This is a genomic window from Agrobacterium sp. BT-220-3 (genome assembly GCF_025910175.1).
Lineage (GTDB): Bacteria > Pseudomonadota > Alphaproteobacteria > Rhizobiales > Rhizobiaceae > Agrobacterium > Agrobacterium oryzihabitans.
Genome location: NZ_JAPAIX010000001.1, coordinates 1,073,701 through 1,130,820, shown reverse-complemented (window position 1 = coordinate 1,130,820; position 57,120 = coordinate 1,073,701). Strand labels below are relative to the sequence as shown.

Sequence of the window (57,120 nt, the reverse complement as noted above, 5' to 3'; positions counted from 1 at the left end):
TGGCGGAATTTGCCCGCCGCAGTCTCGCATTGGCGGAAAACGCTGCCTTTTCCGGCCGTATCGACGTGCGCGAGGCCGATGTGACCCTGCGTGCCAAGGCGCGCATCGAAGCTGGTCTGCCGGACGGGTATTTCCACCACGTCATCATGAACCCGCCCTATAACGATGCGGGTGACCGCCGCACGCCCGATGCCCTGAAGGCCGAGGCCCACGCCATGACGGAGGGCCTGTTCGAGGACTGGATCAGGACCGCGGGCGCAATCATGGTTTCGGGCGGGCAGCTTTCCCTGATTTCACGGCCGCAATCGGTGGCGGAAATCATCGCTGCCTGCGGCAGCCGCTTTGGCGGCATGGAGATAACCCTCATCCATCCGCGCCCCGGGGAAGATGCGGTGCGCATGCTCGTCACGGCCATCAAGGGCTCGCGCGCGAAGCTATCGTTCCGGGCACCGCTCGTCATGCATGAGGCCGAAAGCCACGCCTTCACGCCCCTCGTGGATGACCTGAACAATGGCCGAACCGCCTATCGCCGTAATGTAAAGGCAATCAGGCCCAGCCTATAAAATCGAGGTCCGCAGGCCGCAAACCATTGCGTTTTCCCGGGCGATACATACATGCCTGACCAACAGGCAATTGCTGCGAGGATTGAGTTGTGGGTTTTCTGAAGTATCTGGTACCGAAACGCTTTCGCAAAAAAGAACTCGTGATCCCGGTCGTGCGCATGCATGGCGCGATCATGGCGGGCGGCAACCAGTTTCGCCCCGCTCTCAATCTCGCCTCCTACGCGCCTCTGCTTGAAAAAGCCTTCGCGATCAAGGATGCGCCGGCCGTTGCCATTTCGCTCAACTCTCCCGGCGGCTCACCGGTGCAGGCGCGGATGATCTATAATCGCATCCGCCAGCTTGCCGAGGAGAAGGAAAAGAAGGTCCTGATCTTCGTGGAGGACGTGGCGGCCTCCGGCGGTTACATGATCGCGCTTGCCGGCGACGAGATCATCGCCGACCCCACCTCCATCGTCGGTTCGATCGGTGTCGTCTCGGGCGGTTTCGGTTTTCCGGAAATGCTGCGGAAGATCGGCGTCGAGCGCCGCGTCTATACAGCCGGTGAGAACAAGGCGATCCTTGATCCCTTCCAGCCGGAAAAGGAAGGCGACATCGAATATCTGAAGTCGCTCCAGGTCGAAATCCACAATGTTTTCATCGACATGGTCAAGATGCGTCGCGGCTCGAAACTGAAGGACGATGAGACGCTCTTCTCCGGCCTGTTCTGGACCGGCATGCGCGGTCTCGACCTCGGCCTGATCGACGGGCTGGGCGACATGAGGGAGATTTTGCGCCGCCGCTTCGGCGAAAAGGTCAAGCTTCAGCTCGTCAGCGGCGGACGCTCGCTGTTTGGCAAAAAAGTGCCAGGCGTAAATGCGGCACTCGACCTCAACGCCGAAAGGCTGGCCGCAGGGGCCGTCTCGGGACTTGCGGAGGTTGCCGAAGAAAAGGCATTGTGGTCGCGTTTCGGTCTATGATGTCGCAGGAATAGGGCCTTATGGCGCAGCTGATTACAATTCTTCTTCTGGTGGTGGGATCCGTCATCCTTTACCGCCGCTTCGTTCGGGATGCGGAAAAGCTTTCGGCGAAATCGAAACAGCGCGAGAAGGAACGCGAGACCGGCGCCATCGGCACGCTGATCAAGGACCCGGAAACCGGCGAATACCGCGTGAAGCGCGAGGATGAGACGTAAGGCGGCGTCTCCACGCATAAAACCTTGACCCTCACGCCATGCCGTGGCACGTGTCCGCATCCGAAGTAAGTCAATGCTTACTTGTCCTCCTAACGCTGCGATGACTGCAATGACCGATATTCCCGACCATATGAACCCGAAGCGTTCCTTTCAGGCGCTGATCCTGACGCTGCACAATTACTGGGCCGACAAGGGCTGCGCGGTGCTGCAGCCCTATGATATGGAAGTGGGCGCGGGCACGTTTCATCCGGCGACGACGCTGCGTGCGCTTGGACCGAAGCCGTGGAAGGCCGCTTACGTGCAGCCTTCGCGCCGCCCGTCCGATGGCCGTTACGGCGAAAACCCCAACCGCCTGCAGCATTATTACCAGTATCAGGTCATTCTGAAGCCCAACCCGTCTAACCTGCAGGAACTCTATCTCGGTTCGTTGAAGGCCATCGGTCTCGATCCCTTGCTGCACGATGTGCGCTTCGTCGAAGACGACTGGGAAAGCCCGACGCTCGGCGCCTGGGGTCTCGGCTGGGAATGCTGGTGCGACGGCATGGAAGTGTCGCAGTTCACCTATTTCCAGCAGGTCTGCGGCATCGAATGCTCGCCGGTCGCGGGCGAGCTGACCTATGGTCTGGAGCGTCTCGCCATGTACGTTCAGGGCGTCGACAATGTCTATGACCTGAACTTCAACGGCCGCGAGGGCGAAGAGAAGATTTCCTATGGCGACGTCTTCCTGCAGGCCGAGCAGGAATATTCCCGCCATAATTTCGAATTTGCCGATACGGCCATGCTGCATCGCCATTTCATCGACGCCGAAAAGGAGTGCCAGGCGCTTCTCGCCGCCGGTGCGCCCGGTGACAACGACAATCAGCGCCTGCACAAATGCGTATTCCCGGCCTATGACCAGTGCATCAAGGCCAGCCACGTTTTCAACCTTCTGGATGCGCGCGGTGTGATCTCGGTGACGGAACGCCAGAGCTACATCCTGCGCGTGCGCACGCTGGCGAAAGCCTGCGGCGAGGCCTTCCTGCTAACGGATGCGGGCGGGCTGAACTGGAACAGGGCCGCCTGATTTTTGGAGGCAGGTTCGCACCGAAGATTTTATTGAATTTGAAAGGCCGTTCTTGACGGCCTTTTATTTTGTGTTGATTGTTCCGGTGAAAAATCACCTTGGATTTGATTATGAATATTAGAAGCTTACGTTTTTTGCTTGTATTGACGCTTGGATGTCTTCTCGGCAATGCGGCCGTTGCCGAAACGACTGAATGGATGAGTGGCAAGGATGCGTTTCCCCGCGCCAACAAGCTGCATTCGCTCGGAATGATCGTCACTCGCATGGATTGCAAGGATAGTGGCCAGCGAACCTTCGATGTTGGAAGTGCCCTTGTCCGAATGCATTATACACGCAATACGAACGACCTCAGCTGGAGAATAGATGGCTGGAACCATCTAGAGGAAAACAAGGCATACTGGGCCGAACGCGGTTTCAGGCTCGCCTCCTATACTCTTTTTGTGCGCAAGGTATCCGGGCTGAGGTTGTATTGTACCGTTTTTCACAAATGACGGATGTTTACTTCCCTGAGCTTGTCTCCTCCCGGCAAAAACGGACAGAATGAGCGAAGCCCCATGACTTTGCGGTAATGAGCGGCTATCGTGCGCGCATCGAAGCTGGGAATCGCAATTCATGTTCATCACGCTGGCAATCATCGCGGCAATCGCGCTTTATGTCGTCTTCATCTATAACGGCCTCGTCAAGGCGCGGCAGATGAAGGAAGAGGCGTGGTCGGGCATCGACGTGCAGCTGAAGCGCCGCGCCGATCTCATTCCCAACCTCATCGAGACCGTGAAGGGTTACGCGGCGCATGAAAAGAGCACCTTCGAGGAGGTGATCGCCATGCGTAACCGGGCGCAGGCCGTGCCGGCGGGCGATGTCGAAGGTCGCGCCCAGGCGGAAGGGCTGCTATCGCAGGCGCTCGGCAAGCTCTTCGCGCTTGCCGAAGCCTATCCCGATCTCAAGGCCAATACGAATTTTCTGGAATTGCAGCGTTCGCTGGAAACCATCGAAAGCGAAATCCAGATGTCGCGCCGTTATTACAATGGCGCCGCCCGCGATCTCAACGTCAAGGTGGAAAGCTTCCCTTCCAATCTGGTCGCAGGCCAGTTCGGTTTTGCCAAGGCGCCCTATTTCGAGATCGACAACCCGGCCGACCGCGCCGTGCCGACAGTGAAATTCTAAGCGCACTGTTTCCCCGGCGGCTTAAGACCTCCCGTTCAAATTCCGATAATCCGGCTCTTCGCCGCATTCTTTGACAAGACGACAATCATGATCGAACTGACCATCACCCCGCCCGACCACCCGCTTTCCGGCAAGGTCGAGCCGCCCGGCTCCAAATCCATCACCAACCGTGCGCTTCTCTTGGCTGGTCTTGCCAGGGGCAAAAGCCGCCTGACCGGCGCACTGAAAAGCGACGACACGCTTTATATGGCCGAAGCCCTGCGCGAGATGGGCGTCAAGGTCACCGAGCCTGATGCCACCACCTTCGTGGTGGAAGGCACAGGTGTATTGCAGCAGCCGGAAAAGCCGCTTTTCCTCGGCAATGCCGGCACCGCCACACGGTTCCTAACCGCTGCCGCAGCACTTGTGGATGGCGCCGTCATCATCGATGGCGACGAGCACATGCGCAAACGCCCGATCATGCCGCTGGTGGAGGCCCTGCGCTCCCTCGGCGTCGAGGCCGAAGCGCCGACCGGCTGCCCGCCCGTCACCGTCTGCGGCAAGGGCACAGGGTTCCCGAAGGGCAGCGTCACCATCGACGCCAATCTTTCCAGCCAATATGTGTCGGCGCTTCTGATGGCGGCCGCCTGCGGCGACAAGCCTGTCGATATCATCCTCAAGGGCGAGGAAATCGGCGCCAAGGGCTATATCGATCTCACCACATCGGCCATGGAAGCTTTTGGCGCGAAGGTGGAGCGGGTGAGCAACGCCATCTGGCGCGTGCATCCGACGGGTTACACGGCGACCGATTTCCACATCGAGCCGGATGCCTCCGCCGCCACCTATCTCTGGGGTGCGGAACTGCTGACCGGCGGCGCGATCGATATCGGCACGCCGGCCGATAAATTCACCCAGCCGGACGCCAAGGCCTATGAGGTCATGGCGAAGTTTCCGCATTTGCCCGCCGAAATCGACGGCTCGCAGATGCAGGACGCCATTCCGACCATCGCGGTTCTCGCCGCCTTCAACGAGACGCCGGTGCGTTTCGTCGGCATCGCCAATCTGCGCGTCAAGGAATGCGACCGTATCCGCGCCGTCTCGCTCGGCCTCAACGAAATCCGTAACGGTCTGGCGCATGAGGAAGGCGACGACCTGATCGTGCATGCCGATCCGGCTCTTGCGGGCCAGACGGTCAAGGCCTCCATCGATACCTTTGCCGACCACCGCATCGCCATGAGCTTTGCGCTGGCGGCGCTGAAGATCGGTGGAATCGCTATCCAGAACCCTGCCTGCGTCGGCAAGACCTACCCGGCTTACTGGAAAGAGCTCGCCTCGCTCGGCGTCGACTACACGGAAAAGGAAAGCGCTGCCGAGCCGCAGCATTAGAAGAACGGTATTGGTTTTCCGTCATTCCGGCCTTGAGCCGGAATCCAGCGCGATCAAGTCCTTGACCGCGAAAGACTCTTCAAGCCGCGCAGACGCGCAGCTGCTGGATACCGGGTCATCCTCGGACTTGATCCGGGGACCGGTATGACGGAATGACCGTGCTGCGCATCATCACTTGAAACCGGAAACGCTCCATTCCCTTAAGGAGAACCGCCCGTGAAGACCATCGCCGCAAGACTTCTCGCGCTGTTCGTCTTCCTGGGCGCGGCCTTCCCGGCCTTCGCGGAGGAATTCATCCGCTCCTACCATTCCGTCATCGAGGTTGCGACGGATGGCAAGCTGACGGTGACGGAAACCATCACCGCCCGTGCTGAGGGCCAGAACATCAAACGCGGCATCTTCCGCGATTTCCCGCTTTATGCGCTGGATGCGAATAACCGCCGCACCAAGGTGGATTTCAACGTCGTTTCAGTGGAGCGCGATGGCGCGCCGGAAAACTGGCGCACCGAAAACATCGATGGCGGCATCCGCATCTATACCGGCAGCGCCGAGCGTTTTCTGCCGACCGGCGAACATATCTTCCAGATCACCTACACCACCGCCCGGCAGATCCGCTATTTCAGCGATTATGACGAGCTGACCTGGAATGTCACCGGCAATGGCTGGCAGTTCCCCATGGGCGAGATTTCCGCCACCATCACGCTGCCGCAGGGCGTCAGGGCCACCGACACCGCCGTCTTCACCGGTCCGCTTGGCGCGAAAGGCAAGGATGCGCGCATTCTGAACGAAGGTAACGAGGTATTCTTCGCCTCCACCCGCCCCTTCACAGTGGGCGAGGGCATGACGGTTGCCGTCAAGCTGCCCAAGGGCGCGATTGCCGCACCTGACACTTCGCAAGAAGCGGGCTGGTGGCTGCGGGATAATCTCGCCATCCTGCTTTCGGGCGGCGGGCTTTTCGCCGTGCTGCTTTATTACCTTCGCGCCTGGTTCGCCGTTGGCCGCGATCCGGCGAAGGGCGTGGTCGTGCCGCGTTGGGATGCGCCGGAGGGGCTCTCGCCAGCTCTGGTCAACTATGTCGATAACAGGGGTTTTTCGGGTGCCGGCTGGACGGCGCTCTCTGCCTCGGCCCTTGATCTGGCGGTCAAAGGCTATGTCGTTCTGGAGGACTTGAAGAACGCCATCGTCATTCGCCGCACGGAAAAGGCGACCGCCGCCGATCTGCCGACCGGCCAGAAAACGCTGCTGTCCTCCATCGGCGGCCCTGGCAAGACGCTGACCATCGACAAGGCCCATGGTGCGGAGGTCGAAAAGGTCGGAACACAGTTTCGCGCAGCGATAGAGAAAGAACATCGCGGCAAATATTACCGCAGCAATGCCGGCTACATCGTTTTCGGCATCTTCCTCAGCATCGCCCTCATCGTCGCGACGTTGATCTTCGGCGATCTGGATGAAAGCGCCATTGCCGCCGTGCTGGTCTTCGGCTTTTTCGCCTTCTTCTTCAGCATCCTGTCGATCGGTATCGGCCGCCAGTTTTCGCGCGGCGCACCGCTGCGCAAGCGTATCGGCGGTATCGTCATGCTGGCCTTTGCCGGTTTTGTGGCCTTTTCCGCCATTGGCGGTATCGCCACGCAAATCCTGCTGGATGTGACGCATGACACCAAGTCGCTGGCGCTGGCCGCCATCGGCGGCATCGTGCTCACCAATGCACTGTTCCTGTTCCTGATGGGCGCGCCGACGCCGCTCGGCCGCAAGCTGATGGATGGCATCGAAGGCCTCCGAACCTATCTGACGCTGGCGGAAAAAGACCGGATGAACATGGCTGGTGCGCCCGCCATGTCGCCGCAGCATTTCGAGACATTGCTGCCCTATGCCGTGGCGCTCGGCGTCGAAAAACCGTGGAGCCGCACCTTCGAGACCTGGCTCGCAACGGCTGCCGCCGGTGCCGCTGCGGCAAGTTATGCGCCCGGCTGGTATGCGGGCAGCAATTACGGCAGCTTTGGCGACAGGATCGGAGGCTTTTCCACCTCCATGGCCAATACCATCGCCTCCACCATTCCCCAGCCCGTCAGCTCTTCCGGCTCCAGCTTTTCGGGCGGTGGCGGCGGCGGTTTTTCCGGCTCTGGGGGCGGCGGCGGTGGCGGTGGCGGCTGGTAACACCTGCCGGCGGTAATTTAACCGAATGCCGTGGTGACTTTTGCCGCGTTGCTTGCTAAGCCGACCGCTGTCGCTTTTCGCGGCATACATCGTCCGACAAAAGATACAAAGATAAAGTCCTTATCCCATGCCCGATCTTCTGCTTGAACTTCGCTCCGAGGAAATCCCCGCCCGCATGCAGCGCAAGGCGGCGGGCGATCTGAAGAAACTCGTCACCGATGCCTTGGTGGAGAGAGGGCTGACCTATGAGGGTGCGCGCGAATATTGGACGCCGCGCCGCCTGACGCTGGATATTCGCGGCCTCAACGCCCGCTCCGCCGATGTGCGTGAGGAAAAAAAAGGCCCGCGCACCGACGCCAATGAAAAGGCCATCGAGGGCTTTCTGCGCGGCGCAGGCCTCAACGACATTTCGGAAGCGCAGGTCGTTTCCGATCCGAAGAAGGGCGATTTCTACATCGCCATCATCAACAAACCCGGCCGTCCGGCGGAAGAGATCATCGCGGAAGTGATGCCCGGCATCATCCGTTCTTTCCCCTGGCCGAAATCCATGCGCTCCGGCCCGGCCTCCATGCCGAAGGGATCGAGCTATGCTGGCATCGAAGGCAAGGGCTCGGAAAGCCTGCGCTGGGTGCGCCCGCTGCAATCCATCGTCTGCCTGTTCGGCCCCGAACATGATGAAACCCAGGTCATTCCTTTCGTGATCGACGGCATCGTCGCCGGCAACGTTACCTATGGCCATCGTTTCCATGCGCCGGGCCCGATTACCGTGCGCCGTTTCGAAGATTATGTCTCGAGCCTCGAAAAGGCGAAGGTCATTCTCGATGCCGAACGCCGCAAGGATATCATCCTGCACGACGCCAAGGATCTGGCTTTTGCCAACGGTCTCGAACTGGTGGAAGATGAAGGCCTGCTGGAAGAAGTCTCCGGCCTCGTCGAATGGCCGCAGGTTCTGATGGGCACCTTCGAGGAGGATTACCTGCAGATCCCTGCGGAAATCATTCGCCTTACCATCAAGACCAACCAGAAGTGTTTCGTCACCCGCAGTCAGGGTGCGGAAGAAGGTCTTTCCAACCGTTTCATCCTGATCTCGAACATCGAGGCGAGCGATGGCGGCAAGGAAATCATCCATGGCAATGGCAAGGTCGTGCGCGCCCGCCTGTCGGATGCCCGCCACTTCTGGAACCGCGACCAGGGCGATCTGCCCGATCTGGAGACGCTGAAAGATTCGGCTGCAAAATTCGACCTCGATCTCAAGAAGCCGCTCGATCAGCGCATGGCGAAGCTCGATGCGCTGAACGTTACCTTCCATGCCAAGCTCGGCACGCAGGGTGAGCGCGTGGCGCGTATCCGCGAACTGGCCAAGGCTCTGGCCCACGTCGTTGGTGCCGATGCTGCTCTGGTGGATCGCGCCGTGGTGCTGGCGAAAGCCGACCTGCGCACCGAAGCCGTCGGCGAATTCCCCGAGCTTCAGGGCCTGATGGGCCGCAAATATGCGGCGTTGCAGGGCGAGAACGAAAGCGTCGCGGCGGCCATCGAAGATCACTACAAGCCGCAGGGCCCCTCAGACCGCCTGCCGGCAGACAAGGTGGCCATCACGGTTGCTCTGGCAGACAAGCTCGACACCCTCGTCGGCTTCTGGGCGATTGATGAAAAGCCGACGGGTTCGAAGGACCCCTTCGCGCTGCGCCGCGCGGCGCTGGGCGTGGTGCGTATTCTGCTTGAGAAAAACGTACGTCTGCCGCTTTTGAGCGTCGTGAAAGACCCGGATCTTCTCTCCTTCTTCCATGATCGCCTGAAGGTCTACCTTCGCGACCTCGGCGCCCGTTACGATCTGATTGAGGCTGTTCTCACACCGGATTCCGATGATCTGCTGATGATCGCCCGCCGTGTTGAGGCGCTCACCGCCTTCATCACCGGTGAGGATGGCAAGAACCTTCTGGCTGGCACCAAACGCGCCACACAGCTTCTGGCCGCCGAGGAAAAGAAGGGCACCGTGGTCGCTGATGGTGTTTCGGAAGAGCTGCTGAAGCTTGATGCCGAAAAGGCGCTTTATGCGGCGATCAAGATGGCTTCCGCCGATGCGGCGAAGGCGGTCGAAGCGGAAGATTTCCGCTCCGCCATGCAGGCGCTTTCGACGCTTCGTGCGCCTGTCGACAAGTTCTTTGAGGATGTGCTTGTGAACGACGAGGATGCGGCCATCCGTGCAAACCGTCTGGCGCTGTTGAAGGCCATCCGCGAAGCTACGGGAACGGTTGCAGATTTCTCGAAGATTACCGGGTGAGGGAATTGGGGGCGGCCGTGACGGTAGCGTGCGCGGTTCACCCCCCTCTGTCCTGCCGGACATCTCCCCCTCAAGGGGGGAGATCGACCAGCGGCGGCCTACCAACTACATTGAACGTCGCGGGAAGAGCGGGGAGCATGCCTCTTGCCGATCTCCCCCCTTGAGGGGGAGATGCCCGGCAGGGCAGAGGGGGGTGCCCCCGGCCTCCATCCTTGGAGATGAAACTCGATTGACCCACGCGCCCCCCCAAATCCTCATCAGCGCCTGCCTCCTCGGCCAGCCCGTCAGATATGACGGCAAGGGCAAACCCCTCTTCCACCCGGCGATAGATCGCTGGCGGGAAGAAGGCAGGCTGGTGACGATCTGTCCGGAAATGGCCGGCGGCATGCCCGTTCCGCGACCGCCGGCGGAAATCGAGAATGGTGCCTCCGGCCTCGATGTGCTGGAAGGCCGCGCCCGCGTGCTGGATGTGACCGGCGGCGATGTCACGGCGGAATTTATCGCCGGTGCGGAAAAAGCGCTGGCCCTGGCGCAGACGCATGGTTGCACATACGCGCTGCTGATAGACGGCAGCCCGTCCTGCGGCTCGGTCGCGATCTATGACGGCTCGTTTTCCGGTGTCAAACACGCTGGCAATGGTGTCACCGCCGCCCTGTTGCAGCGGGAAGGTATTGCCGTCTACGCACCCTCCCGGATCAAGGACTTGGTCCTGGAGATTGGTCAATGATTGGCATGTTCGCCTCGGTTCCAAAGCGGCACGCGGAAGAGTTTGAAGCGGGTTTCTTCCGAAACCCGCTTCATTCTATGATACGACGCGCATCACAATTTTTCTGATGCCTTGAACGGTCGAAATGACGTCACAACCGTCATTCAGGCATCAGCGGCAACCGGCCTTGGTGCTTGCGCAATTGGTTCTGTTCATCGTCACATTGGCGAATTCATAACCATAGTCATGCTTTTTCGGGTCCGTTGCGGAGTCCACAACGGCAACGATAAGAACGGCCGCAAGGCCGGCGCCCCTCGCGGCGCCTATCCGGCTCGCCGAGGTCTTTGAGTAAGGCTGCACGGTGGCGATGCCCATCTTGAAGCCCGGGGCATTGCACTGAATGCGGATCGGGCGTGATGCATAACCATAGTCCGGAACGGTGACCTGAGCCGGCGTCTTGACGGCGGCGCGATAGCCGTCGCTTTCCAGCGAGCAGGCAATGCCCTCCAGTTCCGTTCGGGTTGAGCTCACCGCATCCGGGTCCCGGCGGTGTTCATAGGTTCGCACAGTCACGACTTCCTGACCCTGAAGTTGCGGAACATCCTGCCCTGCGGCGCGCTGCGGCCCCAGAACATCGCCATTGGCGATGCCCTTGGCGGTCGGCGTCGCTACAACGCTCATCGCAATCGGCTTTCCTGTCTGGCAGGCGGAAAGAATTATGGCGCAGGCCGCAATAATTGAGTATTTAATAATAGAATATTTCATGAATATACCTAAATCTGCAATAATTTTAATTTGCACAATCTTGAATTACTGCCAAATTGCAAGAGCATTTCAAGGAAATTCTGAAGATATATTTATATTTATGCGATCCGCATTTTCTGCGTGCCGGAAAAGCAAAACGCCGGCTTTGCAGCCGGCGTTTTGAATGGCATTTCGCTGATCGGATTCTGGATCGCGTCACCCCGCCATGCGCATCTGTTGCGCCATGCCGTGAAGCTGATGGCCGGAGGAGACGCGGAAGCTGCGGATGAGGTTCAGCAGCTCTTCGGTATCCACGGCCAGCGCTTCCGCCGAAGCCGTGGTCTCTTCCGCCATGGCGGCATTGTGCTGGGTGGCGACGTCGAGCTGGTTCAGCGACGTGGAGATCGAGCGCAGCGTCGTGTCCTGCTCGGCGGCAGAATGGGCGATCTTGCTGACAATCTCGTTGGCGGATTTGATCTGGCCCGAGATGCGTTTCAGTGCATCGCCGGCCTCGCCGACAAGGCGCACGCCGTTTTCCACCTGAGCGGAAGAACGGGCGATTTGGTCCTTGATCTCCTTGGCGGCGGCGGCGGATTTCTGCGCCAGTTCGCGCACTTCCTGTGCCACCACTGCAAAGCCCTTGCCGGCTTCACCGGCGCGTGCGGCTTCCACACCGGCGTTCAGCGCCAGAAGGTTGGTCTGGAAGGCGATGTCGTCGATAACGCCAATGATGTTCGAAATCTGATCGGAGGATTGTTCGATGCCGCTCATCGCCGCAATCGCTTCTTCCACCACACGGTCGCTGCGCGTCGTTTCCGAGCTGACGGTGGTGACGCGCTTGGCGGCGTCCGCAGCCCCTTCCGCCGTCTGGCGCACCGCAACGGTCAATTCATCGAGCGCGGCGGAGGTTTCTTCCAAGTTGGCGGCCTGCTGTTCGGTGCGCTGCGAAAGCTCGTTCGAGGCCTTGCGGATTTCCTCCTTGGAGCCGCCAATGTCGATGCTCTTGGAATTCACCTTGGCCATGGCGGCATCGAGATGCGTCAGCGCTTCGTTGAAATTATCGCGCAGCGCGGCGTAACGGCTACCGAGGTCGCCGCAACGCACCGTCAGATCGCCAGCTGCCAGCTTTTCGAGAGACTCGCCGATGGTGGCGACCACACGCGCCTGCAATTCGGCCTCGTTGCGCTGCATGTCGAGGTTGTTCTGACGCTCGGCATTCAGCTGCTGCTGCTGTTCCTCCTCGCGGCGCTGCATGGCGTGGCGCTCGCGCACCTTGTCCTGAAGCGAGGCGGTGGCCTTTGCCATCATGCCCACTTCGTTGGTCAGGCCGGTATGGGGAATGGTGAGCGAGACATTTTCATTGGCGACTTCGCCGAGCGCGCGGTGAATATCGCCAAGCGGTTTCGAAATGCCACGGATGACGTAGAAGGCGGCGGCCAGTGCGAGCACGAAGATGGCAGCGCCGATCGACAGCGCCTTCATCACCTCGCCGCGCACCTGCGCATTCAGATCGTCGATGTAGACGCCGGTCACCACCACCACCTGCCAGGGATCGAAGGCAAGGGCATAGGAGCTCTTGGCGTAGTCATTGCCTTCCATGCCGGGCTTCGGACCGTAGAAATCCGTCTGGCCGCCGCCATTGCGGCCAAGCCGCACGAGCTCGTCACGATAGGCAAAGCCCTTGCTGTCCGGCTTGCCCTTGAAGTTCTCACCGACACGTTTGGCATCGGGATGGAACTTCATCGTCACGTCGTAATCGTAGCCGAACAGATAGCCATCAGGGGTGAACCGCATGGCGCTCACGGTGGCATAGGCCTGCTTCATGGCTTCGTCCCGCGAAAGCGTCCCGGCCTTTTCCTTGTCGTGGAAGGATTGCAGAATGGAAATGGCTGATTGCACCTGCGTCCGCAACATGCCGTAGCGTTCCTCATAGATCGCGTCGGTGGCGGATTTCAGCTGGTAAAACGTCGCAACGGAGAAGGCGGCCATCAGGGCCACGACGAGAACGATCAACTGACGGGAAATGGAAAGGTTCTTCATGGGCGCTCACAAGCGTTTGGCTTCGCGCGCCTTAAAAAAAGCCGCGCGCTGCCGAAGTTTCGGAAATGGGAATGGCGCCTGATGCGCGGGGAACAGCCTGAAAAGCGAGCGTCCGCCACAGGCCTGATGTCGTGCTGCATCGCACTATGAAATCACTTAGCGGCCAAAAATTTGAATAAATATTTAATTAGACAGAGCTTTATCAGCTCGATCGGCAGAATAGCGGTCGAAGAATTTATTATTCCCCGAATGGTTGCCGTGAATTGTGACGAATGCAGCGATGACGCGATTATTTGACATTTGTCACGAAAAAGCGCCGTTGCCGCCCGCCCGTCAATTGCCGCGCAATTGGAAATCCGGGAATGTGGGTGCAGCAATGACTGCCGCGTTTGCAGGTGCTTGCGCGCTATCTGCCGAAATTTCCTTGACGGCCGCGGTGGTCGTCGTCACGTCGATGCCGGCGGGTGTCGATGCCGTTTCGGCAGGATGCGCGGCGGGTTCGGCATCCTCATAGGTCGCGATTGCGGCGTCCGGGCTCTCGCCAGGCATCCATGCGGGGTTGGTGCTGACGAAGGTGACGGGAGCACCGCCCAGCCAGGCTTCGGTACGCACCAGCGTGCGTTTGCCATCGATTTCGCGCATTTCCATATGCTGTGTGCCGGGCTCGATGGAGGGAATGGCGTAACCCTGCGCTACGGTCTTGCCCTTCAGGGGCGCGCAGCCAGTGCAATCCAGACGCACGAAACTGCCATTGGCGACATGCACGCCATTGATATATTCGACGGAAGACGCCATCGCCGAGCCGCTGGCCAGCGCCACAATCGCTGTGAGAAGAAGACGACGCATCGAAAAACCCCCGAAATAACAGTGCTGCCTCTTGTTAGAGGCACAATGCACCATTCAATGTTGGGGCAAGTATTACCAATCTTTCCTTTCCATCAGGTCAGCAAACTTGGTAAAAATTGAACGAAATATTCGCGCCGACTACTCTGTCTGCTTCAGGCCTCAGGCCTTTTCACGGGCCACGGCCTGCCAGCCGATATCGCGCCGGCAGAAGCCGTTTTCCCATTCCACCTTGTCGGTGAGAGCGTAGGCGCGCGCCTGCGCTTCGGTCACGTTCTTTCCGAAGGCGGTGACGTTCAGCACGCGTCCGCCCGTCGCCACCAGCTTGCCGTCCTTCAGCGCCGTCCCGGCATGGAACACCTTTGCCTCTTCGCTGGCATCGGGAATATGGGCAATCGGTGTGTTCTTGTCATAGGCGCCGGGATAACCCTTGGAGGCGAGAACGACAGTCAGCGCTGCATCGTCGCGCCATTCCGCTTCCACCTTGTCCAGCGTGCCGGTGGCGGTGGCATAGAGGATCGGCAGCAGATCGCTTTTCAGGCGCATCATCAGCACCTGGCATTCCGGATCGCCGAAACGCACATTGTATTCGATCAGCTCTGGGCCTTTCGCGGTGATCATCAGGCCGGCGAAAAACACGCCGGAAAAGGGATTGCCGTCCTTGACCATGCCTGAAATCGTCGGTTCGATGATCTCCTTCATGGTGCGTTCCACCATGGCTGATGTCATCACCGGCGCGGGGGAATAGGCGCCCATGCCGCCGGTATTCGGGCCTGTGTCTCCATCGCCCACACGCTTGTGGTCCTGTGCGGTGGCGAGCGCCAGCGCCGTCTTGCCATCCGAAAGGCAGAAGAAGCTGGCTTCCTCGCCATCGAGAAAGGCTTCCACCACCACTTCCGCTCCGGCCGCGCCGAAAGCGCCGTCGAAACAGTCGTCGATGGCAGCAAGCGCTTCGGCTTCGGTCATCGCAACGGTCACGCCCTTGCCGGCGGCAAGACCGTCCGCCTTGATGACGATGGGGGCACCCTGTTCACGGACATACTGTTTTGCTGGCTCGGCCGCCTTGAAGCGCTGGTAAGCGCCGGTCGGAATATCGTAGCGGGCGCAGAGATCCTTGGTGAACCCCTTGGAACCCTCAAGCTGGGCGGCTGCCTTCGAGGGGCCGAAGGTGGCGATACCAGCTGCACGCAGATCATCCGCCAGACCCGCAACCAGCGGCGCCTCCGGTCCGATGATGACGAAGTCGATCGATTTTTCCTTGGCAAAGGCGATGACGGCGGCGTGGTCTTCCACGTCAAGCGAAACGAGTGTCGCGTGGTCGGCGATGCCGGGATTGCCGGGTGCGGCGTAAAACTCTTCAAGCAGGGGAGACTGGGCGATTTTCCATGCCAGCGCATGTTCGCGTCCGCCGGAACCGATCAACAGAACTTTCATGGTCAATACCCCTGCAAATTCGCCAGTAACCTTGTTTGAGCGGCGTTAAGGGCAGGGGGGCGAAAGGTCAAGGAGAAAGCGCCGTAAATGCCCGTCTTTCCCTTGAACGCAGCCTTTCCTGTGGAATCGTTGTCGCCTCTTGTTGTCACGCCACAATCAGACATTATGTTCGCCGCTCCAGATGTGACATCAGAGAACCTCATGACCGCAGATAATGCCCGCCTCGCCACGCTCATCGCCTCCGAAATCAACGCCCGCGCCGATCAGGTAAAGGCGGCAGTGGCATTGCTGGACGAGGGAGCGACCGTGCCCTTCATCGCCCGCTACCGCAAGGAAGTGACCGGCGGCCTCGATGACACCCAGCTCCGAACGCTGGCGGAACGCCTCGTTTATCTGCGCGAACTCAATGCGCGCCGCACCTCCATCGTCGATACCATCAACGGTCAGGGCAAGATGACGGACGCCCTGATGGTCAAGATCATGCAGGCGGGCACCAAGGCGGAGCTGGAAGACCTCTATCTGCCCTACAAACCGAAGCGCCGCACCCGCGCGGAAATCGCCCGCGAGCGCGGTCTCGGCCCGCTGGCCGAAGCCATCTGGGAAAACCGCACCGCCGATCCGGCAAAACTTGCAGAAGCCTATGTCAAGGGCGAAGTCGCCGATGTTAAGGCGGCGCTTGAAGGTGCGCGCGACATCGTGGCCGAGACGATGACGGAAAACGCCGATCTTCTCGGACGCCTGCGCGATTACATGCGCCAGAACGCCACCTTCCGCGCCAAGGTGGTGGACGGCAAGCAGGCGGCGGGTGAAAAATTCTCCGACTATTTCGATCATTTCGAGCGCTGGTCAACGGTGCCGGGCCACCGGGCGCTGGCCATGCTGCGCGGCTGGAACGAGGAAGTGCTGACATTGACCATCGATGTCGATGCGGATGATCCCTCGCCGGTCAAGCCCGCACAGCGCACCATCGCCGCCGCCTTCGATATCCGCAATGCCGGCCCCGCCGATCAATGGCTGATGGAGGTGGCGAGCTGGACCTGGCGGGTGAAGCTCTCCATGTCGCTGTCGCTCGATCTCATGCGCGAATTGCGCGAGCGTGCGGAAGAAGAAGCGATCAATGTTTTCGCCCGCAATCTCAAGGATCTGCTGCTGGCAGCACCGGCCGGTTCGCGCGCCACCATGGGGCTCGATCCGGGCATCCGCACCGGCGTCAAGGTGGCCGTGGTGGATGGCACCGGCAAGCTCCTGGATACCACAACCGTTTATCCTTTCCAGCCGAGGAACGATGTGCGCGGTGCGCAGGCGGAACTCGCCTTGCTCATCCGCAAGCACAATGTCGAACTCATCGCCATCGGCAACGGCACGGGTAGCCGCGAGACGGAAAAGCTGGTCGCCGACCTTCTGGCGCAGATGCCCGCTTCGGCTTCCGGCGCAAAACCCACCAAGGTCATCGTTTCGGAAGCTGGCGCATCGGTCTATTCCGCGTCGGAACGGGCGGCAGCGGAGTTCCCCAATCTCGACGTGTCTCTGCGCGGGGCGGTATCCATCGCCCGTCGCCTTCAGGACCCGCTGGCGGAACTGGTGAAGATCGAGCCGAAATCCATCGGCGTCGGGCAATATCAGCACGATGTCGATCAGGGCCGTCTCAGCCGTTCGCTTGATGCGGTCGTTGAAGATGCGGTGAATGCCGTCGGCGTTGATCTCAATACGGCGTCTTCGCCGCTGCTGGCGCGGGTGTCCGGCCTCGGCACCTCGATTGCCGATGCCATCGTTGCGCATCGTGACCAGACCGGCCCCTTTGCCAGCCGCAAGGATTTGCTGAAGGTGCCGCGCCTCGGCCAGCGCACCTTCGAGCAATGCGCGGGCTTCCTGCGCATCCCGAACGGCAAGGAGCCGCTGGATTCGTCTTCCGTGCACCCGGAAGCCTATGGCGTGGCGAAAAAGATCGTTGCCGCCTGCGGCCGCGACCTGCGTTCGCTGATGGGTGACAGCGCCGTGTTGAAGGCGCTCGATCCGAAGCGGTTCATTGATGAGCAATTCGGTCTTCCGACCGTCAAGGACATAATCGCCGAACTGGAAAAGCCGGGCCGCGACCCGCGCCCGAGCTTCAAGACGGCGACATTTGCCGATGGCGTGGACGAGATCACCGATCTGAAACCGGGCATGCTCCTGGAAGGTACAGTCACCAACGTCGCCGCCTTTGGCGCTTTCGTGGATATCGGCGTGCACCAGGACGGGCTCGTGCATGTGTCGCAGCTGGCCGACCGTTTCGTGAAAGATGCGCATGAGGTGGTCAAGGCGGGCGATGTCGTCAAGGTGCGGGTTGTGGAGGTGGACGTGAAGCGCAAGCGAATCGGTCTCACGATGCGCAAGGACGGCGGGGAGGCCGCACCCCAGTCAATGCGCGAAAAGGGCAATGCTGGCGCCATGCGGCACGCGACATCCAAACCGAAAGATCGCAACGAAGGGTCGCAAACAGGTGGTGCGCTTGCCGCTGCTCTGGCTGAAGCGATGAAGCGGCGCTGACCCTGGGTTGAAATGTTTTTTTACCAAAAAGCCTCATCGCGACACGCGGTGGGGCTTTTTGCTTGATGAAATCGTTCAATTTTTTTGAAATAAGACTATCTTGAAACTTGTGCCGAAAGGAATACGGTCAGCAAAATTGATAAGTGAGACTTAGCAATTGGGGGTGCCATGGCGTCGTCTCTGCATGTTCTTCTCGAAAAGATAATCAAGGTCGGTGATCTCACCGTCAACAGCCCGGGTGGTAGCCGCATATTTGGCGACGGCACGGGAAAAAAGGTGGTTCTGAATTTCACAGACGAAGCCGCCATGCAGGAGATCGCTGCCGATCCTGCACTCAAACTCGCCGAGATTTATATGGAAGGCCGTATGAAGGTCGTCGAGGGCGATATCTACGACTTTCTGGCACTCGTCAAAAGCAACACGCTGAGCGAGGCGCTGTCTTTCGGCATGATCTGGCGCGGCATGGCGCGCATCATCGCCGCTCGCATCAGGATGCATCTGCCGGTCAATCACAACAAGAGCAACGTCGCCCACCACTACGATTTGAGCGCCAAGCTGTTCGACCTCTTCCTCGATGAGGACTGGCAATATTCCTGCGCCTATTTCAATCCGCCGGGTATCAGCCTCTATGAAGCGCAGGTCGCCAAGAAACGTCACATCGCTGCCAAGCTGATGACTGAGCCGGGCCAGAGCGTGCTGGAGATCGGCTCCGGCTGGGGCGGCATGGCGATGTATATCGCCGAAAGTGCGGGTGCCGATGTGACCGGCATCACGCTTAGCGAAGAGCAGCTGCGCGTTTCCCGCGATCGGGCGGCAAAACGCGGGCTTGCCGGCAATGTCCGTTTCGAATTGCAGGATTACCGTTACCTGCCAGCCTCAAGGAAATTCGACCGCATCGTCTCCGTCGGCATGTTCGAACATGTCGGGCCGACCCATTATCGCGACTATTTCGACAAGGTGGCGGAGGTGCTGGACGACAGGGGCGTGATGGTGCTGCATTCCATCGGCCAGCCCTATCCGGCACTGGCGACCAATCCCTTCATCGAAAAATATATTTTCCCCGGTGGCTATATACCCTCGCTTGCCGAGGTTCTGCCGGCGATCCAGAAGTCCGGGCTGCTGGTGAAGGATATCGAAATCCTGCCCATGCACTACGCCCATACGCTTCGCCACTGGCGGGAACGCTTCGTGGCACGCAAGGCCGAAGCGGTCGCACTTTACGATGAGCGTTTCTTCCGCATGTGGGAGTTCTATCTGGCGGGGTCGGAAATGGCCTTTACCCACGAAAATTTCCATATTTTCCAGATCCAGCTCGCCAAGGACCGCGATGCCGTTCCGCATAATCGCGACTACATCGCCCGCAACGAGGAGAGGCTTCTGGAGTTCGAAAAGACACGGCCGCTGCTGGAGAAGGTGATGTTCTGAGGCATTCCTCCGTCATACCGGCCTTGAGCCGGTATCCAGCCAGCCCAAGTCATTGGGCTGAAAAGACTCTTCTCGCCGCGCAGACGCGCGTCGGCTGGATTCCGGCTCAAGGCCGGAATGACGGAAACGAGAGGTTTTCGCGCTCCGATTAACATCCTGATTTAAACTGGACGGCAGTGTCTCAGCGCCGGAGTGAAGATGGACGTTGTCGCCGCATTTCTTCTCACGCTGGTTAATGGAATGGAAAGACAATCCCTCTAATTCTACGGGCACCTGTCTGTATTGCGTTTCTGGGGTTCTTTCATGTTCAAGCCGTCAGCGGCGGTTGCCGCTTGTGTCTTATCGCTTTTTGCCGTCGGCAATGCCCATGCCGAGGGCTGGTTTTCCGGCGACTGGTATCTGAAGCTCGGCGGCGCCGGTTTCACCGCGCCGAAATATCAGGGTGACAACAAGAACGAATTCGGCTTTTCGCCCATCATCTCGCTTGGCCGTCAGGGGCAGGGCGCGCGTTTCACCTCGCGCAACGACAGCGCCTCGATCTCGCTTCTGGACAATGGCCCGATCAGCATGGGTCTGGCCGGCAAGCTGGTATCCCCGCGTGATGACGGTGATTCCTCCGATCTGAAGGGCATGACGCGCATCAAGCGCGGTGGCGAACTTGGCGGTTTCGCCGAGGCCTATCCGACCGACTGGCTGCGTGTTCGCGGTGAAGTTCGTCAGGGCATCCGCAGCCATAGCGGCGTTGTCGGCGATGTCGCCGTTGATGCCTTCACCGATATCGCCCCCGGCATCCAGATTTCCGCCGGCCCGCGCGCCACATGGGTAAGCAGCAAATATAACGAGCGCTATTACGGCGTAAGCGCCGCACAGACGGCCGCCGGCGCACCATCGCCCTATAGCCCCGGCGGCGGCCTGCATTCCGCCGGTGTCGGCGCGGCCATCACCTGGAAAGTCACGGAAAACGCCGAAGTCGGCTCGTTTGCGGAATATCGCCGCCTGACGGGCGATGCCGCCGACAGTTCACTGGTGCGCGAGCGTGGTTCGAAGAACCAGTTCATCATCGGTGTTCAGGCAAGCTACAAATTCAATTTCTCGCTGCCCTGAGACAATAAACCGAATGTCTGAGATTGATGGCCCGCAGGAAACCGTTGCGGGCCTTGATGTTTTAGCTAATCCGCGTCCGACGTCATCCTCGGGCTTGACCCGAGGATCCATTGATTTCAAAGGGTTGCGGATCCTCGGGTCAAGCCCGAGGATGACGTCGGTGAGGTTTTCGCTTTGCCGGTGGCGTGTTGCAATCCGCCAAAAACCGCGCATCTTTGCACTTTGAAAACCGTTCCGATTTTCCCGCCGATGCTGTAGAACCATGCCTATGGTTCACCACAGCGATTTGTCAGACCGCGTTTCGGACGCGCCATCCAATAACTGGGTCTATCGGATTTTGCCGAGGCCCCTCTGGCCCTATGCGCAGCTGGCCCGGTGGGATCGCCCCATCGGCTGGCAATTGCTGATGTGGCCATGCTTCTGGTCCGCAGCCCTTGCGGCCAATGCCGCTGTGCAAAGCGGTGGATTTTCCTGGGCCACGCTCATCTGGCACCTGGCGCTGTTTTTCATCGGATCGGTGGCGATGCGCGGCGCGGGCTGCACCTATAACGATCTCGCCGACCACAAGATCGACATGGCCGTGGCGCGCACCCGTTCCCGTCCCCTGCCGTCCGGCCGCGTGACCCGGTTGCAGGCCAAGGTCTTCATCGTGCTGCAGGCGCTTGCCGGTCTGGTTGTGCTTCTGCAGTTCAACGGTTTCGCGATTGCGACAGGCATATTCTCGCTGATCTTCGTGGCGATCTATCCTTTCGCCAAGCGCTTCACCAACTGGCCGCAATTTTTCCTCGGCCTTGCCTTTTCCTGGGGTGCACTGATGGGGTGGGCCGGGCAGTTCGGATCGATCGCCTGGCCGGCTGTCCTGCTTTATGTCGGCTCCATCGCCTGGACGATCGGTTATGATACAATCTACGCCCATCAGGACAAGGAAGACGACACTGCGGTCGGCATCGGTTCGACCGCATTGCTGTTTGGAGAGAATACACATCGCTGGCTGGTTTTTCTTTATGGCACAGCCCTTGTCATGATCGCCCTGTCCTTCTGGGGGGCGGGTGTTAACGTCATCGCCTATAGCGGCCTTGCCGCCGCCGCCATCATGCTCTTCCGGCAGGTATGGGTGCTCAATATCGATGACGTGGCGCAATGCCTCGTGCTGTTCAAATCCAACAATCGTGTCGGCGTGCTGATTTTTGCGGGCCTCATTCTGCCGCTTCTCTTGGCGTGAGTCTGCGGCAACGCAGGATACAAAAAAGCCCGGCCGCATGGTGCGCGCCGGGCTTTTGTTTGTTTCTGCTGAAGATTATCAGCTGCGGGCGATGATTTCCTTGCCCTCGATCTTCATGCTCATGCCGAGAGAACCGGTGGAGCGGCGAACGAGGAAGCGTGGGCGGCGATCCGCGAAATAGGAGTGGCGGCGGCGCGGGCGGCTATTCTTCGTGCGCACCTTGCCGAGATGTTCTTCCAGCGGGCGGGCGACGCCATCGGCTTCCACCATCAGCATGGGAATGCGGTAGGCCTCGGACCAGCTGCGCCAGTCGGCGGCGATATCGCAGAGATCATGGGCGACCAGAAGCGGAACACACAGATCCGGATCATCATGGTGCAGCTCCAGCGTCACCGTTACCTGTCCGTCACCATGGTCGATGGCGCGGGCGGCAACGCCCTTGAAGGCGCGGGCTGGCAAAGCGAAGGACAAAGGCAGGCCGGAAGAGGAAAGGACCTTTCGCAGAACGGCGCCCCGTTCGTCGAGCGTCACGGCGATGTCGGTCGCGCCGTTGCCTTTGCCGTAGGTGACCTGTTGCGGAAAACGTGCCGGGTCGAGTCTGAGTGTGGCGACGGCCCAGTCGGGCTTCAGAACGGTCTTGGTCATGTTTATTCTACCCTTGTTTTACCTGAGAGCCGGTTCCCGGTCTTCTCATCGGGACTTTTCGTCCTCTGATGTCAGGGAGAATATCCGCCGTATCTTCGAGACAGCTTAAAAATCGCGGTTAAGAAAACTTTGCATTCCCAAATGGTTAGCAAAACCCACTGTGGCATGGTTTCGCTTAGGTAAAGCAGATTGGGACAATGCGATTTTTATCGCGGCCGAAATTGTGCTCTTTCAAGCTCCGGGCAAGGCGCTTCATGCATAGTCACGCCAAGGCTTGCCGTGCCTCCGGATGGAGGCGCGATGTATGGATTTAAAACCGGAGCTTTCGGTATCCCAGGGGATGCGCGGCGCTCCAGGGGGCATTCGGATGGTATCGACTTATCTCAGCTACGACCTCATCAACCGTGATATGAAGGCAAGCATTTCGCGCGTGTCGCAGCAGGGAATGATCGAGCGGCAGACGAAATATTACAAGGAGAACATCGGCGATGTGAAAAGCGTCGACGAGTTCCTCAATAACTACCAGCTCTATTCCTACGCCATGGATGCCTTCGGTCTCGGCGAGATGACCTATGCCAAGGCCTTCATGAAAAAGGTGCTGGACAGCGACCTGAACGACCAGAACAGCTTCGCCAACAAGCTGACCGACGAGCGTTATCGCGAGTTCGCCGCCGCCTTCAATTTCACCTCGTCGACGAAGACAGTGCAGACGGAAGCCCAGCTCGACAAGATGATCGGGCTCTACGGCACGTCGATCACCGACATGAATGACAGCCTTGCGGAAGAGACGCGCTATTACAAGGCGATCATCGGCACGGTGACCAATGTGGACCAGCTGCTGCGCAACGACCGCACCCGCGCCTATATTTTTCAGGTCTTCGGCGTCGATGAGAAGACCTATTCTTACGCCCATATCAAGGGTTTGATGACGAGTGATGTTTCCGATCCCGATAGCTACATCAACCAGAAATATGGCGCTGCCTATAATGATGCCGTCGAAAAACTGGCGATGAAGGGCAATATCGAACTGCATGCCCAGGTTACCGCCCGGATTACAGCCATCGATACCGAACTTGCAGGCACGGGTCTGACAAACGAGGAGCGCACGAAGCTCGAGGCGGAAAAGGTGACCCGCCAGGACCAGCTGACCCAGCTGGAGGCCGTTTTGCCGCCGCAGGATGAGTGGGACGCGAAGCTCGCAGCCATCAAGGCAGAACAGACGACGCTGTCGAACACCGTCACCCAATATAACAGGATGGCGCAGATCGCGAACGCCTTCGAGTTCAAGAATGACGGCACGGTAACTGCCGGCGGGGCGCAGACGGCGGACAATCTGAAAGCCCTAACGGACACCTATATCGGCAGCGCGCCGCGTGTGACGCCGACCGTCGCAACGCTGAACCGTGATTACTTCGAATCGAGGATTGGTTCCGTCACGACAGTAGAGGAACTGATGTCGGATGCGCGGCTTCTCAATTACATCAGAACGGCCTTCGATCTGAACGACCTGACCATCGTGCCGGCAACGATCAAGAACATCCTCACAAGCGATCTCAGCGATCCGAACAATTACATCGCCACCATGGGCAAGAACGACAAGCGTTACCTCGCCCTGAAAAACGTATTCAATTTTCTACCCGATGGCACACTCGCGGCCGGTACGACGCCGCAGACGGCGACACAGACCGCGACGACGACCAGCGGTTACATGACCCATTACAATGATGCGGACGAGGCAGCTGACGCAAAGGCGCTCTCGCTGTTCAAGAGCAGCATTGGCAAGGTCACAAGCGTCAATGATTTCCTCGGAACCAATGCCGTCTATACCTATGCGCTGAAGGCCGTCGGGCTGGATCCCGCCAAGGTGAACATCTCCGATATCCAGAGGGTGTTGACCAGCGACCTTCAGGATAAGAAGAGCTACGTTTATACGCTGAACGACGATCGGTATGTGAAGCTTGCCGAACTCTTCAACTTCACGAAGGACGGTTCGGTCGGCTCACCCATTCTGGCGCAGTCAGAAATCGAACTGCAAACCATGTCGGCCGACTATATCAAGAAGAAATCGGCTTTCGGCACCGACAAGGACAAGGAAGCCGCCACGACCGAGGCGAAATATTTTTCGGCCGAAATGCAAAAAATCAAGACGCTCAAGGAGTTCCTGGCCAATGATCGCCTGACGAAATTCGCGATGGAATCACTCGGGATCGATCCAAAAAGCGTGACGAAGGAGCAGCTGGAGAAGATTTTCACCTCGAATCTCGACGACAGCCAGAGCTACGTCAACAAGGAGATGGACCCGGTTTTCCGCCGTCTCGTCACCGCCTTCAATTTCAATACAGACGGCAATATTCTTCACGAGGATCGCAGCCTGATCCAGACGCGGCGCGGCCTTTACGAGACGCTGGACAACTATCTGACCCAGACGCTGGAAACGCAGGCTGGCGAAGAAAATGCCGGCGTGCGACTGGCGCTTTATTTCCAGCGCATGGCGGCGGGAACGACATCCTATTATTCCATTCTGGCCGACACCGCGATCCAGAATTTCATCAAGACCACTTTCGGTATTCCTGACGAGCTCGGCAATGCCGGGGTTGATACGCAGGTGACGATGATGAAAAAATATTTCGACATCAAGGATTTTCAAGACCCGGAAAAGGTCAAGAAGCTGATCGCCCGTTTCACCATCATGTATGATAACTCCCAGAACACCACGGATCCGATCATGATGCTGTTCAATGGCAGCGGGTCGGTCGGCATCAGCGGCGACACGCTGCTGGCGGTTGCGTCACTGCGCGCGCGGTAGGCGGGGAAACCGGGGATGTTCCGCGATATAAATCGCTGAGGTTTCCATGCCGTCATCCTCGGGCAGGGCCCGAGGATCCACAAGCCGTGGAGAGAATGGATCCTCGGGTCAAGCCCGAGGATGATGCCGAGTTTAGTGTATCTTTAGTCATTAGCCGAAACCTGCTCCGGCTAACGCATCCGCCTACCAGCCCGGCAGCATATGCCCGGCGCGCAGGCGTGGCATCTTCGGGTAGGTCTTCACATCATTGTCCAGCTCGTCGGTCACGCTCATCGGTGAGATATTGTCGAGGCAGGCGGTGATGTGGTCGGTGATGGCGTTCACCAGCGAGGGCGACAGGCCGGGCCGTTTCATCAGGCCGATCTGCACCGGTGGCAGGGGCGGGAAGCCGTCCGCGGCGGTCAGAACCTTCATGCCGGTGCGCAGCGCCGATTCCGGCAGTACGGAGACAGCCATGCCCGCCAGCACGGCGGCGGCGACCACGGTGGAAGACCAGCTTGTGAACAGAACCTGATAATCCCGGCCGTCGGCATCAAGCGCCGAGCAGGCAAGCTGGCGCCAGTGACAATCGCGTCGCCCGACCGCCAACGGCACGGGCGCATCGTCCTTCAGCGGATGGTTGGCGGAGGCGACCCAGCAGAGCGGCTCTGTGCGCACGACATCCGAGGAGCGGGCGCGGGGATTATGGGTGACGAGCGCGATATCCAGTTCGCCGCGCGCCATTTTTTCGGCAAGCCCCACCGAAGGTTCGCAGACGATGTACAGCTCGACATTTGGGTGGGTTTTGGCAAAACGCCCGATGATCTCCGGCATGTAACGGTCGGCATAGTCGTCAGGCGTGCCGATGCGCAACGTGCCCTCGAGCCTGTTGTCGTCAAAGGCGGCGATCGCCTCATTGTTGAGGCGAATGATGCGGCGGGCGTAATTCATCAGTTTTTCGCCCTCCGCCGTCAGGCGGTTGCCACGTCCGTCCTTGGCGAAAAGCTGTTTGCCGATGCGCTCTTCAAGCCGCCGCATCTGCATGGAAACGGCGGATTGCGTCTTGAAAACGCGGTCTGCGGCCTTGGTAAAACTACCCGTATCGACGATGGCGATGAAGGTGTGCAGCTGGTCTATGTCGAGAGGTGCGGACATGGATGGTCATCCATCAGAATGATTGATGTCTTACATTAGAAACATTCGTTGGACTGATCAATAGTCTTGCGACATTTTGACATCCAGCAAATCAATCTCAACCCCGGGGCGGACATCGCGTCAGGCCCCCAACCCAAGGCAGCTTCTAGCGCATGGTGCGCCGGGGCGGTGCCGCATCGTGCCGTTACGAAAGGATATGTGTCATGCGCACGGCAGAACGGAGAATGGAACTGGAACTTGCAACCGGCCGGCAGGGCGATACCCTGCGCCGCGTGGTCATTGTCGTTGCTTCCACCGTCAAAACGTTTGTGCAGCGCATTTACAATCGTATCGTCGCCAATGATCTCATGGAGCTCGACGACCGCATGCTCGCCGATGTCGGGCTGGCGCGATCGGATGTGACGAGCGCGCTCAATACCGGCCTGCTCGAGGATCCGACCACCCATCTGAGCCGCGCCGCACGGCTTCGTGCCGTCAAGCGGTTCGAAACGCTCTAGACCGTCTACACAATTCCAGCAGACCTCCAGCTGCCGGAATTGTTTCTGACGGACGGGTTTTCCCCGCAGGGTGATTTGCCAATAGCCCTGCCTTTGCCCGGTGTCCGGCCCCTCGGCCGCATCGGGCTTTTTTTACCTGCGTGTAGCCTGGGCCACCGTGGCTCACATTTCTCTGAACTGTCCGGCGCGAGGACCGGCCAGAACGACTTCCCAAGCGGATTTGTTGGCGTATTTCTGGCGTGCAAGAAAAGTATAACCGGTGCGGTCCCACGGCTTGATCGAGCCGCTCAGATTATCGAGAACATACTCCCCGTCAGACAGGCGAACCAGCAGCACGGCGTGATTGTTGCCACTGCGATCCAGCACGACGGAAATGGACATTTTATTGGAGGGCAGACCGGCGTCCAGCAAAGCCTTGGTCTTCGCGATGGCATAGTCCTCGCAATCGCCGCGCCCGTCTTTCGGCAAGGCCCAGTAGTTGCTGCGACCATAAACGACGGTATCTTCCACTGGCCTGATGGAGCTGTTGACCTTGCGATTGACCTCAGAAAGCAGTTCGCGCGTCTGATCATCACCCATTTTCGCGCCCCCCTTGGAGGAACATAGCCAGCTGTACCGCTGACAGGCGGAGGAAAAACCGACCGGCGCGGCAATTGAGCGAGTGGCAGAAAGTTCGCTGGCAGAAACCTTTGTGCCAAGCGGCATCGCGCCCAGCAGAGCGAATGCAAGAACATAAATCTTCATGATTATATCAGTTCCTTCGAGGTAGCTGATGATCGTGATGCTGGCTTCATGCCGCCCGATCTCACAGAAGTTAAACATTGACTGAAGATCACCAGATCCCACGCCATGCTCGAACTAAAAAAACACATCCAAAACGCGCTAAAGCTCACCTCATTGCATGATTAGCCCAAAATTTCAAAAAAAAATTAACATCGCCTGTTGGGATGTGTGCCAAATCGGAAAAGAACGCTTAGCCAGCAAAATATTCCGGGGGCAGCTGGAGATGAACTCGGCGATCTAAAAAATAATATTTTCAAGCTTAGAAAATCTTAATTGTAATAGTACTTTCGATAAATGTGATTTTTCTTATAGCTTGAATTGATTACATCTGAAGTAGTAATGCAAAATAGTTAGTATATTTCAGTATGTTGCGAATGTGGTTGCATTAATATAAATTAAAGAATGCAGTTATAACTGCCGATAAGGGAGGAAAACCCATGCGCAGTAAGGTAACAACTGTGTTCTCGTGTATTGCAATCTTGCTGTCCAGTACGACACTGGGAACCGCGCAGACGCGTTTGCAGCGATGTGAATTCGTAAGGCCCGGAACTCTTGAGGCTGCGCTCTGTAGGGCGACTGCTTCCATTCCCGGCGTTGATGAAAACGACCACGGCAACAACAATGTTGTAGGAGCGAGCAATCCAGGCAGCGGGCCGTCTAATCCTGGCAGCAGCAACGGACCGAGTGATCCCGGCGGTGGCGGCGGAGGTAACAACCCCGGCGGTGGCGGCGGTGACCACGGTGGCGGTGGCGACCACGGTGGCGGCGGTCACCATGGCGGTGGCGGTGACCACGGCGGTGGAGGCGACCACGGTGGCGGCGGTCACCATGGCGGTGGTGGTGACCACGGCGGTGGCGGTGACCACGGCGGCGGTGGCGATCATGGCGGTGGCGGCGACCACGGCGGTGGTGGTGACCATGGCGGTGGTGGTGACCACGGCGGCGGTGGCGGTGACCATGGCGGTGGTGGTGACCACGGCGGTGGCGGCGACCACGGCGGTGGTGGTGACCACGGCGGTGGTGGTGACCATGGCGGTGGTGGCGATCATGATGGCGGTGGCGATCATGGCCGCGGAGGCGATCATGATGGCGGTGGCGATCATGGCCGCGGTGGCGATCACGACGGCGGTGGCGACCATGGCCGCGGTGGCGATCACGACGGCGGTGGCGACCATGGCCGAGGTGGCGATCATGACGGCGGTGGCGACCACGATGGCCATCACAATCACGAAAATAATAACGGTAATTAGCAGGTCTGATTGCCGAGACCCAATCACACACTGGCGGTCGGAAGGCCGCCAGTTTTCATATTTTATGGCCGGTGTTTTCCTCAGGGACCGAGGAGGCGAAACTTAAACAACCCTTTGATTATAAATTACATTCAGTCCGTCGAGCGAGGATGGCTTTGACGATGGCGGCAAAATCGCACTGGATGGTGAGGAATGGAAGTCCCCGTATCTCTGCTTCAGACCAATCAGCCCTGCACACCTTTCTCACGGGCCCTGTGATATTGCGGGTCATTCCCAAACAATCCACTGCGCAAGCGCTCACCCCCCGCGATCCCCGGACGCAAATGTAGAAATATCATTGAACCTATGCCGGCCGCCTCACGGACCGGCAGGTATCGCCAGCCGAGATGACACGCTCGGGACCGATGTCGCGGCAATGTCAAATCGCAGCGTTTACACCCTGGTGGGCGCTGGGGCTCGGCCCTAGTACTGATATTCCTCGAACACCGGCAGCACCGATCCACCCCAGCGGCCGTTATAGAGCGACAGCAGGTCGTCGGCGAGCGTTGTCTTCTTGGCAAGCACCTCGTCCAGCGATGACAGGAACACTGTCTCGTCCTGGCCGTCGCCATTGAGCCGGTTGCGGTTTTTGAGACCGGTGCGGGAAATGTCGAGCACCTCGCGGGCAAGGCCGAGAAGCGGCTTGCCGGCAATCTCCCCGCCGAGCCCCTTGGCCGGCACGGCATCGCGGAGCGCGATCACCTCGTCGAAACTCCAGCCGGTCGTCAATGCATCGGCCGCATCAAGCGCTTCCTGATCATAAAGAAGGCCGACCCAGAAGGCGGGCAGGGCGCAGATGCGCCGCCACGGACCGCCATCCGCACCGCGCATTTCCAGAAAACGCTTGAGGCGCACATCCGGAAACAATGTGGAGAGATGGTTCGTCCAGTCGCCCATGGTCGGTTCCCATGCGGCGATTTCGCCCTTCAGCGCGCCGTTCATGAACTGGCGGAAGGTGACATGCGTACAATCATGATATTTGCCGTCGCGCACGATGAAATACATCGGCACATCAAGCGCCCATTCGACGTAGTCCTTGAAGCCGAAATCATCATTGAATGTGAAGGGAAGCACGCCGGAGCGGTTATTGTCGGTGTCGCGCCAGATATCGCCGCGCCAGGACAGAAGGCCGTTCGGCTTTCCCTCGGTAAAGGGCGAGGAGGCGAACAGCGCGGTTGCCAGCGACTGCAGCTTCATGGAAACGCGCATCTTCTGGCGCATATCCGCTTCCGAGGAGAAGTCGAGATTAACCTGGATCGTACAGGTGCGGTACATCATGTCGAGACCCTTGGTCCCAACCTTCGGCATATAACGCGTCATGATCGCATAGCGCGATTTCGGCATATGCGGCGTTTCGTCATAGCTCCACAGCGGGCTTCCGCCGATGCCGAGAAAACGGATGCCCATCGGCTCGGCCACTTCGCGCAGCGTCGCCAGATGCTGGTTGGATTCCTTGCAGGTCTGATGCAGGTTCTCAAGCGGCGCGCCTGATAGTTCGAACTGGCCGCCGGGCTCGATGGAGATGGCGCCCATGCCGTGCTGTTCACCAAGCCCGATGATGTTTTCGCCATCCATGATCGGTTCCCAGCCGAGCTTTTCCTGCATGCCCTTCAGAAGGGCGGAAATGCTGGCTTCGCCGAAATAGGGAACCGGCCGGTTGCCATCTCGGAAAAACGCGAATTTTTCGTGTTCGGTGCCGATGCGGAAATCGGTTTCAGCTTTGCAACCGCCCGCCAGATAATCTGTAAGCTCCGTGACGGAGGAGAGGGGGGTCTGGTCGGTCGTATCGCGTGCCATGGCTTACCTTGTTATGACGTCTCTGTTGCGGCGAGGCATATGTTTGGCAGATAGAGCCGGATCGCATCCGGAGGCAAATGAATTTCTTTTAAAGATGCATGAAGCGCAATGGTCCAGCGCATGTAGCGCAAAACTGTGCAGCGGTTTTGCGATAAAGACATGCGCCAAAGAGGTCAGTTCCAGTCGCCGATCGATGCCTGAATGACCGCAAGTGCCGCAACGGCGGCCGTGTCGGCCCTCAGAATACGCGGGCCGAGCGGGATGGGGGTGACGAAGGTGAGGCGGCGCAGGAGCTCCCTTTCCTCTTCGGAAAACCCGCCTTCCGGACCGACCAGCAGGGCGAGCTTGCGTTCCCTGACGGATTGCAGAACGGGCAGCGGATTTTGCCCCGCATCGCCCTCGTCGCAATAGATGATGCGCCGGTCATGGGGCCAGGTCTCGAGCATATCCTTCAGTTTCACCGGCTCGGCGACATCGGGCAGGGAAAGGATGCCGCATTGCTCGGCGGCCTCGATGGCGTTGGCGCGCAGCTTTTCGGTATTGTGGATCTTGCCCTGCACATGCTGCGTCATCACCGGCTGCAAGAGACCGGCGCCCATCTCGACCGCTTTCTGCACCAGATAATCCATCCGCCCGACTTTCAGTGGCGCAAACAGATAGTGCAGATCCGCTGCCGGCGGTTGCGGCCGCGTCTGCTCTACGGGAATGAGGGTGATCTTCTTGCGGCTCGGGAAGGAGAGCCTGGCCTTCCATTCGCCGTCTCGGCCGTTGAACAGCAGGATTTCCGCGCCGTCGCTCATGCGCAGCACATTGGCGAGATAGTTGAACTGTTCGGTCGTCGCTTCCTGTGTCACCCCCGCTTCAAGCGGGGTTTCGACGAACAGGCGTTGCATCCGGAAATTTGCGCGCATGGGACTTTTCGGTTTCAGCGTCAGAGAAAGAGGAAGGACATCAGCCAATAGAGCAGCGCCGCAAGCGTAGCACTCGCGGGAACGGTTACCAGCCAGGCGGCGATGATTGTCATGAAGTGGGAGCGCCGGACGAGATAACGGCGGCGCACCTCGGAGGGGTTCTCCGCATATCTGTCAGCCCGGCGGATTGCGCCGTCACCCGCCTGCACGAGTTCCTGCCGCCGTCGCGATGCCTGCGTGTACCATTCACGGAAGAAACCGACGCCGAACACCGCGCCGATCGCCGTATGGGTGGTGCTGACCGGCAGGCCGAAGCGCGAGGCCACAAGAACGGTAAGCGCTGTCGCCACGGAAACGCAAAACGCCCGCATGGGGTTGAGCTTGGTGATCTGCTCACCCACGAGGCGAATGAGGCGCGGGCCATAAAGCAGAATACCGCAGGAAAGCCCGAATGCGCCGACCAGCATCACCCATAAAGGTGCGCGGGCGGAGGTCTGCACCGCCTCGTCATGCAATGCCCGAACAATCGCCACCACCGGGCCGATGGCGTTCGAAACGTCATTCGCGCCATGCGCAAAGGACATCAATCCGGCGGCAAGAACGAGCGGCCACTGAAACAGGATGCGAAGCGACTGGTTGCGGTTCTCCAATCCTTCCGATTGTTTGCGGATGATCGGCACGCAGAGCCGCCAGGCGATGAGCCCGGTCACGAGGCCTATGACGCTGGCATGGCCAAGCGACACATGCATGAGCTGCCGCAACCCGACCCAGATGAGATAGGCGGCGAAAACCCCGGCCATCAAGCCGATGAGGACAGGCACCCAAAGCCGCGCGGATTCAATCTTGTCTTCGCGGTAGATGATGAATTCCTTGATGAAGGCAAGGATGACGATGGCGATGGCGGCACTGATGAAAGGCGCCAGAACCCACGCGAAAGCGATACTGCCGAGCGACAGCCAGTCGACCGCCCCGATGCCATAGGCTGCCATGCCCGCGCCGGCAACGCCACCGACCACCGTGTGGGTGGTGGAAATCGGCGCTTTCGTCCAGGTCGAGATATTGACGAGGAGGCCGGCGGCAAGAAGCGCCGACAACATCGCCCAGGAAAACACGGTCCGGTCCGGGATGGTCTGGATATTGATGATGCCGCTGGAAATGGTCTCGACGACATTGCCGCCGGTAATCAAGGCACCCGCAATCTCGCAGATGGCGGCAATGATGAGCGCCGCCGCAAGCGGCATCGCCTTGGCGCCGACCGCCGGGCCGACGTTATTCGTCACGTCATTCGCGCCAATGTTGATCGCCATATAGGCGCCGATGGCGACGGCCGCGATGATGATGACGGCGCCCGAGGTGCCGGTGACGAAGACGCCGGCAAATATGGCCGCCAGGACAACGAACATGAACCCCGCGCCAAGGCCGGCAAGCTGCTGCGTGACGTGCAGCGTCGCCTCCTCGACACGCGTGATCTTGTCGAGATCCTTGTCGAGCGTGGGCTTCATATTGGGTGGCGGCTTCATTGCCATTCAGACCTCGTTTGCCAGCATTCCTTTTCGTCCGGCAGTCTCGCGGGCTGAAGGCAATTTACAGAAAGACTGTTACATCTCGCACATCTTTCCAAAATGAAAGACGGTAAAAGCCATGTTGGAAAAACAAACTGCAAATTGCCACTATTCGCGCGGGCGCGCTATTTCGAAAGCGCCATTCGCTTGTCGAAAGTGAGCATCAGAGCTTTCAGTTCCGGCTCATTGACCCGTTTGGCCGCCTCATGCGGGCTGACCCATTCCAGACGCCGGGAGTCTTTCTCAGGAAAGCTGTCCTGAAGCTCCGATACTTCGAGCAGATGCACCTGAACCCTGCACAGCACATTGATGCCGCTGTTCAGCTTTTTCTCATATTCATAAAAACCGAAGGGCGCTTTCTCGACCGTGCCTTTGACACCGGCTTCCTCATAGGCTTCCTGCTCGGCAACCGCATGGGCCTTCTTGCCGCCCATCGGCCAGCCTTTCGGAATGACCCACCGGCCCGTATCCCGGCTGGTGAGCAGCAGAACTTCAGGTTCCGGATTTTTTTTGGACAATCGATAGCACAGCGCCGCATATTGCTGTCGCGGCGGTCTGCGCAACATCAAGCCAACATCTGTCGCCAATCGATTCAAAATCTTCAATCCGAATAAGTCCTTATTTTTCGTCGGTCATAGTTGCTAATATAGATATCCCGCATGCGCCGCCAATCCCCCATCATCCTTAACCCACTACTGTCTTCACGCTGATGAAGCCTTTGGGCAAAATCGATGCAGCAGGTTTGCGAACAGGGGTTTTGTCCGGTGCTTTCCGGGCAATCAGCCGATTGCGGTAATACCGTATCTGTCTGTTTTCAGGCCATTCGGCACGCTGCTATGAGTTGGCGCCGGAATTGCGTTGACCGGGGTGCAGTCCCCAATGCCGGAGACCTTCGATCACACCGTTTGCTTCCGTCGCACTGGAGAGGAAAAAACGGCTGTCTTGATCTGCCAGCGAGACAAGCTCCGGCAGGGCATTACCCACGATCACGCCGCGAACGCCGTTCAATTCGAACATCGCCCGATCATTGCCAGTATCGCCCGCCACGACTGATTCGTCGAGGCCGATGCGCAGTTGTCCACATAACCATGCCAATGCCGCGCCCTTGTCGGCGGCCTTCGGCAATATGTCGAGGTCACGATTGCTGGAATAAACGATGCGCGCATCGATACCCGCCGCGAGGAGTGCGGCTTCGACATCGCCAAGCGCCCTTTCATCCGCGTCATGCAGGAACCAGCTGGACTTGAGGCCATGCTGATAGCGTTCCGCCTGCATGACCACGCCCGGAAGGCCCGCCATGACATCGGTGATCTTTTGCCGGTCGAAACCAGTGCCGAGGGAATGGGTATAGGCGCTTTCCAGCTCGCTCCGCTCCCTGGCGTGCAGCATGGTGCCCACACCGCCAATGATGTAGTCGGGTTTGGGCAAGGGGGTGTCTTCGATGAGCGCAAGCTGATCGTCGATCAGCCTGCCGCTGTTGAAGACGAGAACCGGGCGAAGATCGTCCGGCAGCGATTGCCAGAAATCGCGGAACCGGCGCGTGGCGTCGTTATCGCCGACGACGGTTCCGTCGAGATCGGTGGAAAAAAGGCGAAGCGGGTTCAATCGCCATCGTTCCATGGTTCGGCCCAATCCGCTTCTTCCAGAACCGGCATCATGGTCCGGCCTTCCACAAGCGCCAGCAATTGCTGCGCAATGCCTGTCCAGGTGAACAGACTGCGCGCCTTGTGCGCACCCATGCGGGAAAGTCGCCCGTAAAGCCGCTCATGTTTGAACGGCTTCATCATGGTGATACCAAGATCTTCCTTGTCAAAGGGATCTGCGAACAGGGCGTGGCGGCCATAGCTGATCGCCCGGAACAACCCGCCGTGAATGGTCACGACAGTTGGCGTCCCGCTGGCCATGGCCTCAATGGCAGTCATGCCGAAGGGCTCGTAACGGCTGGACAGAACGAACAGGTCCGCCGCCCGGTAAACATCCGGCAGATCCTCATCCGCCACGTAACCGGAAAACGCCACCTTGTCCTCCAGCCCGAGCGATTTCACCCGGTCTTTCAGCTGGTTGAGGATGGTTGTTTCCTGCTCGTCCATGTTTTCGCCACCGACGGCGAGATGCAGGCGCGCTTCCGGCTCACGCTGCGCCAGCACCGAAAAGCCGTCGATCAAGAGGTCGTAACCCTTGTTGGTGGCGAGACGTCCGAGCGCCAGCACCGTCTTTCCCTCGAAGCCGAAACGCTGCCGGATCATCTGGCGCGTCGCATCCGAGACGGGGAAGAAGCGGTTATCGTCATAACCCGGCGGGATCATGTGGATATGCTTGCGCTTCAGGCCGTAGTCCTCAATCAGCACGTCGAGCTGCACCGGCGTCGTCGCGATCACCATGTCGCAGCTGCGATAGATGATGAGTTCGTGCTGGATGCGTTCCCTGAAGTTGAACTCCAGTTCGAACGTATCGGCCTTTTCCGGATAGTCGGTTTCCATCTGGCGTTTTTTCCAGAGACCGAGCGAATGTGGCGTGTGCAGATGCGGGATTTTCAGCGCTTCGGAAAGCCGCTGTCCGGCCACGCCCGCATCCCAATAGTGGCTGTTGACGAAAGAGTAGTTGAGGTCGTTTTTCTTGATGAAGCGCAGCGCGTTTTCGCACCATTCCATCAGGTGGCGGTGCAGATATTCCTTGGGAATGAAATCGCGGCCGCCGCAGGGAATGCGAACCACGCGGACGCGCTCGTCCACCTCGTCAAATTCCGGCTGGTCTTCGAAGCGGCGGGTATAAAGATCGACAGTGTAACCGAGTTGGCCGAGTTTGCGTGCAAGCTCAAGCACATAAACCACCTGTCCCCCGGTGTCTGCGGCGCCCAGTGGCGGGTGCGCGGCGACATAGCCATGCGTCGATATGAGAGCTATCCTCGGATAGCGTTCAGTTTCGCTCGTGGTTGTCATGGGTCCCATCTTGGTAAATTTTTCCAATTAACTGGAGAAAAAGACCAAAGAGGACAAAAGGTTCCATAAAAACCTGAATAAAAGAGCTGCCGTATTTCGTTTTTCGCCGTTTTCAGGCGTCGCGCTGCTGTTGCCTGAGGCGCGAAATCCGGTCCCATTCCCGCGCTTGATGCGCCTTCGATGTCGTATCCACGATGAAGTCGATATGGGCCTCCGCCGCGGCCCTCGCCGCCGCCGGATCGCTGCATGCGATGGCATCGTGGATGGCGATATGCTGTCGCAGCACCTCGTCATGCGCACCGGCCACGGTGAAGATGAGATGGCGGTTATAGAAAATGTCGTCGCTCAGGAGCCGGTAGCAGGACCGCAATGTGTGCATCAGCACGATATTATGTGCCGCTTCACCGATGGCATTGTGAAACTCCACGTCCCCCGTCAACTCGTCATCGAAACGGCCCGCCTCATGGGCCTCGCGCATCTTTTCGACGATGGCCGCAAGGTTACGCCTGTCTGGCTCCGTCGCGCGTTTCGCCGCAAGTTCGGCGGTCATGCCTTCAACATAGCGGCGATATTCGAGGAAATCCCGTGTTGCCCGGCTGTGGCGGGTGATCAGCGCACTCAAGGGGTCGGAAAAGACCGGCCCGACAATATCGGCGACATAGGTGCCGCCGCCATGCCGGCTGGTAAGAAGGCCGCGCGTTTCAAGTTCCTTCAGCGCTTCCCGCAGGATCGGCCGCGAGACATCGAGCCGTTGCGCGAGTTCCCGCTCGCCAGGCAACCGGTCACCGTCACGCAATATGCCGTCGAGGATCAGTTCCTCGAAACGTAAGATCACCTCCTGCGCTGTGCGGCTGTGCTCTATCCGTGCGAACAGCGTTTCATCCATCGCAGCATTCTCCGGTAAAAATCCGCCCTCTGTGTGTGCCCATAGGTGCAATGGAACGCAAATTATCAGCGGAATATCGTACTGGTCAAATATTCTGTCCAGTTCATGTCTTTCACTTGAAGCGCTGCCCTGCGTCAACACGGCATCTGCCTATTTAACTTGGCTTTTGTTAAAGCTGTGCCCGGACAGGGTGATGATGGCGGGTTTTCTCCGCCAGGTGCATCAAAACAATTACATCGGTCTCGATTGCGGTGTCGTCATCGCCATTGATGCTTTAGAAAACCGGCGGAACAGGCGGGGACGGTATCGCAATGGCCAAGGGTAGATTTGCTTTCGCAAGCGCGCCGGAAAGGTCGCTGGCGCTCGGGGAAGTTCATGCGCGGCCAACGGTGCTGCTGGCTCCGTCGCGCATCATCGTCCAGCTCGCCTTCATGATGGATGGCGGCTCGGCCGTGCATCATTCGGTCATTGCGGAAATGTCGCGCAGCCGGGGTGTCGCGCCGCCGGAACGCGACGCCCGCCATCACGCCATGCCCTGGGGGCAGGGCACGCTGCGCTGGGAACGGCATACCGAATTCTCGACCTGGTTCTGGGATGGCCCCGCGCCGGAAAAATTCGGCGGCGATATTGTCGGAGACCCTTTCGGGGATGGTTTTTCGCCGCCCGGCTCGCTGATATCAGGCGTGCGGCTGGAAATTCGCAACGACAATAAGCTCGCCTCGCAAGCAGAGACGCTGTTCGAGCCGACCAGCCTCTGTCACAGCGACGTGCGCGACGGTCAGGCGGCGATCCTTACCGATTTCCGTCAGGATCGCGATGGGCTGACGCAGATCCTGGTGATAGACCGGGGCTTGAGCGATTACAGCCGCGGCGCGCTGGTGCAGCGGCTGCTGGATATCGAGACCTATCGCACGCTTGCCATGCTCGGCCTGCCGATGGCGCAGACACTCTCGCCGGAAATCCGCCGCATCGAGGATGGCCTGACGGGCATCACCCAGCGCATGAAGAACGGCGCGCGCGACGAGGCCGATGCGCTTCTGGCCGAAATGACCCGGCTTGCGGCGGAACTCGAAGCCAATGCCGCGCTCAGTCTTTATCGTTTCGGCGCCAGCCGCGCCTATGACGGCATTGTGCGCGAACGTATTCGCGCGCTTGCGGAAACGCCGGTTCAGGGGCACGAGACCATGGGCAGCTTTCTGGAAAGACGGCTCGCGCCCGCCATGCGCACCTGCCAGTCGGTCGAGGAAAGGCAGGCCAACCTGTCACGCAAGCTCTATCGCGCCACGGCTCTCGTCAGAAGCTGGATCGACGTGGAACTGGAGCGGCAGAACACGGTGCTGCTCAACACCATGAACAAGCGCGCCGCCATGCAGCTTCGCCTGCAGCAGACGGTTGAGGGTCTCTCGGTCGCCGCCATCTCGTATTATGTCGTCGGCCTTATTGGTTATCTCACCAAGGCCATCAGCCACGACGTGCTGCCGGTCGACCCCACCGTGGTTACGGGTCTTTCCGTCCCCTTTGCCGTACTCGGCGTCTGGTGGGTGGTGCGCCGCGTCCGTCGCTCCCATGCCGAGGGTGGGCATTAAGGCACACTCGCGCTTCCCTCATTCCTGTGCCTGTCACAGGAATCCAGCCGACGCGCGTCTGCGCGACGAGAGGACTCCTTTCAGCCCAAGGACTTGGGCTGGCTGGATCCCTGTGACGAGCACAGGGACGAGGGCAGAACAAGTGGCATGACCAGCGCCTCCGCCGTTCTAGCCCTGCTCCCAATAGGGCGACGGCCCATAAAGCCCGGCCAGATAGTCGATGAACAGCCGCACTTTCGCGGGCAGGAACTGCCGGCTCGGATAAACCGCCGACAGCGTGACGTTTCGCGACCCCTCATAGGCGGGCAGAACCTGCACCAGTTTACCGGCGCGCAGTTCATGGCCGATATCCCAGGTTGAGCGCAGCGCAATGCCGAGTCCGGAAATCACCGCCTCGCGGATCACCTCGCTCGAATTGGTGACCAGCATGCCTTCCGGGCGGATGCTGAGCGCGCCGCCCGGCCCCTCCAATCGCCAGATATCGTTGTTGTGGGCAGGCAGGCAGCGGTGCTTCTTCAGATCTTCGATCGTTTCCGGCATGCCGTGGGTGGCCACATAGTCCGCCGAGGCGCAGAGCACGCGGCGCACGGGCGCCAGACGGCGGGCGACGAGGCTGGAGGAATTGAGATCGGCAATGCGGATCGCCAGATCGTAGCCGCCTTCGATGATATCGATGAATTCGTCGCTCAAGACCAGATTGACCGACAGGTCCGGGTGCCGCTCCATGAAAATCCGCAGATGCGGCGCGATATGCATGCGCCCGAAAGAGGTGGGGGCGGAGATTTTCAGTGTGCCGTTGACGGTATTCGCCCGGCCGGACACGAAATCTTCCGCATCCTCCAGCCCTTCCAGCACGGCAAGCACCCGCTCGTAAAAACCCTGACCCGCTTCGGTCAGCGAAATCTGCCTTGTGGTGCGCTGGAACAGCCGTGCGCCGAGTTTCTCTTCCAGCCGCTTGATGCGCTTGGAAATGACGGCTGGGGAATAGCCAAGCTCCTTGGCGGCAAGCGACATGCTGCCGGAGGCGGCAACGGTTGCGAAGACTTCCAGATCGCCCAGATTTGTCACAGTTGACCTCTGATTGTTTCCGTGATGGAAAAAATCCATAACATTTGATTGCGCTCTTTCAAAGTGGTAAAGAAAGAATACCACTTGGCAAGACGTGCATGGAGGAGGGGCGGTGACGCAGCCGATCAAGTTTCTGGAGCCGCGGGCAAAGGTCGTGGCGAGCCGTGACCGCATCATATCCGATTTGAAGGATATCCTCGCCGAGGACTGTCTTGTGCATGAGCCACGTGAGCTCGTGCCTTTCGAGACGGATGCCTTCGTTTCCTACCGCCGCCTTCCGCTGGCCGTTGCGCTGCCGAAGACGACCGAGCAGGTCGCAGCGGTGCTGAAATATTGTAACCGTTATGGCATTCCGGTCGTACCGCGCGGTGCCGGCACCTCGCTCTCCGGCGGCGCGATCCCGCAGGAGGATGCGGTGGTGATCGGCCTTTCAAAGATGTCCTCGATCCTCGAACTGGATTTCTACAATCGCACGGCGCAGGTCCAGGCGGGTGTCACCAATCTTTCCATTTCCGATGCGGCGGGTGCGGAAGGCTTCTTTTATGCGCCGGACCCAAGCTCGCAGCTTGCCTGCACTATCGGCGGCAATATCGGCATGAATTCCGGCGGCGCGCATTGCCTGAAATATGGCGTCACCACCAATAATCTGCTCGGCGTGAAAATGGTGCTCGTCGATGGCACGGTGCTGGAGCTGGGCGGCAAGCACCTCGATGCCGCCGGTTATGATCTGCTCGCCCTCGTCTGCGGCTCGGAAGGCCAGCTTGGCATTGTTACGGAAGCGACGGTGCGGCTGATCGCCAAGCCCGAGGGTGCGCGGCCGGTGCTGTTCGGCTTCGAAACCTCCGAAGAAGCGGGCTCCTGCGTCGCCGATATCATCGGCGCGGGCATCATCCCGGTCGCCATCGAATTCATGGACAAGCCGGCAATCGAGATTTGCGAGGCCTTCGCCAAGGCGGGATATCCGCTGGATGTCGGCGCGCTTCTGATCGTCGAGGTCGAAGGCTCCGAGGCGGAAATGGACGCCATGCTGGCGGATATCGTTGCCATTGCCAGAACACACGGCGTGAAGACGGTGAAGGAATGCCAGTCGGCCATGGAGGCGGCGGCGATCTGGAAAGGCCGCAAATCCGCTTTCGGCGCAACGGGCCGCATCGCGGATTATATCTGCATGGATGGCACGGTGCCACTTTCCCAACTTTCTTACGTGCTGAAAAAGACGAGTGAAATCACCGACCGGCTCGGCCTTCGCGTTGCCAATGTCTTCCATGCGGGCGATGGCAACATGCACCCGCTCATCCTGTTCAACGCCAATGACCCTGATGATGCCGCCCGGGCCGAAGAGGCGGGCAATGAGATATTGAAGCTCTGCGTCGATGCCGGTGGTTGCCTGACCGGCGAGCATGGTGTCGGCATCGAAAAACGCGATCTCATGCGCCACCAATATGGCGAGGCCGATCTGGCCCAGCAGATGGCGGTGCGCGGGGCTTTTGACGAGGGCTGGTTGATGAACCCATCCAAGGTGTTTCCGCTGGAGGGACGGAATTGATGTGCTTTAGCTCTGTAGCCTTGGTGGGTGCGGCTCACCCCCCTCTGCCCTGCCGGGCATCTCCCCCTCAAGGGGGGAGATCGACAAGCGGCGACCTCCCGCTCAATTCTCGAACGGCGGGATTGAAACGATGTGCCAGCCTCTTGCCGATCTCCCCCCTTGAGGGGGAGATGCCCGGCAGGGCAGAGGGGGGTATCACTTGCTCAAAGGCGGCCACCTTATGCTGACCCCATACTCAGAAACACAGGCCGCCGATATCATCCGCGACCACGCAACTCGAAAAACCCCGCTGAAAATCATCGGCGGCAACACCCGTTCCGGTTTCGGCAACGCCGTCGCGGCAAATAATGCGCTCTCCTCCCGTGCCATGAACGGTATAGTCTCCTACGTCCCCGCCGAAATGGTCATGACCGCCAAGGCCGGAACGCCGCTCGCCACCATCGAGGCCGCCCTTGCCGAAAACCGGCAGATGATGGCTTTCGAGCCAATGGACCATCGCGCGATCATGGCAACCGCAGGCGAACCCACCATTGGCGGCGTTTTCGCCGCCAATGTCTCCGGCCCGCGCCGCTATGTGGCGGGTGCTGCTCGCGACAGCCTGCTCGGCATCCGGTTCGTCAATGGCCGGGCTGATGTCATCAAGGCCGGCGGCCGGGTGATGAAGAATGTCACCGGGCTTGATCTCTCGAAGCTTCTGGCGGGATCGCACGGCACGCTCGGTTTTCTGACGGAGGTCACCTTCCGCGTATTGCCGAAACCGCCTTCGGAAAAGACAGTCGTTGTTTCCGGGCTGGATGACGAGGCGGCGACGCGCATCATGGCGGCGGCCATGGCGATGAGCGTCGAGGTCTCCGGTGCGGCCCATCTGCCGGAAAGCGTACGCTCCCGTTTCATCGATGGCGCCCTGCCGGAAGGCCCGGCGACGATCCTCAGGCTGGAAGGTCTCGCGGCGTCGGTGGAGGCGCGCGCGGCCAAACTCCTCTCCGTCATGGACAGGGTTGGCCCATGGGCGCTGCTGGAAGGCGAGGAAAGCACGGTTTTGTGGCGTCAGGTGCGGGATGTCGCGCCCTATGCCGGGGAAAACGCCAAACCGCTCTGGAAAGTCTCGGTCGCGCCGGCGCAAGGCCACCGGCTGGTGGCCGCCCTGCGCATGGAAGCCGGCATCGATGCCTTTTACGACTGGCAAGGCGGTCTCGTCTGGATGCAGATGGAGGCCGATCCCGAGGCGGAACTGCTGCGCGGCGCCATTCGCGCGCTTGGCGGCGGACATGCCACCTTGATGCGGGCAAATGATGCGATACGCGCCACCGTGCCGGCATTCGAACCACGCCCGGCGGCGGAAGCCATACTGTCTGAACGCATCAGGGAAAAGCTCGACCCAGTGGGCATCTTCAATCCCGGCAAGATGGCTGTAACGATGGAAAGGGCCGTCTGAACCATGCAAACATCCTTCACGCCTGAGCAGCTGGCCGATCCGCATGTGGCGGAATCCGAAAAGATCCTGCGCAAATGTGTGCATTGCGGCTTCTGCACCGCCACCTGTCCCACCTATGTCACGCTCGGCAACGAGCTGGATAGTCCGCGCGGCCGCATCTACCTCATCAAGGACATGCTGGAAAACAGCCGCCCGGCCGACCGGGAGGTCGTTACCCATATCGACCGCTGCCTCTCGTGCCTTGCCTGCACCACGACGTGTCCCTCCGGCGTGGACTACATGCATCTTGTCGATCATGCCCGCGCCCATATCGAACAGACCTATAAACGCCCGTTCATGGATCGCCTGACCCGCAATCTTCTGGCTGCTGTTCTGCCCTATCCCGGTCGCTTCCGGCTGGCCCTGCATCTGGCAAGGATCGCGCGACCCTTTGCCGGGCTGTTCGCGAAGTTTCCGGCACTGAAGCCGCTGCAATCCATGCTCGATCTTGCTCCCGCCTCCATCCCCGCCGTCTCCGCTTCCGCACGGCCGGGTGAACGGGCGGCGGAAGGCGAGAAGCGCGGTCGCGTCGCCATCCTCACCGGTTGCGCCCAGCCGGTGCTCGACCCCGGTATCAACGAGGCGACGCTGCGCCTTCTGTCGCGGCTCGGCGTCGAGGTCGTGATCCCCAGGGGAGAAGGCTGCTGCGGGTCGCTGGTGCATCATATGGGGCGAGAGGCCGAGGCGCTGGCCGCCGCCCGCCGCAATGTCGATGTCTGGACGCAGGAGATGGAGAATGGCGGGCTCGATGCCGTCATCATCACCGCATCCGGCTGCGGCACGACCATCAAGGATTACGGCCATATGCTGCGGCTCGATCCGGCTTATGCGGACAAGGCCGCGCGGGTATCGGCGCTCGCGAAAGACATTACCGAATATCTTGCCACCCTCGACTTGCCGCAAAAGCAGAGCCAGGGCCTGACGGTCGCTTATCATTCCGCCTGCTCCATGCAGCATGGCCAGAAGATCACGATGGCGCCGAAGCAATTGCTGAAAGCTGCCGGTTTTACTGTGCGCGATCCGGCGGAAGGGCACCTCTGCTGCGGTTCGGCCGGAACCTACAACATCATGCAGCCCGAGATTTCCGGAAAGCTGAAGGCACGCAAGGTGAAGAACATCGAGGCAACGAAAGCGGATGTCATCGCCACCGGCAATATCGGCTGTATCACGCAGATCGCCACCGGCACGGAAATGCCGATCCTGCACACGGTCGAGCTGCTGGACTGGGCCTATGGCGGTCCGAAACCGGCGAGGCTTTCCGCTTAGAGCGCAATGCCTGTGGTGCGCACTCGTCCCTCATTCCTGTGCTTGTCACAGGAATCCAGCCAGCCCAAGTCCTTGGGCTGAAAGGGCTCCCTTCGCCGCGCAGACGCGCGCCGACTGGATTCCTGTGACAAGCACGGGAATGAGGTTCAGGGGGGTGCCCTGTCGCCCGATTTTCCAGCCCAACGCTAGAACTTGTAGGCGACGCCGAAGTTCACCGCATTGGTCATGATATCGGTCTTGAGCTTGCCGCCATTGTCGATATCCACGTCGATAAAGGAATACGTGCCTTTATATTCCACGAAGGTCGACCAGTTGTCGGTGATGCGGTAGCTGAGACCGGCCTGTGCCTGCAGGGTTGCGCCGCCGAACTGGTATTCGAAGGTGCGACCGGAACCGCGTGTGACCTCCACATGCGGCACGTTGATGCCGACGCCCGCGCCGACATAGGGTGTCAGCGGCAGGTTCTCCAGCGGAAAGCGGTAGAGCGCATTCAGCGTCAACAGGTTCAGGCCGTCGGTGAATTCGAAATGCGACCAGCCGGAGCGGGCAAGGGTCTGGTCATCGGCATAGACCTTGTCATGCGTGAAATCGAGCGAGATACCGAAATTGTTGAGCCGGCCCTCGTCGAACCAGTAGGTGCCGCGCACGCCCCAATAGGGTGGGCTTGAAAACGACTTGCCTTCCCATCCAGCCCGGAAGTCCGGTCCGTCGGACACTTTCACGTCGCTGTGCGGGGCGCTCTGCCAGCCGCCGTAACCGGAAATTTCAAATTCCCCCGCCATTGCTGCGGAGAAGGAAACGCCGCTGAACAACAGGGCGCAGACAAAAGAAGCGTGGCGCGGCATGAAGAGAATCCAGATTGATATCAGAAATGCACCAAAGCGTTTTTTGGTAACATTTAAATGACAGAAACGAAAAACGGGCGGTCAGCTGACCACCCGTTTTAAGGCCGTTCCATCATCCCCCTGAGAGAGGTCCGGCGCCTGGCGTCCCCCGCCAAGTCTCGATCAATCAGATTTGCCCGGAGTGTACCGCCGCAAGGCGGCAATACAAGCGCATACGCCGCGATGTGGTCCGATATCACCCGGAATAGGGGAACCCGTTGCCGTCATATCACAATGACGGTGGTTCCGACGTTGACGCGTTCATAAAGATCGGTGACATCCTCGTTGCGCATGCGGATGCAGCCGGACGAATTGTTGCTGCCGATCGTCCAGGGCTGGTTGGTGCCGTGGATCCGGTAAAGGGTTGAGCCGAGATACATGGCGCGCGCGCCCATCGGATTGGCCGGGCCACCTTCCATGAAGGCCGGCAGGTAGTGTCCCTTCGCCGCTTCGCGGGTAATCATCTCCTTCGGCGGGGTCCAGCTCGGCCATTCCGCCTTGCGGGTCACCTTGTGCGTTCCGGCCCATTCAAAACCGGGCTTGCCGACGCCGACGCCGTAGCGGCGCGCCTTGCCATCGGCCATGACGAGATAGAGGAAGCGGTTCGGCGTATCGATGACGATCGTGCCGGGCTTCTGAGTGGTCTGGTAGCTCACGATCTGCGGCAGGAACTGCGGGGCGATCTGCGTGCGCACCGGCGCGTTCGGGCGCACGGCGGCGTTCTGCACCCGTGCCGGGCGTTGTGATGTGACGCCCGAGCTTGGGCGCTGGGGCATGGCTGCGGCCTGACGCTGCTGGAAGAGCGGCTGGCGTGCGGCCGGTGCGCGCGGATAAACCACGGGGCGCACATTGCCACGCCCGAGCTGCGTTACCCAGGGCGCGGACAGGTCCGGGCTGACGATGACGGGCGGCCGCTCGCGATAACGCTCATTGGCCATGGCGGCAGGCGCCGTGAAGGTGGAAACGAGGCTCAGCGCCAGAAAAACGGACTTCATCGTCATCGGGTGGAATCTCTCTGCGGGATGTCGCAACAATGGAAATCGCGGGTTTGTTCGCCCGCATTGCCGGACACGTTCGCACCTTGACGCAAGTGAATCGTAAATGGCTGTTCATTAAAAAGCGCTTCATTAGTGCAACCTGTATTTAGGGTTAGCACCGGGTTTTGAAACGTGGTGAATGAGTGGTAAGTGCGCATGTCCCGCCGGTGATTTGCGGGAGCGGAAAAGGGTTGTTGCGGAATGGATGAGGCGGGACTTGAAACCGGTGCGGATGGCCGTGTGCGGTGTTTCTGGCAGCAGGGGCTGGAGGATTACAGCCGTTACCACGATGAGGAATGGGGTTACCCCGTTACCGATGACCGTCGCCTGTTCGAGAAGATCTGCCTGGAAGGATTTCAGTCCGGGCTTTCCTGGCTGACGGTTCTGCGCAAGCGCGAGGCTTTCCGTCTTGCCTTTGCCAATTTCGAATTTGAAAAAGTAGCGGAGTTCGGTGAAGCCGAGATAGAGCGCTGCCTTGCGGACAAGGGCATTATCCGCCATCGCGGCAAGATCGTCTCAACGATCAACAACGCCCGCCGCGCCCTGGAATTGCGCGACGAATTCGGTTCGCTCGCCCGTTATTTCTGGAGTTTCGAGCCCGCCGCCGCAGAAAGGCCGCAAAAGCTGGACTATGCGACGTTAAGGGCCAACCCCACCAGTGCCGCGTCCATTCGTCTTTCCAAGGACTTGAAGAAACGCGGCTGGAGTTTCGTCGGTCCGACGACAGTCTATGCATTCATGCAGGCCATGGGTATGGTCAACGATCATATCGAAGGTTGTCATTGCCGCGAGCCGATCGAGGTCATGCGGCGGGAGTTTGTACGTCCATGAAGGTAACCTCCCTTCTTCTGGCGCTCACCATGGCGATGGCGGCCGTGCCGCATCAGTCCTTCGCTGAAAGCCGCAATGTCGATGGCATCTGGCTGGATGATGGAGAAAGGCTGAAGGAAGTGGCGATGCCGCCGACGGGGCCGCTGAAGCTCGATGGCTGGACGCGGCGCGGGCGCGGCGATGTCTACCGTTTGAAAGTCAAGGCCGGGCAGACGGTGAAGGTGGAGCTTGCCTCCTCCAGCGAATTCGTCCTGATGGCGATCTTCGATTTTTCCACACCGGATGAGGATGCGATCTTCTTCAGCGATTCCGAAGGTAAAACGGCAACGCTGACGCCGAAGGCGGATACGGAATGGCTGATCCGCCCGACGCTAATCCTGGGGTTACCCCGTCGCGGTCTCGGTGCGCATTATACGCTGACGGTCAGCACCGAAAAGTAGCGGTAGTACCGTTCAGCCCGCTTGCGTCAGCATGATCAGGCCGAAACTCAGAATTCCAAGCAGGACGAGCGACAGGCTGGCGGCGACGATGACCTTGCCGCCGGCATGGCGAAGGCTGCGAATATCGACGGACAGGCCCAGTGCCGCCATCGACATGATGGTGAGGATGTTGGAAAGCGAGGCGAGGGGACCGAGCAGACCCTCGGGAATAAGGCCGAAGGATCTGGCCATGATCATCAGCACGAAGCAGATGATGAACCACGGAACCATCTGCTGCAATTTCAGCCGTCCCGTGCCGGACTGGCCGTGGATGACGGAAAGGGCGGCGATGACCGGTCCCAGCATCAGCACGCGGATGAGCTTGACGATGGTGCCTGTCTGCACGGCGACGGCGCCGAGCGGTGCGGTGGCGGCCAGAACCTGTGGCACGGCATAGACCGTCAGGCCCGCAAAGATACCGTATTGGGTGGCGTCGAGACCGAGAAGCTGTGGCAGGAACGGCATCAGCAGAACGGCGGCGACACCGAGGACCGCGGTGAAGGCAATCGAGGCAGCAACATCTTCCGGCTTCGCGCCAATGGCGGGTGCGGCCGCCGCGATCGCGGAATTGCCGCAGATGGAGTTGCCGCAGGCAATCAGTGTCGCCAGTTTCGGCGGCAGCCCCAGCATTCGCCCGGCGGCATAGCTGACGACCAGTGACAGGGCGACAATCAGCGCAATACCGCCAATCAGCAGGCCGCCGGCGCCCTTGAGAATGGCGAGGCTGAGCGACGCGCCAAGAAGCGCCACGGCGATTTCGAGCAGGGTCTTGGCGCTGAACTTGATCCCGGCCGCAGCAACCGCCGGCAGCGACACCAGCGAGCGTAAAAGCGTGCCGATCAGAATGGCAAGCACAAGATCGCCCAGCCATGCATGACCGGCAAGGCGCACCTGAAAACGCTCCGCGAGAATAGCCGCGCAGCTGACTGCCGCGCAGAGCAGAATTCCCGGCAGAAGCGGGGTCAACCAGCGAAGGGAGAACTGAAAAGGATGAGTGAGGGTGCGATGCTGTGCCATGGCCAGACAATGCCGCAGCGGCCTGTTTTATTCTATCAAATAATATGGCATATATTATTCGGTAAAATCGAATGAAGAGCCATGACCTTCGAGCAACTCCGCATTTTCATCGCCGTCGCTGAGCGCGAGCACCTGACAAGGGCTGCCGAAGCCATCGGTTTGACCGCCTCCGCCGTCAGTTCCTCCATCAAGAATCTGGAAGCCTTTTATAATGTCGAACTGTTTCATCGCGTCGGCCGCAATATCGAGCTGACCGAAAGCGGCCGGGTGTTTCTGGGTGAGGCCAGGGCGACGCTGGCGCGCGTCCGCAACGCCGAACTGATCCTCTCCGAAATGGGCGGCCTGACACGCGGCGAAATCACCGTTTGCGCCAGCCAGACGATTGCAAGCTACTGGCTGCCGCCAATCCTCATGCAGTTCAAGAAACTCTATCCGGGCGTTACGCTGAAACTCGATATCGGCAATACGAAAACGGTCACGCAGGCCGTGCTCGACGGTCTGGCGGAGGTCGGTTTCATCGAGGGCAGGATCGACGAGCCCGCATTGGTGGTGCAGCCCGTGGTATCCGACAAGCTGCTGGTGGTGACCGGCTCCGCCCATCCCTTCGCTGACGGTCGGTATCTCACCGCCCTCGACATGCTCTACGGAACATCCTGGGTGCTGCGCGAGCAGGGCTCCGGCACCCGCTCCGCCTTCGAGGCGGCGGTACGGCAGATGGGTGTGGACCCGGCTGAACTGTCTGTCATGCTCGAACTGCCGTCCAACGAGGCGGTGGTGATGGCAGCGCGCTCCGGCGGCGCGGCGACGGCGGTTTCCGCATCCGTCGCTTCCCTTTTCCTGCGGCAGGGATTGCTGGTCCGTTCGGGCATCGATCTGCCCGCCCGCAACTTCGCCCTGTTACGCCACAAGGAACGCCACACCAGCCGTGCGGCAATGGAACTGGAACGACTGAGCCGTGCGGCGTCGGAGGACTACAAGGCTGGTCTCGCCGGGGTGTAGCAGAGTGGCGAGTGGCACCGTTGGCATGGGAAGGCCGCCGCTTGTTTCTTCTCCCCGAGGGGGAGAAGTCCGCGGCAGCGGGATGAGGGGGCGACGGTAGCGATATACGGAGAGCTTGCCCCCTCATCCGACCCTTCGGGCCACCTTCTCCCCGGCGGGGAGAAGAAAAGGGGAGCGCCGCAACCGGCGTTCCCCATTCGTCAGCATTAATTACTTGCCCTTCGACTTCAGCCAGGCCTTCATCATGGCGATTTCGCCCTCCTGCGCCTTGATCACTTCTTCGGCCAGTTTGCGGATTTCCGGGTCCTTGCCGTATTCCAGCTGAACCTTTGCCATATCGATTGCGCCCTGATGATGCGGGATCATGCCGCGCACGAAATCGACATCGGCATCGCCGCTATAGTCGATCGCCATATCGCCATGCATCTTCTTGCTGGCTTCCATGAAGGCCTTGGTGGACGCGGTTTCGCCTGCTGCGCTCTTTGACATGTCGTGTCCGGCATGGCCGCCCGCTTCCTGTGCGAAAAGGGGCATGGCGAAGACGGTGGTGAAAGCGGCGGCGAGCGTGATGGTTTTGATAGACATGGATTATCCTTCCTGTGTCTGACGTATTTTTCGATGGATTGTCTGGAAAAATATGGCGTCAGGCGCGGGGAGGCGGCAGGGGCGGCGCGAAAGCCTCGCCATTGAAGAGGGTGCTGCGTTGTGGTTTCGGATAGGCGAATGTCATCCGGACGCTATCGGCGAAGATCGTTCGCGGAACCACGATCAGGCAGGCGGCGCAGGAGCCGGGATGCGCGGCGTTGTCGCCATGCGGACAGCAGCCACCCATGGCTGCACTATAAGGAGCATTCTTGCCTTGCGTATGAGAGCCGCCGTCCCGATCGGAATGGTGTGAATGGGCATCATGTTTCATCGGGGTCTGTGAGGAAACAGTCTTGCCCGTGGCCGTCGGCATGCTCAGCGCCATCTGCACCGGCATGGCGCCGAAAAGCAGACAGGCAAGAAACATCAATGTGCGAACCACCTGAGACATGGTGCGAATTTGCCGTGAAAATTATGGAATAAGCATGGCGATCAGGTCAGTTCGCGCGCAATGACGTGATGCACGATGAGATAATTCCGGCTTTCCTCCCCGAGCGGCGCGAGCGGCCAGTCCCATGCGGCGGCCGGCATGGGAATATCGATGCCATGCAGCAAGTCCTCGTGCTGCTGCAAGCTGCCATCCCTGCCGATGACCTCGAAGGAGGTGTCAGTGACAAGGCATACCTTGCAGGGAAGTCCGGCAAGCGCGTCCAGATGCGTCTGGATAAGCCTCGGCAGCAGGTCGTTCGGCACATCTGCGATCTTTTCCCGCTCCAGCCGATGGCGCGCGCCGGTGCCGATCTGCGACAGGAGATTGGCCGATACGACGAAATCGAGATAGGGCACGCGCCGCAGGAAATCGAGCGGTTCGGCCGGCCGGCCGGCGAGAACATCGTCAAAACCGGAAAGATCGCGGTTGGCGATGCGGACATTCTTTTTGGCATTGAGGCGCAGCTTCGCCTGCACGCTGGCGAGATGTACCAGATCGACCAGGACGACGGTGTCGAACATTGCCACCAGCGCATCATAAGGCACGTCGCGCAGCAGGCCCGAGCCGAGCACCACGGCCGTTCGCCTCTGTTTCAGTTTTCTCGCCGATTGCAGCACGAATTGCCGGCTGTTGTTTTCATGCTCCGCCCAAGCTTTGGCGCAGCGGCTGGCGCGCGCCCAGAGGTTGACGGAATATCGGATATGCGGCCGAAAGGGCTTCGGCGTGGCCGCGCGCGTGGCGGCATATTGCAGGGCTTCGAGGATCATGAATGCCTAACGGTAAATTTCGCGGCGATGGCCGATTTCGACCACCAGCACGACAAGCTTGTGATCCTGTATATCGCAGATGATGCGGTAATCGCCCACCCGGTAGCGCCAGAAATTTCCGAGTTCGGAGCCTTGCAGGGCGGAACCTGTCTGACGGGGATCGTCGAGCACCGCCAATCTTTCTTGGAGAAAGGCGCGGATTCTCCGGCGTATTTCCGGATTTAACTTGCTCATCTCTTTCTGGACAAGTGTGTGGTACTCAATTGTCCAGATCACGCCAGAACTCCTCGGCGCTTATCACCTTTGCTTCGCCACGCTGGATTTGTCGCACTGCCTCTTCGGCGAGATAGAGATCTTCCATATCCTCGATATGTTTCTCGATCGCCTCGCGGATGTAAAAAGCGGATGTGCGGCCGGTGCGCGCAGACAGCGCTTTCAGCCGTTCATAGGTCTCGTCCGGCAGGCGGATGGCCGTCTGTTTGCTCATGGGTCGCGTCCTTCTCGATCAGAATTGGGATACATGTATCCCATATAGCACCGCTTGGATGCGCCGGCCAGCAGAACTGAGCCTTTGCGGCTTGCCGCACAGGGCTTCATCCTCTAATACACCGGCATAATTTCAGGAAAATATCGGATCGGCATCATGAGCGAAAAAGCAAAAAAGCCTCAGAAACTGAAAGCCCGCCTGCCGCGCGGCTTCGTGGATCGCTCGGTTGCCGATATTCATGCCGTGAATGAGATGATCGAGAAGATCCGCAGGGTCTACGAGCTTTACGGCTTCGATCCGGTGGAAACCCCGTTGTTCGAATATACCGATGCGCTGGGCAAGTTCCTGCCCGATAGCGACCGCCCGAATGAGGGCGTGTTCTCGCTGCAGGACGATGACGACCAATGGATGAGCCTGCGCTACGATCTGACCGCGCCGCTTGCCCGCCATGTCGCGGAAAATTTCAACGAAATCCAGCTGCCATACCGCACCTACCGCGCCGGTTATGTCTTCCGCAATGAAAAGCCCGGCCCCGGCCGCTTCCGGCAGTTCATGCAGTTCGATGCCGATACGGTGGGCGCCGCCGGCGTGCAGGCCGATGCCGAAATGTGCATGATGATGGCCGATACACTGGAAGCGCTCGGCATTCAGCGTGGCGATTACGTCGTCCGCGTCAACAACCGCAAGGTGCTTGATGGCGTGATGGAAGCCATCGGCCTCGGCGGTGAGGACAATGTCGGTCGTCGCCTCAATGTTTTGCGCGCCATCGATAAGCTCGACAAGTTCGGTCCTGAAGGCGTGAAGCTGTTGCTTGGTCCCGGCCGCAAGGACGAGTCCGGTGATTTCACCAAGGGCGCGGGGCTGGATGCCGAAGACATCACACTTCTGATTGGTTTCCTTCAGTCCACAGTAAGCATTGGAAGTCATCAGATAGCGTACGAGAATAGCGATCAGAGCGTTGATACAAAGCTGATGCCTCACGCGATGTTTCCATACGACGGCAACCGCTTGATTTCGAATGAACGCTTTTCTGAGGGAATCGCGGAGTTGTCCACGATCCGGAGTATAATTTACTCTGCTGGTTACGGCTCCGATCGCATCAAGATAGACCCCTCCGTCGTGCGTGGCCTCGAATACTACACCGGCCCCGTCTACGAGGCCGAGCTGAGCTTCGACGTCACCAATGAAAAGGGTGAAAAGGTCGTGTTCGGGTCCGTTGGCGGCGGCGGGCGTTATGATGGCCTCGTCTCGCGCTTCATGGGCCAGCCGGTTCCGGCAACGGGCTTCTCCATCGGCGTTTCGCGCCTGATGACCGCCCTCAAAAACCTCGGCAAGCTCGGTCAGGTCAAGCCGCTGGCGCCTGTTCTGATCACTGTCATGGACGGTGACGTGGAGAGTATGGGCCGTTACCAGCGCTTCACGCAGGCGCTGCGCAATGAGGGCATCCGCGCCGAAATGTACCAGGGCAACTGGAAGAAATTCGGCAACCAGCTGAAATATGCCGATCGTCTCGGTTCCCCCATCGCCATCATTCAGGGCGGTGACGAGCGGGCAGAAGGTGTGGTGCAGATCAAGGATCTGATCGAAGGCAAGCGCCTCTCCGGCGAGATCGAGGACAATGCCAGCTGGCGCGAGGCGCGTGTGGCGCAGGTCACCGTGCTGGAGGCGGATCTGGTGGCGAAGGTCCGCGAGATTCTCGAGCATCAGGCAGAGGACGTTCGCCGCGCCGCCGAAGGGCGTTAAGGCCATGGCGATCGTCGCGCTCGACCATGTTCAACTGGCGATGCCGGCGGGCCGTGAGGATGAGGCGCGCTCTTTTTATGGCGGCCTGCTCGGCTTTGCGGAGCAGGCCAAGCCCGCCAATCTCGCCGCGCGCGGCGGGTGCTGGTTCAGCCGGGGTTCGATAAAACTGCATCTCGGCGTCGAGCAGGATTTCCGCCCGGCGAAGAAAGCCCATCCGGCCTTTCTGGTCGATGATCTGGCGATCTTGCGAAAAACACTTGAAACTGCGGGCTGCCATGTGGTTGAGGATGAGCCGCTTGAAGGATATCACCGGTTTTATGTCCATGATCCCTTCGGAAACCGCATCGAAATGATGCAGCCGCTCGAACCGTGACGAAAAGTACCGTTTCCATGCCCCTGATCGACATGCCGGAATTTTCCGGAGAGCTACTGGAAGAATTCGCCGCGCGCCGCACGAGCCGCGTGAACACGCCGGTCATCCAGCCCGCCGAACCCTTTCTGGATATGGCGGGCGAAGATTTGCGACGCCGTATTTTCATGACGGAGAGCGAGACGGGCGAGAGCCTGTGCCTGCGCCCGGAATTCACCATTCCCGTCTGCCTGCGCCATATCGAGACGGCGACCGGTACGCCGAAGCGTTATTCCTATCTGGGCGAGGTCTTCCGCCAGCGCCGTGAGGGTGCGAACGAATTTTATCAGGCTGGCATCGAGGATCTTGGCGACACCGATATCGCCGCCGCCGATGCCCGCGCCGTGATCGACGCAACCGCTATCCTGAAACGGTTGCTGCCCGGCCGTTCACTCTCCGTCACGCTGGGAGACCAGCAGGTGTTCGAAGCGGTCGTCGCAGCTCTCGGCCTGCCGCTCGGCTGGCAGAAGCGGCTGGTGCAGGCCTTTGGCGATATGGCGCAGCTGGACGCGTTGCTGGAAAGCCTCGTGCATCCCAAACCCATGACCGGCCTCGACGCGCGGGTCGCCGGCCTTCTGGCCACAGGCGAAGAGGCGGTGCTGGTCGATTATCTCGACGCGGTGATGCAGGAAACCGGCTATTCCACCAATGCCAGCCGCTCACCGCAGGAAATTGCCCGCCGCCTGCGGGAAAAGCTGGCGCTTGCCGCCACGCGGCTGCCGGATGAGAGCTTCGAGCTGCTCAAGCAGTTCCTGGCCCTGCAGGCGCCCTTGCCGCAGGCATCGCAAATTCTGGCTGACTTCGCCGCAAAGGCGAAACTGAAACTGGATGGCGCGCTTTCCGCCTTCGATAAACGCGTCGCAGCGCTTGCCAATGCCGGTGTCGATCTCGAAACCGTCACCTATGGCGCGGCCTTCGGTCGTCCGCTCGATTATTATACCGGCCTCGTTTTCGAGGTGGTGGAAGCGGGCGGAGACAGCGTGCTGGCCGGTGGCGGCCGTTTCGACCGGCTGCTGACCCTGCTCGGCGCACAGGAAAAAATCCCGGCCGTGGGCTTTTCGCTCTGGCTGGATCGCATCGAAACGGTGCGCGGGAGCGACAAGCCATGATCACCATCGCATTGCCCTCCAAGGGCCGGATGAAGGAAGACGCCTCCGCCGTTCTGGAACGCGCCGGGCTGAAAGTCGCGGCCGTCGGCAATGACCGCTCCTATCGCGGCCGCATCGAAGGGCGCGACGATATCGAGATCGCCTATCTCTCGGCCTCCGAGATCGCCCGCGAGATCGGCGCCGGTACGGTGGATTTCGGCGTGACGGGAGAGGACCTTGTGCGCGAGGGACTAACCAATGCCGATGCGCAGGTGGAGTTCTGCGCCCGCCTCGGTTTCGGCCATGCGGATGTCGTTGTCGCCGTGCCTGAAATCTGGCTGGATGTGGACAGCATGGCCGATCTCGGCGATGTCGCTTCGGAATTCCGCGCCCGCCATGGCCGCAGGCTCGCCATCGCCACCAAATATTGGCGTCTGACTCAGCAGTTCTTTTCGCGCCAGCACGGCATTCAGCTTTATCGCATCGTCGAAAGCCTTGGCGCGACCGAGGGTGCGCCGGCGGCGGGGCAGGCGGATATCATCGTCGATATCACCTCGACCGGCTCGACGCTGAAGGCCAACCACCTGAAAATTCTCTCTGACGGCATCATCGTCCGTTCGGAAGCCTGCTTTGTGCGTGCCCGCAAGCCGGAACACGAAGGCGATGCGGCGGTTCAGGAGATCGCCTCGCGCATAAGGGCCGCGGTCTGACCACGTAAAACAAAAAGCCGCCGGAGCGATCCGGCGGCTTTTTTATTGGTCAATCCATTTGGCTTATGCGTGGGCCACAGCCGCGCCGCGTCTTGCGTCGACGGAGTAGGCGCCGGGGCCGAAGGCGGCAAGCAGGATGTAGGCGCCGGCAAGGGTGATGTTCTTCACCATCATGATGCCGTTCAGCGTGTTGATCCAGCCAAGAGCCGGCTCAGGCCAGCCGGGAACGGCAACGGTGCCGCTGTGGAACACCAGACCGGTGAAGACGCAGAAGACGGCAAGCGCCCAGGCGGCGATCCTGGTCTGGAAACCAGTGAGAATGGCAAGGCCGGCAACGAGTTCGAACAGGCCCGCAATATAGGCAAGCGCGGTTGCGGCGGGCAGGCCGGCGCCCGTGATCATGCCGGCCGTACCGGCTGGATCGACGAGCTTGCTGAAGCCTGAAGAGATGAAGATGAAGGAAAGCAGAATGCGGGCGATGAGAACGAGAACGTTCTGGCTGCTGGACATGGAAATCTCCGGTAATTGATCGGCGTGTCGCCGGTTAAGCTGCAGGGCAATGTCTGGAGATATCAATGGCCGAAAATTACTCGCTCATAAAGATGAACAAGAGGAGACGAATTGTCGTCATTTTGTGAACGATGGCAAGCCTTCGGCAAGTTGTTCAGGCGGCGAAGCGAATATCTTCGAAACGCGGAAACAGGAAGAGCCCGGAAATCCGCCCTTGCCGGTCGTCCTCGAAACCGGCGGATTCACCCATGCAGATGACGGGCTGTCGCATCGCCGGCAGGATGAAGAGGTTGGTGGAAAAGCAGAATCGTGAGGGTGCGGTGGAGGCCTGCTCGAAAAGCTCCAGCACGCGGGCATGGTCGCTGCGATCGTAACAGCGGACAAGGCTGAGCAGACCGCACTCGCCGGGCGGCAGGCCGTGCATGAAGGAGGCCTGTTCGCCGAGCCGGATGACGCCGCTTGAAAGGTCGCTACTCCACTCCTCCGAAATGAAGAAATTGGACAGGGTTCGGGGATCGGGCGTGGTCGTCACGGCCGCAGGCAGAGCATCGTTGCGTCTTGATATTTCGAACAAATCGCGCCCCCGCATGAACATCGTACCAGCACCGCAATTTCAAGCGTCGCTGCCAGGTTGAACTTCCACCGCCACCCGCAGTCGAACGTGTTAGCCAGGCATCGAACCCCTTCAATGCTTGCGTTCCGTCGCGGCACCCTTACGGGGGCTGACTTATAGTTTATTTTCTCTTACCCACAACAACCTGTCAGAGAGAAAATCAAAAATATTATGTATTCCTTCATCGCAATCGCGAAATATATGAAAAAAGACAACTATGTGTCGAACTTATAAGCCGGCAAGGGCGAAACTCCGCCCCATATGCGATTGCGATTCGCTCTTTGGGCTGTCCTATTATTGCATGCGCTTCCAAAAACAAGCCGGCTAAGGTCGATCCTGTCCCAAAAAGAGACAATATTTTTAGCCCGCATCGGCCAGGTTGCAATATCCTGCGGATTTGGCGTCGCCGGTTCCCCCCGCGGCAAAGAAAAAAGGCGATCCGGAGACCGCCCTTTCTTATTCCAGAGACAGGATTGA

53 protein-coding genes (1 of these 53 only partly in view) are annotated in these 57,120 nt (G+C 59.7%); 27 read left to right on the top strand and 26 right to left on the bottom strand.

The genetic code is table 11. The annotated features are described in order from the left end of the window. The 10 genes from OK142_RS05755 to OK142_RS05710 form a co-directional block, all read left to right on the top strand. Positions 1-563, top strand: partial view of a tRNA1(Val) (adenine(37)-N6)-methyltransferase gene (locus tag OK142_RS05755; protein ID WP_498681742.1) — the 3' portion only. 238 nt of this gene lie to the left of the window's left edge; only the last 563 of its 801 coding nucleotides appear in the window; the start codon falls outside the window, past its left edge; its stop codon occupies positions 561-563. Between the two features lie 89 nt (positions 564-652). Beyond that, complete coding sequence (locus OK142_RS05750; protein ID WP_035218803.1) at positions 653-1,519, top strand: S49 family peptidase; 867 nt, start codon at positions 653-655, stop codon at positions 1,517-1,519. A gap of 20 nt (positions 1,520-1,539) precedes the next feature. Then, entirely contained in the window at positions 1,540-1,734 is a 195-nt protein-coding gene (locus OK142_RS05745; protein WP_020813606.1) for an NfeD family protein, read from the top strand. Between the two features lie 100 nt (positions 1,735-1,834). Continuing rightward, positions 1,835-2,797 carry a glycine--tRNA ligase subunit alpha gene (locus tag OK142_RS05740; RefSeq protein ID WP_035218800.1) on the top strand — a complete coding sequence of 321 codons (963 nt, stop codon included), beginning with the start codon at positions 1,835-1,837 and terminating at the stop codon, positions 2,795-2,797. Positions 2,798-2,907: 110 nt separating this feature from the next. After that, positions 2,908-3,288 (top strand): hypothetical protein, encoded by a 381-nt coding sequence (locus OK142_RS05735; RefSeq protein WP_498681560.1) that lies wholly within the window; start codon positions 2,908-2,910, stop codon positions 3,286-3,288. Positions 3,289-3,409: 121 nt separating this feature from the next. Continuing rightward, positions 3,410-3,961, top strand: coding sequence for a LemA family protein (locus tag OK142_RS05730; RefSeq protein ID WP_078051226.1), 552 nt, complete (start codon positions 3,410-3,412; stop codon positions 3,959-3,961). Between the two features lie 87 nt (positions 3,962-4,048). Further along, positions 4,049-5,326, top strand: a complete 1,278-nt coding sequence (aroA, locus tag OK142_RS05725; RefSeq protein WP_498681557.1) for a 3-phosphoshikimate 1-carboxyvinyltransferase — start codon at positions 4,049-4,051, stop codon at positions 5,324-5,326. Between the two features lie 216 nt (positions 5,327-5,542). Beyond that, positions 5,543-7,480 carry a DUF2207 domain-containing protein gene (locus tag OK142_RS05720; protein WP_498681556.1) on the top strand — a complete coding sequence of 646 codons (1,938 nt, stop codon included), beginning with the start codon at positions 5,543-5,545 and terminating at the stop codon, positions 7,478-7,480. A gap of 127 nt (positions 7,481-7,607) precedes the next feature. Then, positions 7,608-9,761: a glycine--tRNA ligase subunit beta gene (gene glyS / locus OK142_RS05715; protein WP_498681553.1), complete on the top strand. Its 2,154-nt coding sequence runs from the start codon at positions 7,608-7,610 to the stop codon at positions 9,759-9,761. A 229-nt stretch (positions 9,762-9,990) separates the two neighbouring features. Next, a complete protein-coding gene (locus OK142_RS05710) occupies positions 9,991-10,488 on the top strand; it encodes a 2-thiouracil desulfurase family protein (protein WP_498681551.1) in 498 nt (165 codons plus the stop codon). A 150-nt stretch (positions 10,489-10,638) separates the two neighbouring features. Here OK142_RS05710 and OK142_RS05705 read toward each other — a convergent pair whose 3' ends face one another. The 4 genes from OK142_RS05705 to purD form a co-directional block, all read right to left on the bottom strand. Next, the gene (locus OK142_RS05705) at positions 10,639-11,148 is read right to left on the bottom strand and encodes a hypothetical protein (protein WP_498681549.1); all 510 of its coding nucleotides are present in this window, start codon (positions 11,146-11,148) and stop codon (positions 10,639-10,641) included. A gap of 279 nt (positions 11,149-11,427) precedes the next feature. Further along, entirely contained in the window at positions 11,428-13,251 is a 1,824-nt protein-coding gene (locus tag OK142_RS05700; RefSeq protein WP_498681548.1) for a methyl-accepting chemotaxis protein, read from the bottom strand. Positions 13,252-13,584: 333 nt separating this feature from the next. Then, complete coding sequence (locus OK142_RS05695) at positions 13,585-14,097, bottom strand: plant virulence effector HPE1-like domain-containing protein (RefSeq protein WP_498681546.1); 513 nt, start codon at positions 14,095-14,097, stop codon at positions 13,585-13,587. A 159-nt stretch (positions 14,098-14,256) separates the two neighbouring features. Continuing rightward, a complete protein-coding gene (gene purD, locus OK142_RS05690) occupies positions 14,257-15,528 on the bottom strand; it encodes a phosphoribosylamine--glycine ligase (protein ID WP_498681545.1) in 1,272 nt (423 codons plus the stop codon). A 201-nt stretch (positions 15,529-15,729) separates the two neighbouring features. On the opposite strand from purD, the gene OK142_RS05685 reads away from it, so the two are divergent. The 4 genes from OK142_RS05685 (at position 15,730) to ubiA (ending at position 21,805) form a co-directional block, all read left to right on the top strand. Beyond that, positions 15,730-18,054, top strand: a complete 2,325-nt coding sequence (locus tag OK142_RS05685) for a Tex family protein (protein ID WP_498681543.1) — start codon at positions 15,730-15,732, stop codon at positions 18,052-18,054. A 168-nt stretch (positions 18,055-18,222) separates the two neighbouring features. Further along, positions 18,223-19,479: a cyclopropane fatty acid synthase gene (locus tag OK142_RS05680; protein ID WP_313610502.1), complete on the top strand. Its 1,257-nt coding sequence runs from the start codon at positions 18,223-18,225 to the stop codon at positions 19,477-19,479. A gap of 303 nt (positions 19,480-19,782) precedes the next feature. Continuing rightward, positions 19,783-20,583, top strand: a complete 801-nt coding sequence (locus OK142_RS05675; protein WP_035242009.1) for a MipA/OmpV family protein — start codon at positions 19,783-19,785, stop codon at positions 20,581-20,583. Positions 20,584-20,851: 268 nt separating this feature from the next. Continuing rightward, positions 20,852-21,805 (top strand): 4-hydroxybenzoate octaprenyltransferase, encoded by a 954-nt coding sequence (ubiA, locus tag OK142_RS05670; RefSeq protein ID WP_313611104.1) that lies wholly within the window; start codon positions 20,852-20,854, stop codon positions 21,803-21,805. A 78-nt stretch (positions 21,806-21,883) separates the two neighbouring features. Here the strand turns inward: ubiA and OK142_RS05665 are convergent, their stop codons facing one another. After that, complete coding sequence (locus OK142_RS05665) at positions 21,884-22,450, bottom strand: DUF6101 family protein (protein WP_003494008.1); 567 nt, start codon at positions 22,448-22,450, stop codon at positions 21,884-21,886. A 367-nt stretch (positions 22,451-22,817) separates the two neighbouring features. Here OK142_RS05665 and OK142_RS05660 point away from each other — a divergent pair, with 367 nt between their 5' ends. Next, a complete protein-coding gene (locus OK142_RS05660) occupies positions 22,818-25,256 on the top strand; it encodes a DUF1217 domain-containing protein (protein ID WP_498681540.1) in 2,439 nt (812 codons plus the stop codon). Positions 25,257-25,439: 183 nt separating this feature from the next. Here OK142_RS05660 and OK142_RS05655 read toward each other — a convergent pair whose 3' ends face one another. Continuing rightward, a complete protein-coding gene (locus OK142_RS05655; RefSeq protein WP_003494010.1) occupies positions 25,440-26,390 on the bottom strand; it encodes a LysR substrate-binding domain-containing protein in 951 nt (316 codons plus the stop codon). Positions 26,391-26,593: 203 nt separating this feature from the next. On the opposite strand from OK142_RS05655, the gene OK142_RS05650 reads away from it, so the two are divergent. Continuing rightward, complete coding sequence (locus OK142_RS05650) at positions 26,594-26,887, top strand: YjiS-like domain-containing protein (RefSeq protein WP_498681538.1); 294 nt, start codon at positions 26,594-26,596, stop codon at positions 26,885-26,887. 162 nt (positions 26,888-27,049) lie between these two features. On the opposite strand, the gene OK142_RS05645 is transcribed toward OK142_RS05650, so the two are convergent. The 9 genes from OK142_RS05645 to OK142_RS05605 all read right to left on the bottom strand — a co-directional run bounded on the left by OK142_RS05645 (position 27,050) and on the right by OK142_RS05605 (position 37,054). Beyond that, positions 27,050-27,733 (bottom strand): transglutaminase-like cysteine peptidase, encoded by a 684-nt coding sequence (locus OK142_RS05645; protein ID WP_498681536.1) that lies wholly within the window; start codon positions 27,731-27,733, stop codon positions 27,050-27,052. A 332-nt stretch (positions 27,734-28,065) separates the two neighbouring features. Beyond that, positions 28,066-28,890, bottom strand: coding sequence for a hypothetical protein (locus OK142_RS05640; RefSeq protein WP_498681535.1), 825 nt, complete (start codon positions 28,888-28,890; stop codon positions 28,066-28,068). A 492-nt stretch (positions 28,891-29,382) separates the two neighbouring features. Next, positions 29,383-30,756, bottom strand: a complete 1,374-nt coding sequence (locus OK142_RS05635; protein ID WP_498681533.1) for a glutamate--cysteine ligase — start codon at positions 30,754-30,756, stop codon at positions 29,383-29,385. Positions 30,757-30,929: 173 nt separating this feature from the next. Continuing rightward, the gene (locus OK142_RS05630) at positions 30,930-31,667 is read right to left on the bottom strand and encodes a 16S rRNA (uracil(1498)-N(3))-methyltransferase (RefSeq protein ID WP_498681531.1); all 738 of its coding nucleotides are present in this window, start codon (positions 31,665-31,667) and stop codon (positions 30,930-30,932) included. 20 nt (positions 31,668-31,687) lie between these two features. Further along, positions 31,688-33,193 (bottom strand): inorganic phosphate transporter, encoded by a 1,506-nt coding sequence (locus OK142_RS05625; RefSeq protein ID WP_082183775.1) that lies wholly within the window; start codon positions 33,191-33,193, stop codon positions 31,688-31,690. A gap of 161 nt (positions 33,194-33,354) precedes the next feature. After that, positions 33,355-33,795 (bottom strand): NUDIX hydrolase, encoded by a 441-nt coding sequence (locus OK142_RS05620; RefSeq protein WP_498681529.1) that lies wholly within the window; start codon positions 33,793-33,795, stop codon positions 33,355-33,357. Between the two features lie 268 nt (positions 33,796-34,063). Next, complete coding sequence (locus tag OK142_RS05615; RefSeq protein ID WP_498681527.1) at positions 34,064-34,834, bottom strand: HAD family hydrolase; 771 nt, start codon at positions 34,832-34,834, stop codon at positions 34,064-34,066. After that, complete coding sequence (locus tag OK142_RS05610; protein ID WP_164056236.1) at positions 34,831-36,177, bottom strand: glycosyltransferase family 4 protein; 1,347 nt, start codon at positions 36,175-36,177, stop codon at positions 34,831-34,833. Before OK142_RS05610 ends, OK142_RS05615 begins: the two co-directional genes overlap by 4 nt. A 103-nt stretch (positions 36,178-36,280) precedes the next feature. After that, positions 36,281-37,054, bottom strand: a complete 774-nt coding sequence (locus OK142_RS05605; protein ID WP_498681524.1) for a FadR/GntR family transcriptional regulator — start codon at positions 37,052-37,054, stop codon at positions 36,281-36,283. Positions 37,055-37,365: 311 nt separating this feature from the next. Here OK142_RS05605 and OK142_RS05600 point away from each other — a divergent pair, with 311 nt between their 5' ends. Then, complete coding sequence (locus tag OK142_RS05600; protein WP_137037155.1) at positions 37,366-38,640, top strand: DUF3422 family protein; 1,275 nt, start codon at positions 37,366-37,368, stop codon at positions 38,638-38,640. 168 nt (positions 38,641-38,808) lie between these two features. Here the strand turns inward: OK142_RS05600 and OK142_RS05595 are convergent, their stop codons facing one another. Continuing rightward, positions 38,809-39,708, bottom strand: a complete 900-nt coding sequence (locus OK142_RS05595; RefSeq protein ID WP_082184598.1) for a LysR family transcriptional regulator — start codon at positions 39,706-39,708, stop codon at positions 38,809-38,811. A 112-nt stretch (positions 39,709-39,820) separates the two neighbouring features. On the opposite strand from OK142_RS05595, the gene OK142_RS05590 reads away from it, so the two are divergent. The 3 genes from OK142_RS05590 (at position 39,821) to glcF (ending at position 43,994) form a co-directional block, all read left to right on the top strand. After that, complete coding sequence (locus OK142_RS05590) at positions 39,821-41,254, top strand: FAD-binding oxidoreductase (protein ID WP_498681522.1); 1,434 nt, start codon at positions 39,821-39,823, stop codon at positions 41,252-41,254. Between the two features lie 220 nt (positions 41,255-41,474). Beyond that, positions 41,475-42,689 carry a glycolate oxidase subunit GlcE gene (gene glcE, locus OK142_RS05585; RefSeq protein WP_498681520.1) on the top strand — a complete coding sequence of 405 codons (1,215 nt, stop codon included), beginning with the start codon at positions 41,475-41,477 and terminating at the stop codon, positions 42,687-42,689. 3 nt (positions 42,690-42,692) lie between these two features. Then, entirely contained in the window at positions 42,693-43,994 is a 1,302-nt protein-coding gene (glcF, locus tag OK142_RS05580; RefSeq protein WP_498681519.1) for a glycolate oxidase subunit GlcF, read from the top strand. A 185-nt stretch (positions 43,995-44,179) separates the two neighbouring features. Here glcF and OK142_RS05575 read toward each other — a convergent pair whose 3' ends face one another. Continuing rightward, positions 44,180-44,839, bottom strand: coding sequence for an outer membrane beta-barrel protein (locus OK142_RS05575; protein ID WP_003494037.1), 660 nt, complete (start codon positions 44,837-44,839; stop codon positions 44,180-44,182). A 263-nt stretch (positions 44,840-45,102) separates the two neighbouring features. Beyond that, positions 45,103-45,879 (bottom strand): L,D-transpeptidase, encoded by a 777-nt coding sequence (locus OK142_RS05570; RefSeq protein WP_003494039.1) that lies wholly within the window; start codon positions 45,877-45,879, stop codon positions 45,103-45,105. Positions 45,880-46,116: 237 nt separating this feature from the next. Between OK142_RS05570 and OK142_RS05565 the strand changes: the two genes are divergently transcribed. Together OK142_RS05565 and OK142_RS05560 are read left to right on the top strand one after the other, a co-directional pair. Beyond that, positions 46,117-46,746, top strand: a complete 630-nt coding sequence (locus OK142_RS05565) for a DNA-3-methyladenine glycosylase I (RefSeq protein WP_003494042.1) — start codon at positions 46,117-46,119, stop codon at positions 46,744-46,746. Beyond that, positions 46,743-47,186, top strand: coding sequence for a hypothetical protein (locus tag OK142_RS05560; protein ID WP_003494044.1), 444 nt, complete (start codon positions 46,743-46,745; stop codon positions 47,184-47,186). The genes OK142_RS05565 and OK142_RS05560 overlap by 4 nt, the downstream gene beginning before the upstream one ends. Positions 47,187-47,198: 12 nt before the next feature. Here OK142_RS05560 and OK142_RS05555 read toward each other — a convergent pair whose 3' ends face one another. Next, a complete protein-coding gene (locus tag OK142_RS05555; RefSeq protein WP_003494046.1) occupies positions 47,199-48,242 on the bottom strand; it encodes a YeiH family protein in 1,044 nt (347 codons plus the stop codon). A gap of 81 nt (positions 48,243-48,323) precedes the next feature. Here OK142_RS05555 and OK142_RS05550 point away from each other — a divergent pair, with 81 nt between their 5' ends. Continuing rightward, positions 48,324-49,241, top strand: coding sequence for a LysR substrate-binding domain-containing protein (locus OK142_RS05550; protein WP_003494048.1), 918 nt, complete (start codon positions 48,324-48,326; stop codon positions 49,239-49,241). A 210-nt stretch (positions 49,242-49,451) separates the two neighbouring features. On the opposite strand, the gene copM is transcribed toward OK142_RS05550, so the two are convergent. From copM to relB, 5 genes are read right to left on the bottom strand one after another with little or no spacing between them, the layout of a single operon-like run. Continuing rightward, positions 49,452-49,826: a CopM family metallochaperone gene (copM, locus tag OK142_RS05545; RefSeq protein ID WP_003494050.1), complete on the bottom strand. Its 375-nt coding sequence runs from the start codon at positions 49,824-49,826 to the stop codon at positions 49,452-49,454. 58 nt (positions 49,827-49,884) lie between these two features. Then, positions 49,885-50,277 carry a hypothetical protein gene (locus tag OK142_RS05540; protein WP_498681514.1) on the bottom strand — a complete coding sequence of 131 codons (393 nt, stop codon included), beginning with the start codon at positions 50,275-50,277 and terminating at the stop codon, positions 49,885-49,887. 41 nt (positions 50,278-50,318) lie between these two features. Next, positions 50,319-51,083, bottom strand: coding sequence for a hypothetical protein (locus OK142_RS05535; protein ID WP_498681512.1), 765 nt, complete (start codon positions 51,081-51,083; stop codon positions 50,319-50,321). Positions 51,084-51,089: 6 nt separating this feature from the next. Continuing rightward, the gene (locus tag OK142_RS05530) at positions 51,090-51,359 is read right to left on the bottom strand and encodes a type II toxin-antitoxin system RelE family toxin (protein ID WP_498681510.1); all 270 of its coding nucleotides are present in this window, start codon (positions 51,357-51,359) and stop codon (positions 51,090-51,092) included. Beyond that, entirely contained in the window at positions 51,343-51,570 is a 228-nt protein-coding gene (gene relB, locus OK142_RS05525) for a type II toxin-antitoxin system RelB family antitoxin (RefSeq protein ID WP_003494062.1), read from the bottom strand. The genes OK142_RS05530 and relB overlap by 17 nt, the downstream gene beginning before the upstream one ends. A 156-nt stretch (positions 51,571-51,726) precedes the next feature. Between relB and hisS the strand changes: the two genes are divergently transcribed. Genes hisS through hisG form a run of 4 tightly spaced genes read left to right on the top strand, consistent with a single transcriptional unit; the run spans position 51,727 to position 55,520 of the window. Next, positions 51,727-53,313, top strand: a complete 1,587-nt coding sequence (gene hisS, locus OK142_RS05520) for a histidine--tRNA ligase (RefSeq protein ID WP_498681508.1) — start codon at positions 51,727-51,729, stop codon at positions 53,311-53,313. Between the two features lie 4 nt (positions 53,314-53,317). Further along, entirely contained in the window at positions 53,318-53,686 is a 369-nt protein-coding gene (locus tag OK142_RS05515) for a VOC family protein (RefSeq protein ID WP_498681506.1), read from the top strand. A 17-nt stretch (positions 53,687-53,703) separates the two neighbouring features. Then, complete coding sequence (locus tag OK142_RS05510) at positions 53,704-54,831, top strand: ATP phosphoribosyltransferase regulatory subunit (RefSeq protein ID WP_498681741.1); 1,128 nt, start codon at positions 53,704-53,706, stop codon at positions 54,829-54,831. Continuing rightward, positions 54,828-55,520: an ATP phosphoribosyltransferase gene (gene hisG / locus OK142_RS05505; RefSeq protein WP_020812640.1), complete on the top strand. Its 693-nt coding sequence runs from the start codon at positions 54,828-54,830 to the stop codon at positions 55,518-55,520. The genes OK142_RS05510 and hisG overlap by 4 nt, the downstream gene beginning before the upstream one ends. 63 nt (positions 55,521-55,583) lie before the next feature. On the opposite strand, the gene OK142_RS05500 is transcribed toward hisG, so the two are convergent. Both OK142_RS05500 and OK142_RS05495 read right to left on the bottom strand, forming a co-directional pair. Next, on the bottom strand, positions 55,584-56,030 hold the full coding sequence (locus tag OK142_RS05500) for a DoxX family protein (protein WP_003494073.1): 447 nt from the start codon (positions 56,028-56,030) through the stop codon (positions 55,584-55,586). A 154-nt stretch (positions 56,031-56,184) separates the two neighbouring features. Beyond that, on the bottom strand, positions 56,185-56,619 hold the full coding sequence (locus OK142_RS05495) for a hypothetical protein (protein ID WP_035242017.1): 435 nt from the start codon (positions 56,617-56,619) through the stop codon (positions 56,185-56,187). Positions 56,620-57,120: the final 501 nt, after the last annotated feature.

Excerpts from the sequence above, each read along its gene's own strand:
- OK142_RS05745 (WP_020813606.1), top strand. The coding sequence starts at position 1,540 with ATGGCGCAGCTGATTACAATTCTTCTTCTGGTGGTGGGATCCGTCATC.
- OK142_RS05740 (WP_035218800.1), top strand. The coding sequence starts at position 1,835 with ATGACTGCAATGACCGATATTCCCGACCATATGAACCCGAAGCGTTCC.
- OK142_RS05735 (WP_498681560.1), top strand. The coding sequence starts at position 2,908 with ATGAATATTAGAAGCTTACGTTTTTTGCTTGTATTGACGCTTGGATGT.
- OK142_RS05730 (WP_078051226.1), top strand. The coding sequence starts at position 3,410 with ATGTTCATCACGCTGGCAATCATCGCGGCAATCGCGCTTTATGTCGTC.
- aroA (WP_498681557.1), top strand. The coding sequence starts at position 4,049 with ATGATCGAACTGACCATCACCCCGCCCGACCACCCGCTTTCCGGCAAG.
- glyS (WP_498681553.1), top strand. The coding sequence starts at position 7,608 with ATGCCCGATCTTCTGCTTGAACTTCGCTCCGAGGAAATCCCCGCCCGC.
- OK142_RS05705 (WP_498681549.1), bottom strand. The coding sequence starts at position 11,148 with ATGAGCGTTGTAGCGACGCCGACCGCCAAGGGCATCGCCAATGGCGAT.
- OK142_RS05700 (WP_498681548.1), bottom strand. The coding sequence starts at position 13,251 with ATGAAGAACCTTTCCATTTCCCGTCAGTTGATCGTTCTCGTCGTGGCC.
- OK142_RS05695 (WP_498681546.1), bottom strand. The coding sequence starts at position 14,097 with ATGCGTCGTCTTCTTCTCACAGCGATTGTGGCGCTGGCCAGCGGCTCG.
- purD (WP_498681545.1), bottom strand. The coding sequence starts at position 15,528 with ATGAAAGTTCTGTTGATCGGTTCCGGCGGACGCGAACATGCGCTGGCA.
- OK142_RS05685 (WP_498681543.1), top strand. The coding sequence starts at position 15,730 with ATGACCGCAGATAATGCCCGCCTCGCCACGCTCATCGCCTCCGAAATC.
- OK142_RS05680 (WP_313610502.1), top strand. The coding sequence starts at position 18,223 with ATGGCGTCGTCTCTGCATGTTCTTCTCGAAAAGATAATCAAGGTCGGT.
- OK142_RS05675 (WP_035242009.1), top strand. The coding sequence starts at position 19,783 with ATGTTCAAGCCGTCAGCGGCGGTTGCCGCTTGTGTCTTATCGCTTTTT.
- ubiA (WP_313611104.1), top strand. The coding sequence starts at position 20,852 with ATGGTTCACCACAGCGATTTGTCAGACCGCGTTTCGGACGCGCCATCC.
- OK142_RS05665 (WP_003494008.1), bottom strand. The coding sequence starts at position 22,450 with ATGACCAAGACCGTTCTGAAGCCCGACTGGGCCGTCGCCACACTCAGA.
- OK142_RS05660 (WP_498681540.1), top strand. The coding sequence starts at position 22,818 with ATGGTATCGACTTATCTCAGCTACGACCTCATCAACCGTGATATGAAG.
- OK142_RS05655 (WP_003494010.1), bottom strand. The coding sequence starts at position 26,390 with ATGTCCGCACCTCTCGACATAGACCAGCTGCACACCTTCATCGCCATC.
- OK142_RS05650 (WP_498681538.1), top strand. The coding sequence starts at position 26,594 with ATGCGCACGGCAGAACGGAGAATGGAACTGGAACTTGCAACCGGCCGG.
- OK142_RS05640 (WP_498681535.1), bottom strand. The coding sequence starts at position 28,890 with ATGGCCATCGTGGTCGCCACCGCCGTCATGATCGCCACCTCGGCCATG.
- OK142_RS05635 (WP_498681533.1), bottom strand. The coding sequence starts at position 30,756 with ATGGCACGCGATACGACCGACCAGACCCCCCTCTCCTCCGTCACGGAG.
- OK142_RS05630 (WP_498681531.1), bottom strand. The coding sequence starts at position 31,667 with ATGCGCGCAAATTTCCGGATGCAACGCCTGTTCGTCGAAACCCCGCTT.
- OK142_RS05625 (WP_082183775.1), bottom strand. The coding sequence starts at position 33,193 with ATGGCAATGAAGCCGCCACCCAATATGAAGCCCACGCTCGACAAGGAT.
- OK142_RS05620 (WP_498681529.1), bottom strand. The coding sequence starts at position 33,795 with ATGTTGCGCAGACCGCCGCGACAGCAATATGCGGCGCTGTGCTATCGA.
- OK142_RS05610 (WP_164056236.1), bottom strand. The coding sequence starts at position 36,177 with ATGGGACCCATGACAACCACGAGCGAAACTGAACGCTATCCGAGGATA.
- OK142_RS05605 (WP_498681524.1), bottom strand. The coding sequence starts at position 37,054 with ATGGATGAAACGCTGTTCGCACGGATAGAGCACAGCCGCACAGCGCAG.
- OK142_RS05600 (WP_137037155.1), top strand. The coding sequence starts at position 37,366 with ATGGCCAAGGGTAGATTTGCTTTCGCAAGCGCGCCGGAAAGGTCGCTG.
- glcE (WP_498681520.1), top strand. The coding sequence starts at position 41,475 with ATGCTGACCCCATACTCAGAAACACAGGCCGCCGATATCATCCGCGAC.
- glcF (WP_498681519.1), top strand. The coding sequence starts at position 42,693 with ATGCAAACATCCTTCACGCCTGAGCAGCTGGCCGATCCGCATGTGGCG.
- OK142_RS05575 (WP_003494037.1), bottom strand. The coding sequence starts at position 44,839 with ATGCCGCGCCACGCTTCTTTTGTCTGCGCCCTGTTGTTCAGCGGCGTT.
- OK142_RS05570 (WP_003494039.1), bottom strand. The coding sequence starts at position 45,879 with ATGACGATGAAGTCCGTTTTTCTGGCGCTGAGCCTCGTTTCCACCTTC.
- OK142_RS05565 (WP_003494042.1), top strand. The coding sequence starts at position 46,117 with ATGGATGAGGCGGGACTTGAAACCGGTGCGGATGGCCGTGTGCGGTGT.
- OK142_RS05560 (WP_003494044.1), top strand. The coding sequence starts at position 46,743 with ATGAAGGTAACCTCCCTTCTTCTGGCGCTCACCATGGCGATGGCGGCC.
- OK142_RS05555 (WP_003494046.1), bottom strand. The coding sequence starts at position 48,242 with ATGGCACAGCATCGCACCCTCACTCATCCTTTTCAGTTCTCCCTTCGC.
- OK142_RS05550 (WP_003494048.1), top strand. The coding sequence starts at position 48,324 with ATGACCTTCGAGCAACTCCGCATTTTCATCGCCGTCGCTGAGCGCGAG.
- copM (WP_003494050.1), bottom strand. The coding sequence starts at position 49,826 with ATGTCTATCAAAACCATCACGCTCGCCGCCGCTTTCACCACCGTCTTC.
- OK142_RS05540 (WP_498681514.1), bottom strand. The coding sequence starts at position 50,277 with ATGTCTCAGGTGGTTCGCACATTGATGTTTCTTGCCTGTCTGCTTTTC.
- OK142_RS05535 (WP_498681512.1), bottom strand. The coding sequence starts at position 51,083 with ATGATCCTCGAAGCCCTGCAATATGCCGCCACGCGCGCGGCCACGCCG.
- relB (WP_003494062.1), bottom strand. The coding sequence starts at position 51,570 with ATGAGCAAACAGACGGCCATCCGCCTGCCGGACGAGACCTATGAACGG.
- hisS (WP_498681508.1), top strand. The coding sequence starts at position 51,727 with ATGAGCGAAAAAGCAAAAAAGCCTCAGAAACTGAAAGCCCGCCTGCCG.
- OK142_RS05515 (WP_498681506.1), top strand. The coding sequence starts at position 53,318 with ATGGCGATCGTCGCGCTCGACCATGTTCAACTGGCGATGCCGGCGGGC.
- OK142_RS05510 (WP_498681741.1), top strand. The coding sequence starts at position 53,704 with ATGCCCCTGATCGACATGCCGGAATTTTCCGGAGAGCTACTGGAAGAA.
- hisG (WP_020812640.1), top strand. The coding sequence starts at position 54,828 with ATGATCACCATCGCATTGCCCTCCAAGGGCCGGATGAAGGAAGACGCC.
- OK142_RS05500 (WP_003494073.1), bottom strand. The coding sequence starts at position 56,030 with ATGTCCAGCAGCCAGAACGTTCTCGTTCTCATCGCCCGCATTCTGCTT.
- OK142_RS05495 (WP_035242017.1), bottom strand. The coding sequence starts at position 56,619 with ATGCGGGGGCGCGATTTGTTCGAAATATCAAGACGCAACGATGCTCTG.